Raw genomic sequence first — 43486 nt, 5'->3', positions numbered from 1 at the left:
GTTTGCTGGGTTTGCTGGGTTTGCTGGGTTTGCTGGGTTTGCTGGAAGCGAGCAAAGTGGCTTGGCCCTCGTTACGTTGGAGTGGAGCGGAGTGGGTGAGGACAAAAATAAAAAACCGCCATCCCAAATGGGACGACGGTTTGAGCAAACGTAAAGTTACATGCCAAGCCACTGCTTGAACAATTGTTTGGTTGTGTCTTTGTTCATCGCTGCGATAGAAGTCGTGAGCGGGATGCCTTTCGGGCAGGAGCGCACACAGTTTTGCGAGTTGCCGCAGCCTTCGATGCCGCCCTCTTCCATCAGCGCTTCCAGACGCTCGTGCTTGTTCATCTCGCCCGTTGGATGAGCGTTGAACAAACGCACTTGCGAGATCGAAGCCGGACCGATAAAGCTGTTCCGATCGTTAACGTTCGGACAAGCTTCGAGGCAAACGCCGCAAGTCATGCACTTGGACAATTCGTAAGCCCATTGGCGTTTCGACTCCGCCATCCGGGGACCAGGTCCGAGATCGTACGTTCCGTCGATCGGAATCCATGCTTTAACCTTCTTGAGCGCGTTGAACATCCGCTCGCGGTTGATGACCAAATCCCGTACGACGGGGAACGTCGCCATCGGCTCAAGCCGAATCGGCTGTTCCAGCTTGTCGATGAGCGCGCTGCACGCTTGACGGGGTTTACCGTTGATAACCATCGAGCAAGCTCCGCACACTTCTTCCAGACAGTTGGATTCCCAGCAAACCGGCGCTGTTTTCTCGCCGTTCGCTTTAACAGGATTCCGCTGAATTTCCATCAGCGCGCTGATAACGTTCATGTTCGGACGGTACGGAACCTCGAATTCCTCCGTGAATGGGGAGGCATCCGGACGCTCCCGGCGCGTAATAATGAATTTCACTTTACGCCCCGCTGCAGTTGCTGGTGCTGCTGTTGTAGTAGCTTGAGCCATGGATTAGCCCTCCTTCTTGTTGGTGGAATAGTCGCGTTTCCGCGGCTTGATCAAGGATACGTCTACGTCTTCGTACGAGATTTGTGGACCTTCGGCTGTCCATGTCGCTTTAGACGTCTTCAGGAAGTTCTCGTCGTCACGATCCGGGAATTCCGGTTTGTAGTGGGCGCCGCGGCTTTCGTTTCGTTGAAGAGCTCCCACCGTCATCGCTTCGGCCAACTCCAACATGTTCCACAACTGACGGGTAAACGCTGCACCCGAGTTGTTCCATTGCGCCGTATCGTTAATGTTGATATTTTTGTAACGCTGTTTAAGCTCTTTGATTTTGCCGACCGTATCTTCTAGCTTTTTGTTGTAACGAACGACGGTCATGTTGTTCGTCATCCACTCGCCAAGCTCTTTGCTCAACACATAAGCGTTTTCCGTGCCGTTCATTTTCAGGATCGACTCGAATTTGTTCGCTTGTTTTTTGCGCTCGTTCTCGAACACGCTCTCCGATACGTCCTCGGCCGACTTCTTCAAGCCGCGGATATATTCGATCGCTTTCGGACCGGTAACCATACCGCCGAATATCGCCGACAACAAAGAGTTAGCGCCAAGACGGTTCGCTCCGTGATATTGATAGTCGCATTCTCCGCAGGCAAACAGCCCCGGAATGTTCGTCATTTGATTGTAATCGACCCACAATCCGCCCATCGAATAGTGAACGGCCGGGAAAATTTGCATTGGGATTTTGCGCGGATCGTCACCCGTGAACTTCTCGTAAATCTCGATGATTCCGCCGAGCTTAACGTCAAGCTCTTTCGGATCTTTGTGCGATAGATCGAGATAGACTTTGTTTTCGCCATCGATACCCAGGTTCTGGTTCACACACACGTCGAAGATTTCGCGCGTCGCGATATCCCTTGGCACAAGGTTACCGTATGCTGGGTATTTTTCCTCAAGGAAATACCAAGGCTTACCGTCCTTGTAAGTCCAGATCCGGCCGCCTTCTCCCCTTGCCGATTCGCTCATCAGACGGTTTTTGTCGTCTCCGGGAATAGCCGTCGGGTGAATTTGGATGAATTCGCCGTTCGCGTAGTGAACGCCTTGCTGGTAAACCGCGCTCGCCGCGGTTCCCGTATTAATGACCGAGTTCGTCGTTTTGCCGAAAATAATACCCGGACCGCCCGTCGCCAGGATGACCGCATCCCCGCGGAACGTGACCGATTCCATCGTGCGCAAATCCTGCGCGGCAATCCCGCGGCAAACGCCGTCATCGTCGAGAACGACGGACGTAAATTCCCAGTGCTCGAATTTCTGCACCAGACCCGCAACTTCCCAGCGCCGTACTTGCTCGTCTAACGCGTACAACAGCTGTTGTCCCGTCGTCGCGCCGGCGAATGCCGTACGGTGATACTGCGTTCCCCCGAAACGGCGGAAATCGAGCAAACCTTCCGGAGTACGGCTGAACATAACTCCCATCCGGTCCATCAGATGGATAATGCCTGGAGCCGCTTCACACATCGCCTTAACCGGAGGTTGGTTTGCGAGGAAGTCGCCTCCGTATACCGTATCATCGAAGTGCTCCCACGGGGAGTCACCTTCGCCTTTTGTATTTACAGCTCCGTTAATACCGCCTTGCGCGCACACGGAGTGAGATCTTTTAACCGGAACCAGCGAGAACAGATCAACCCGAACTCCCGCTTCCGCCGCTTTAATCGTCGCCATCAAGCCGGCAAGCCCGCCACCGACGACAATTACTTTTTGAGTAGCCATTGTATGTTTCTCCTCCCTCTAACCTATGGACACTGAACTAAGCGCCGCTGCAGCAGCCGTAGCGAACTCATCGCCGCGGAATGCGAACAAGGACAACAAGAACAGAGCCGACAAGATTACGAAGATGACCATGCAAATATTAGAGGAAACCTTTTGCGCGCGCGGACCTACAGTAATTCCCCAGCTAACGAAGAACGCCCATAATCCATTCGAGAAATGGAAGGTCGCTGCGATGACTCCAATGATATAAGCTGTAAGTACAAGCGGATCGCTAACGATACCGTTCATGTGTTGCCCTAATTCTTCATGCGACACATTGCCAAGCGTAATCTGGAAACGCGTTTCGTAAAAATGCCATGCGACGAATATGAAAGTAATAACCCCCGTGATCCGTTGCAAAGCGAATGCCCAGTTACGGCCGTAGCTGAATCTTCCCGTATTGATGTTCGATTGATAGGCAATGTATAGCCCGTACACCCCATGGAATAAAATAGGGAGCCAGATGACGAACAATTCTAACCAGAATACCAATGGTACGCTGTTCAGAAAATCGATACTATCCGAAAAGCCCTCCCGTCCGCCTTCGTAAGCGGAATAGTTCGTCAGAGCGTGCTCGATGATAAACAATCCGAGCGGAATTACCCCAAGCAACGAATGAAGCTTTCTCGGTAAATAAGAATTACCCTTCGCCATGTCTGTGTTTGATCTCCTTTCGCATCCGTGCTTTGACTTCAGATGACGATATTTTCCACACGTCACCATTTTGTCACCGCTATTAAGGTTACTCTATTTTCGCTTATAATGGAACTGCTTATTTAATATTAAAACTTATAACCAAACTGCATAAGGAAGGTGAACCTCTATGCTTGAAGATATGCGTTTATTCGCGACGATCGTAGAACAGACAAGCCTGAACAAAGCAGCCGAGAGGCTCAACCTATCGCAACCCGCGCTTTCGCGGCGCTTGGCCCGCCTTGAAGCGGAGCTTGAGGTCGATCTGTTTCGCAGAATCGGCAAGCGGCTCGAGCTGACGGCTGCCGGACAAGTAACTTACGAATTCGCGCTTGAGCTTCGTCGTTTTCACGGCAGCTATTTGCAGAAGCTGAACGCGTTCAAATCCTCGGAAGCCCATGTGGCCACGATCGGGGCCAGCTTAACGACGCTGCAGACGACGCTGCCCGATCTCATCACGGCAATGACCGAGAAACACCCTAATCTGGAGATTAAAGCCGTTACCGGCAAATCCCACGAGATCGCTACGCTCGTCAAGGAACGCAAAGTTGATTTCGGAATCGTCGCTTCGTCCGTCATCGATGATGCCGCCATTACCAGTTTACCCTTATTTGACGATCATCTCATCCTCGTCCTCCCGAGAACGCACATTATATTAGAAAGAACTCATTTAGAGATGGCGGATCTGCATGGCTTGCCTATGATCCTGTTCGCTCCCGGCACGTGGTACAGAACCTTGACCGATGAAATATTCCGTACCTATAACCTGAAGCCGGACGTCCGGATGGAAATCGATTCGTTCGAAGCGATTATCCGCCTTTTATCCGCTTGTAGAGCCGGCACTTTATTGCCAAAATCTTATTTGCGTGACCAAGTATTGGAGGATAACGATCTATACTTGGCGAGGATTCGCGAGCTCGAGGAAACGAAGCGGACTACGTCTCTCATTCACGGCGATCCAGCATGGCTAGCTCCCTCCACCCGCTACCTGATCGAGGAGACGACAGCCTATTTCACCCGCCGCGCAAGCCAGCAAAAAGAGTAGGAACGGCGCGGGTTTGACCCGCTTTTCCTATACTTTCCGGTGTTCATGCCCAGGGTGGTGTGGTAACGTTTTACAAGCAATCGAACGGTTATCCCGGGCTTGATTGGGGAACGTTTGTATCATTGCGATTCATCATGCGAATCGCTACTAAATCCGGCCAAAACCTGTAGGTGCGGGGGAAATGATTCTGAGTACATATCGGTAATCCGTGTCGTACTAGGGGTGAATCGCATCATAGCGTAGGGCTGATCTCCCAGCCCGAATCCGACAGCTAACCTCGCCGGCCAATTCTAGGAGGATCACCGCAATGAAGAAAAGTTTGACAAAGTTAGGCACGCGATCAGCAGCGCTCGTATTAGGAGCTGCGTTGGCACTGCCCGGATTAACCGCTCACGCGGGAACTGTTTACACGGCTAAGGATACAGACACGTTCTGGAAGCTCTCGAACCAATTGAACATTCCGCTTCAACAACTGATGGATGCCAATCCTAATATTGACCCGTTGAACATTTATGACGGTCTCAAGCTAGTTATCCCTAGCAGCGCTTCGAAAGCGCAGTCGGTTATGGCTGATGAACCAGCCGAGCCTGTGCAGGCAATCACGACGATAGCAGGCCAATCGTTAGCCTACTCCAAAGTTATGAGCATTAAAGCCACGGCTTATTCCGCTTCGGCGGAGGAGAACGGAAAGTGGGGACCCGTTGACTACTTCGGAAATCCGCTTAAGCTCGGAACGATCGCCGTCGATCCAACCATCATTCCATTCGGAACGAAGGTGTACATTACCGGATACGACTTTTCCGGTTTGCCAACCGGAGGACTTGTCGCGACCGCTACGGATAAAGGCGGCGCCATCAAAGGCAATCGCATCGACATTTTCGTGCCGGGATCCCGCGATTTCGTATCCGGATTCGGTTATCAGAACGTTAAAGTCTATATTTTGAAATAGACCCCTCATATGGTTTCGCCTCAGAGACGATTCACGGATGAACCCTTCATCCGGTGAATCGTCTTTTCCTTATTGAGCTTATTGAGCTTTCCTCTCCTCCGGAATTTCCAGCAAGTCCGTCAGAGTGACCGGCTCGTAATGATGAGCGCGAAGCCAATCAATAATCCTCGGAAGCGCCTTGACCGTCCCCATCAAGCTTTGGCCTTCTCCTCCTCCGGCGTGCATCAGAACAACGGAGCCCGGCCGAACCGACCGGGTGACGTTGCGAAACACTTGGTCCGAGCTAAGCTGTCGCCAATCCGACGAGTCTACGTCCCAGTTCACGACCGTGTACCCTCTCTTCTTCGCCCATTCCAAATGAGCGGGCAGAATCTCGCCGTATGGAGGCCTTACGAGCCTAGGCTTAAAGCCGACAATCCCTTCGATCACCCTCTCCGCTCGGTTGATCTGCTCTTTAACTTTGGATAAAGGCAGCTTGGACAAGTCAGGATGATTGTAAGTATGGTTACCCAAGTTATGTCCTTCACGATGGATTTGTTTAACCAGATCGGGATGTTTGGAGCTCCGGGTACCGACCACGAAAAAAGTCGCTTTCACCTTTTTTTCTTTCAGCACTTTAAGAACCTGCGGCGTAAACCGGGGATCCGGCACATCGTCAAACGTCAGTGCGACCTTTCGGGAATCGCGCGAGGCGGACAGCACAAAAACGCCTTCATACTTGCGTTGAAGGTCCGACCACTTGACGCCGGAAGGCTTAGCATATGCGGCAGGCACCGCCAAACAGCTCCCCCACAAAGACAAAAGGGTGACGGCGCTAAGCAGCGCCATCACCGCTAATCTGAAACGCGATATCGTCATCTTGCCCATCCTCCCCATATCGCTCATCTATCTATATCCTGAACGAATGGGATGGTTTTCATTCAACAAGAGGACTAATGCCCGATCGATTCCTGGAACTGTTCGATTTGATCGTTCGTGCCGATGACGACCATCACGTCGTCCGCCGATAATACGTCCTTTGCCACCGGGGCGATAATAATTCCTTTAGGTTTGTTGATCGCCACGATACTGCAGCCGAATCTACCTCTAGGGTTAACATCGTCCAGCGATTTGCCCGCCAAGCATTCCGGAACGGCAAGCTCCGCGATTGTATATTGTTTAGACAATTCAATATAGTCCAGTAAGTTAGGCGATACGAGTTGATGCGCCACCCGAACCCCCATATCCCTCTCGGGATAGATGATTCTGTCTACGCCCACGCGTTCCAGCACGCGACCGTGCAAGTCGGATACCGCCTTAGCCACGACTTTTTTCACGCCAAGATCTTTAAGCAAGATTGTAGCGAGAATACTCGCTTGAATGTCGTCCCCGATCGCCACTACGCCGCAATCGAAGTTTCGCGCGCCAATGGAACGCAATACCTCTTCCTCTGTCGCATCCGCTACGACCGCGTGCGTGAGAACGTTGGAGAGTTCCTGCACTTTCTCCTCGTCCCGATCGATACCTAGCACTTCATATCCTAGATTAATAAGTTCTTTGCCCAAGCTCGATCCGAACCGGCCCAACCCAATAATGACAAATTGATTCATCTTCATGACATATATCCGCCTCTACCCGATAATTATTTTGCCTTCCGCGTTCCGGTACAAAGCACGGCCTTGTTTCGGTCCAAGCGCGTAAGTCAGCGTCAGCGGCCCTAACCGCCCCATGAACATCATCAGAATAATGATGATTTTACCCGCTATAGTTAATTGAGCAGTCAACCCCATCGTTAAACCTACCGTTCCGAACGCCGAGGTCACTTCAAACAAGATCATTAGGAAATGATGGTCTTCCGTCGTGGACAGGATCATCGTGGCGAGAATGACGAGACTGAATGCGAACAAGGTGACGGTTAAGGCTTTATATACCCGCTCCTGCGCCAATCGCATACGAAACAGTACCACATCCTCTTTGCCTCTGACCATGGCGACAACCGCCCCGACAAGCGCGGTGAATGTCGTTGTCTTAATCCCTCCGCCCGTTGAACCGGGGGAAGCTCCGATAAACATTAGAATGACGATGAAGAACTGAGAGGCCTGCCGAAGCGCTCCGACATCGACTGTATTAACTCCAGCCGTCCTAGGAGACACGGATTGCATGAAGGCGGCAAGCAGCTTCTCCCCGAATCCGAGCGAACCCATCGTTCTTGCATTCGTATATTCGAATAGGAGGATCACTCCCGCTCCCACTAATATCAAGATTCCGGACATGCTGAGCACGACTTTGGAATGAAGCGATAATTTGCGTTTAGGGTTGCGAATTTCTACCAAGTCGGACAATACGACGAAACCGAGACCACCCAGAATAATGAGCAGCATCGTAACGATGTTGACCAAGGGATCGCCTACATAATCGACCAAGCTCCGATAGTCCCCCATAATATCGAATCCAGCGTTGTTGAAAAACGATACGGCGTGGAATACGCCTTTGTATATCGCCTCACCGACGGGCATATCGAATAGGAATCGAATCGTGAACAGGATCGCTCCGGCTAGTTCGATCGTTAACGCGTAGATCACCACTTTACGCACTAAACGAATAATCCCCTCGATGCTCGTCTGGTTGAACGCTTCCTGCAGGACTAGGCGCTCCTTCAAGGAAATCCGACGCTTCAGCATGATCGCGAATAAAGTAGCCATCGTCATAAAGCCAAGTCCGCCGATCTGGATCATCGACAGAATGATCAATTGGCCCGCCGTTGTCCAATAGGTTCCGGTGTCAACGACGACTAGCCCCGTAACGCAGGTCGCTGACGTTGCCGTAAACAAAGTATCGATGAATCGCGGAGTTGCATCTTGCGAATGGGCAAAGGGCAGCATGAGCAAGCCCGCTCCCACAAGTACGATCGTAGCGAAGCCTAGCACTAGAATTCTAGGCGGTGAAGCTACAATGGATTTGAATACTTTACGAAACATAGGCATCCACTCCGTCATCCGATAATAATTTTACCTTCCGCATGACGATAGAGCACTCTCCCTGGTTTAGGCCCGAGCGCGTAAGTCAGCGTCAAGGGACCTAACCGTCCGATGAACATGAGAAAAATAATCGTTAGCTTGCCTGCAACTGTAAGGTTGGCGGTAAGCCCCATGGACAATCCGACCGTACCGAACGCCGATGTCGCTTCGAACAATATTTTCAGAAAAGCCGCGTTCTCCGTCGTGGCGAGTATCATTGTCCCAAGCATCACGATACCGATACAGAACAGAGTTACCGTTACGGCCTTGTACACCCGCTCTTGCGCCAACCGCAAACGGAACAGCACGACATCCTCTTTCCCGCGAATCATCGCTAGAACCGCGCCTACGAGCACGGCGAAGGTAGTCGTCTTGATCCCGCCGCCCGTAGATCCTGGCGATGCGCCAATGAACATGAGGATGATGATGAAGAACTGCGTCGCTTGGCGCAGCTCCGAGACATCCACGGTCGCCACTCCCCCGGAACGGGTCGTCACCGATTGGAAGAAAGACATCAGCACCTTCTGCCCGAAACCTTCATCTCCGATCGACCGTCCGTTCGTAAATTCGAAAATGAAAATAATGACGGCTCCAAAGAAGATCAAAGCAGCCGAAACGCTTAGAACGACCTTCGTATGTAGCGAGAAATTCATCTTTTTCCGAACTCCGAACAAATCCGCAAGCACGATAAAGCCGAATCCGCCCAGTATGATCAGCATCATGGAAACGAGGTTAATGTACAAATCCGAGGAATACTTGGAAAAGCTTCTAAAGTCCCCCGACAGATCGAAACCAGCGTTGTTAAATATAGAAATCGAGTGAAACACGCCGTGATAAATCGCTCGCCCGATAGGCATATCTAGAGCAAAACGCATTGTGAACAATATCGCTCCGACGCTCTCTAGGGCAAGCGCGTAGAAAATAACTTTCCTTACTAGCCTGACGAGCCCTTCAATGCTGCCTTGATTGAGGGATTCCTGGAGAATAAGCCGTTCTTTAAGAGAAATTCTTCTTCTCAGAATAAGCGCGAATAGAGTGGCCATCGTCATAAAGCCGATTCCGCCGATTTGTATGAGAAGCAGGATTACCCAGTGCCCGAATGTGGAAAAATAACTGCCGGTATCGAATAAAACCAAGCCGGTTACGCAAGTAGCCGAGGTTGCGGTAAAGAGCGCATCGATAAATGACATTGGCTCCCTACTTACGGTTGCGATGGGAAGCGTCAGTAGCAGCGCTCCTATGAAGATGATGAAAGAGAAACCGAGCAACAAAATTCTTGGCGGCGATGCGTTAAACCATCGTATTGCTTTTTTAATCAAGTAAGTCACCTCATACGGATATTCAAGGAATTCAAAGGTGTTTTTAGTAGGTAATTGGGCATTCCTTGATATTTGCACAACAAAAAAAAGCACTGGAACCCCAGCGCTTAATTTCAAGCACAGTAGTCCTGTTCGTTACGTAGCCTACGAGGTTAGCTGTCGGGTTCGGGCTCGAACAGGCCGCCCTATCCATCTTGCCGTGAGCAAGGTTGGAATTCACCCCGGAATCTTCGAATACAATTGAACTTGTACCCGTCGATTGGTTGGTTCCCCCGTTTTCATAATGAGGTTGCCCCCATTTTGAAATTCGGCTAGATATTCAATTGATTTTTAGACGTACCATCGAATTATATTCTTTCCTACAGAGGGGGACAACACCAAAATGGGGTCAAACCGACTCATTTGAACGATTATACCGATGGCTTCCTCACGCTTATGCCCTCGGACAGTGTTTATCGCTCGCTTTGCTTTCATTTTCTTTGAAAATAAGAGATACTTGATGAAAAATAAGGCGTTTATTCGATTAGAACCGCTGTATGCGTTTACTTGGACTTTTATCGCTTAAGGGAGAGATACATATTGAATAAATTGGTTCCAAATACATTAGACAAGCGTTGGATATGGGCGTCCACGATCGGATTGCTGTTTTTTCTGCTCATTCAAGTATTCCCCATATCCGGACAATTGTTTGCAACCGACGTGCAGGACGTAATGACCCGCTCCCAAGCCGAGAGCAAAGCGTTGGAGTGGGCAACGGCCAAATTCGGAGTTCAGCCTTCCCAAGTGGAGAAAACGAAGGTTACGCATCTGACGGACACTCATACGTCCGGATATTTGTCCAAATATAATCTTTATGATACTTACCAGAAGCAATGGTCCGTTTCCAACCCGACGGATACTTATGCCATCGAGCTAATCTTGCGCGGCGGATCGGGCGATTTAATGCTCTTCCTAAACATGGAAAAGGGAGATTTGGTTGCTTGGAGACACGTTGCCGATCAACCCGTTAAATCCAAAGCTTCATCGAGCGGAGAAGTAAAAGTAGATCAGCAAGCGGCTAAAGCGCTGCAATATGCGGAATTTTGGGGAGCTAAACCTGGCGATTGGACGCTGGATGAAGGCTCGTCCAAGAACGGCGTTATCGCCTTTGTCTCGAAGCAAAGCTCCATCGGAGAAGCGAATCTGTGGCTTAAAGTCCGTGTGCCCGAAAGTTTCAACGCACTCCATTCCTCATTCCCGGAATGGAAGGACGGAGCCGTAACGTACGGAGTCAATTTGCCCGTTGATTTCGTCCATTATATCAAGGATCAGGAAGACTGGTCGGCCAAGCTTTCTTTATTGGGATTTCTGTTACCTCAGCTCGTCCTATTCATTCTGGCTATCGTCTATACCGGAACCCATGGCGGATACAGCTCATATCGGCGTGGAATATTCCTGTCGGTCGTGTTCTTCGTTCTCTATGCGGGCTTAACGTATAACATGATCCCGGGCTTGCGAGCTGGAACTTGGGATACGGACATGGGTGTCGGAGATAACGTAAATATTATCATCAGCCTCGTTACTTATGGGGCGATGGCGCTTCTGACTTACTTCTCCGCGGTCGGAGGAGATGGATTATGGAAATCGATGGGACGAAATTTATGGCCGCGATGGAAAGAGGCCGGTTACGGAGATGCCGTGCTCCGAAGCATGCGTGAAGGCTATTTTCTCGCCTTTATCCTGCTCGGGTCCCAGTCCATCATCTTACTTATTCTAGAGAAAACGTTGGGATCGTTCGCTGCCTCGGACGCTTCGCAGTCGATGTATAACATGAGTATCCCCCTGCTACTCCCTTTACTGGCATGGTGCGCCGGCATTTCGGAGGAGTTGCAAAGCCGGTTGTTCGGCATCGGCGTCATCCGCAAATGGTTCGTAGGCCTTGCGCGCAAAATACTAGGTCGTGAGCCTTCCCGCAAAACGTTGTTCTGGCTAACGACGGTTGCGATTATCCCTCCAGGCTTGATCTGGGCGCTCGGTCATGTCGGATATGCTATTTTTCCGGTGTATACCCGGATCATCGAACTCGTGCTTATGTCCTTCCTATTCGGATGGTTCATGCTGCGTTTCGGGATTATGACCGTCATTTTCGCTCACGTCACTTTGGATGCCATCTTGATGGGAATGCAAATGATGTTCGACGGCCTCCCTTGGGATTTTGCCGGCGGCGTGTTCAGCCTCATCATGCCAGGACTCGTAGGGATCGTCATCTGGGCGCTGCATAGGGCAATTCGACCCCGAAGTTAAAGCGGCCTTCGGAATGCTCTAAATAAACTTTCCCGCCATGCCGTTCCACGATGCTGCGAGTAATCGACAACCCCAAGCCGGCCCCGTCCTGCGGGTTCATGCTCGTTCTTGATTCGTCTATTTTATAGAAGCGTTCGAACAACTTTTGTTCCTGCTCCTTCGTAATCGCTTCGCCTTCATTTTGAATGAATAGGGCAACGTAACGATCCCGATCACTCAGAACGACGCGGATAACGCCGGGTTTGACGGAAAATTTAAGAGCATTGATCAATAAATTATCCACGGCCCTCTTTATTCGTTCGGGATCCACCCGGATGAATAAAGGATGCTCGTGCAGCAAAGATTCGATAGAAATTCCGTTATCGTGAGCAAGCGGTTGAATTTCCACAAGCATTTGGCTAAGGAGCTCCCTGAGATCGATCATCTCCAGATCCAGCATAACTTCGCTTTGGGTTAGTCTTGTATATTCGAACAGTTCATCGATGAGCGTTTTCAGCTGTATCGCTTTGCTGTGTGTATTCCCGACAAATCGCTCGTATTCGTCCTCGTCTTGGTAAGCTTTCTCTTTAAGTAACCCTAAATAACCGATAATGCTCGTCAGCGGAGTTCTCAGATCGTGCGAAACCCCCGTGATAAGCTCCATCTTCGATCTTTCGACTTGCCTTTCATTCTCGATCAGGCTCTCCAGCCTCTGCGCCATGAAATTTATATGCTCGGCGATGTGGCCAAGCTCGTCTTGCCTGACGACAGGAATCCTATAATGAAGATTGCCTCCAGAGATGACGGTAAGCCCTGCGGATAAGGTTTGCATGTATTTAATCGTGCTGCGGGTTAGAACGATAAAGGAAATCGTGAAGGTTCCGAAGAAAGCGATCATCGACACCGGGATTTCGAATATGAGGCCTCGAGGTATACCTATGGACACCAGCATGCTGACTACAATGCTAGCGAGGAACGTCCATATCATCTGAAAACGAATGCTTCTTCGACCCGAAAAAGTCGAGAGAAGGGAGTTGAACTTGTTATTTTTCAATTTTATAACCTACCCCCCATACCGTCTTGATGTAACGGGGCTCTCGGGAGTTCTCTTCGATTTTGTCGCGAATGTTACGGATATGAACCATGACCGTGTTGTCCGAAAATCCGTTCGGTTCCTTCCATACCTTCTCGTAAATTTGATCCGCGTGAAATACTTGCCCTCTATGGCTCGCCAATAGTTCGAGAATCGCGAACTCCAACGGCGTCAAGGCGATCTCTTGGCCCCTTACCGTTACTTGATGCTGTGCGACGTCGATCTTAAGCTCATTAACGCGTATGACCGTTTCGGGCTCTTCATTTGCGTTCAGGTTCCGCCTACGAAGCTGAGCTTTAACCCTCGCCATTAATTCCAAAGGACTGAAAGGCTTTGACACGTAATCGTCCGCTCCGGTAGAAAGCCCCGTAATTTTATCGATATCCTCTTGTTTGGCCGATAACATAATAATCGGGATGTTGAACGTTTCCCTAATTTTGATGCAAGCTTTGATTCCGTCTAAATCCGGCATCATGACATCCAAAATGATCAAATGCACAGGCTCGGAGGAAATTATTTCCAAAGCGCGATAACCATTCTCCGCCTCCAGAACGCGATAGCCGTCGTTTCGTAAGTAAACATGGATAACATCCCTGATTTCAGGATCGTCATCGACGATCAAGACGTTAGGTTTGATCATTCTCGATCTCGCGCTCCTTTGAACCGTTTGACTTCCTTCTCCTATCTTAACTCTAGACTTTCATTTGTTCTAGACAGCATCCTAATGCCATCCGCCTGAATACGTAGGCTAGCCGCGTGACGTACGGCCCTCTCTTCCACCTCTTTCCTGCACACGTAGACGAAAGCGGGAGGGAAATTCAACGGGACAAACTTGATTCGCTCGATCCGAAACCAATCGGACATTTGCTTTTTCATTTGCATGGAATATTGGAAGGCGACGAACAAGCCCCCGGGCTTCAGCGATGCTATAATTTGGGACATAAGCGTGTCTCTTAACGGCTGCGGAAAGTTGTAGAACGGGAGGCAGCTCAGAATGCAATCCAGCTTAGGCACGTTACCTTGATCGAGAATACGAGATAGATTGACGGCGTTGGCGGCGCAATTGAAATCGGGGTAATTCCGCATGAGCCGTTTTCTCATTTTCAAATCTTTCTCGAACAAATAAACTTTCGTCCCCGGTAAAGCGTTGCGGAATATCGCCTTCGTGATGGCTCCTGTACCGGATCCAAGCTCTGCGACCGCTTGAACGGAATGCCAAGCAATGGGAGCGACCATGCTGTCCGCTAGAAATTTCGAGCTAGGGATGACGCTTCCGATCTGCTTAGGATTACTTAGGAACTTTCGAAGAAACAGTCGGGCTTCCTCACTTATAATCCGCATGGCTAGCCCCCCTTGCGCTCTTAATTAGCGCTCTTCTGCGAAGGATTACGGGCAACCATTCCCCCGCTAACCAGAAAGTAAACTTAGCCAAGAGCATCCCCGCCAACAGATCGGCGATCACATGCTGTTTAACGAACAACGTGGAAACAATAATGGTCAGCGCGAATAGCGCAAGGGGGATTCTCACCCGCCACCGCAGCGCCTGCACCCCGTAAATCATGAGCATGCTCGACATGACGTGAATGCTAGGGAAGCAATTGTACGGTTCGTCGTTCGCATAAACGATGGAAACCAGGTTGTTAAAAAATCCGGTAGAATCCACTGCCGGGCGGGGAACCGTCGTTTGAAAGAACAAATACACGACGTTAGACAAAAAAAGTCCGAGGCAGAGGGCGAGCAGCAAACGATAATACTTCGTTTTGTCTTTGCGCAGAACTAGGAAGAAAACGAGAATAAGAAACGGATACCAGAGCATATAAGGCACAACGAATCCAGGAATAAAGGGGGTATTCCGGTCCACGTCCGTTACTAGCGATTGGACATGTTCTCCTGAATGATTTTGCAGTCCGTAGAAAAAGTTAAAAGCCGGGATAGCGAGCAAACCTAGCAACGGTTTATAAGACGCAATACTTTTCCGCTCGTTTGAGCCGGCGCGTTCTCTCTTCTCCAATTCCATCATTCCACTCCTCATTAATGGCTGATGAACAAATCATAGAGAACAATCCTTAGGAACTTCTCGAGAAAATAATGAAGATTTGATAAAGCTGAACTTATGGGATAAGGCGTCCCGCGAAAGGATAAGCAACTGAGGAGTAAGCTTGTCCTTGTTCTGTTCGATTCTTCGCAAGCCATCAGGGTGCATGCACCCTAACAACAATTTTAAATACAATGCCGTTACTCTCTCGAAACGCTTCGAAGGTAAGCTTCTAATCTCGAATCCCAGTCCGTGGGTTAGCCCCCGATGCAGCAACGTAACTCCGACCAATGCTTTAACCCGCGACAAATCCGTTCGCGTTTCCAAAGCTTCGTTGATTTCCTTAAGCGAGCTTCTTACCAGTCGCGCCGTCTGTATCGCCGCGCGATTCGCTCCGACATCCGCGGTCAGCTCCAACACCATCCGATTGTTAAGATGCAATTCTCCGACCCGGTCTCCCTTCACGATCCGCGTTCCGTCCGCGCAAAGGATGTCTTCCCCTTTGTATTTCTTGACTAATATCTTACACATTCCGGCTTCCAGCACGGATTCGCTCATGCTCTCCATCATCCGCCCCGCCGCTTTTTCCCAAGCCAACCAAAGCTTTTGCCTAGCCGTTAGTCCGCTTATTCTTGTCGGGTTGAAGGCCCTTGCCCTTGTCGATCTTCCCATTCTTGACGCCAAATTCGGTTGATTGTTCATCCTTGCGTATCCACCCTCGACAACGATTTCGCCATAGTTCTGCGTTGATATCAGTTTATCGTTCCGTAGGTACCGTTCCCATCGCTTAGCGGCGGGTTTTCAACCTATCTTTTGTCCAGTTCGATTTAGACCAAAGTCCGGAAAACCAACAAAAAACCCCTTCCGTCATGACGGAAGGAGCTCTATTTCGTTATTAGGTTTCGGTATTTAACGCTTCGAGAATTCGCTGTGCCAGCGCATCTCCGATAGAGACTGCTTTGAAATCTTCGACCGTCGCTTCCTTGATCGCCTTTAGCGACCCGAAGTGGCTAAGCAGTTGCTTACGGCGCTTCTCCCCGATGCCTGGAATGGCATCCAGCCGCGAAGCAACCATCGATTTCGCGCGCTTCTCGCGGTGAAACGTAATCGCGAAACGGTGAACCTCGTCCTGTATACGCTGCAGCAAGTAAAACTCCTGGCTGTCGCGCGGCAACGGGACGACTTCCGGCGGGTCGCCAACGAGCAATTGCGCCGTCTTATGTTTGGCGTCTTTCGCCAAGCCGCACACCGGCACGTTCATGCCGAGCTCGTTCACCAGAACGTCCAATACGGACGCGATATGTCCCTTGCCTCCGTCCACTACGATCAGGTCGGGCAATGGCAGCCCTTCCTTCAGAACCCGCTCGTAACGGCGACGTACGACTTCCCTCATCGACTCGTAATCGTCCGGTCCTTGCACCGTTTTAACATTATATTTGCGATATTCCTTCTTATCGGGCTTGCCGTTCGTGAACACGATCATCGCGGATACGGGAGACGACCCTTGAATGTTCGAATTATCGAAAGCCTCGATCCGATTCGCGCTAGGAATACCAATCCACTGGGCTAATCCCTCTACCGCTTTCACGCTGCGGGATTCGTCCCGCTCGATCAGCCTGAACTTCTCTTCGAGAGCGACCCGTGAATTGTCGCATGCCATCGCGACGAGCTGGCGCTTCGACCCCCGTTGAGGCACGGCTACTTTGATTTTCAACCATCGGCGCAACGATTCCCCTACTTCCGCCGCTTCCCCTTCTTCCGCTGAATCGGCGGAAGTCTCTTCGCCGTAAGTTTCCTTTGCTTCCGCTACTAAATCCTGCTGGGCACCGGATCCGTTAATGGACGACGACTGCTCTTCACCCGCTTCAGGCGGAGCCGGCAACAACACTTCCCGAGGGAGCGCAGGATTGTCGCTATAGTATTGGGTTACAAAACTAAGGAAATCATCGTACGCTTCTCCATAGAACGGAAATACCGATACATGGCGTTGAATCATCTTCCCCTGCCGCATATAAAGAATCTGCACGCACATCCAGCCTTTATCGACCGAATAACCGAACACGTCCCGGTCCATCGCGTCCGCCATGTTAATCGTTTGCTTCTCCATTAACGCCTCGATAGCTACGATTTGATCGCGGTATTCTTTAGCGCGTTCGAACTCCAGCTCTTCGGCCGCAACTTCCATCTTCCGTTTAAGCTCTTTCTTGATCTCCGAATGCCCGCCGTTCAGAAACCGCGAGATCTCTCCGATCATCTCGTCGTAAACGGCCTGTTCTACCGGATACTCGCAAGGTGCCACGCACTGGCCCATATGGTAATACAAACAAACTTTGTCGGGCAGCGTATTGCATTTGCGCAAAGGGTATAACCTATCCAAGAGCTTCTTCGTTTCCTGAGCGGCGTAGGCGTTCGGGTAGGGACCGAAATATTTCCCTTTGTCCTTAACGATCCGACGGGTCACTTCGAGCTTAGGATGGGCTTCGTGGGTGATTTTCAAGTAAGGAAAAGACTTGTCATCCTTGAGCAATACGTTATAACGAGGAAAATGCTCCTTGATCAAGTTGCATTCCAGAATGAGCGACTCGGTGTTGCTTGCGGTAACGATATATTCGAAATCCCGGATTTCCGAGACCAGCTTTTGCGTTTTGCCGTCGTGGCTTCCCGTAAAATAAGAGCGAACGCGGTTTTTAAGCACTTTGGCTTTGCCCACGTAAATGATTTTTCCTTCATCGTTTTTCATCAAATAACAGCCCGGCTGATCCGGGAGCAAAGCCAGCTTATGGCGTATATTTTCCATCGCTTGCTCGCGATCGGCTGATGGGTTTAGGATGTCCACGTTCGGCACCTCCTTAATAAATGGCTTGAGCGGGCAGAACACCCGTTCCTCCATTGTAGCACAGCTAAGCGTTTTTTTGCCTGTTCCGATTAAGCGTTGTCGCAAACTTGTCACGTAAGAAAATCAGGAATACTTTACAACAAAAAGCGTTGTTGGGTATACTGTAGTTATCGAATGTGTCAGGAGGCTTCCCATGGAAAACGTAAGAGATCCCCGCCAGCACATCAACGAAGAGCCGCGCGACGATTTAATGGATACGGCAGTCGGCTTCGGAGTCATGTTCGGCTTCATGTTCGTTGTATTTACGGTAGCGGTTGTCGTTAAATTTATGATTTCTTAAAATGACCGACCAAGCTTAAAGCCGCCAGGGCTTCCTGGCGGCTTTTGCTTTGTTCTTTGACTATATTCGTATAAGAAGCTCTACGCTTCTTTAGATCCTGTTTTTATGACTCGAATAGCGTCGTCGTAACGTTTCCGTTCCTTGCGCTCGATCTGAACGATTCTCCCGTCATGGACGACGATGTTCACCTCGCCATATTCCAATCCATTTACTTGCTCGGCAATACGCCCCAGCCAACGATCATCTACTTCTACCGGTTTCGCCATCTCATTTCCCTCCCGAGATTAGTTTCCATATTTTAAAACTCAGTGTTCCTGACTCATGCGGCTTTCCAATACCGACTTGGCAACAAGCGTGATAATCGCCAGCAGCATCAGTAAGGACGCAACGGCAAAAGCTGCGCTAAATTGGTACTCGTTGTACACGATTTCGATGTGCAGCGGCAAAGTGTTCGTCTCGCCCCGGATATGGCCGGAGACGACGGAAACCGCACCGAACTCCCCCATCGCGCGCGCGTTACAAAGAATCATGCCGTACAAAAGTCCCCATTTAATATTAGGCAACGTTACCTTAAAGAACACTCGCCAACCGCGTGCTCCCAAGCTAACCGCAGCTTCCTCGTCCTGTACGCCTTGCGCTTCCATGAGAGGGATAAGCTCCCTAGCCACGAAGGGGAACGTAACGAACATGGTTGCCAGTACGATTCCCGGCGTTGCGAAAATGATATTGATATCATGCTTATCCAGCCATGGGCCGAGAAACCCTTGAGCTCCGAATAATAACACGTAGATGAGTCCGCTCACTACGGGAGAAACCGCGAACGGAAGATCGATGAGGGTAACGAGCAAGTTTTTGCCGCGAAATTTGAATTTCGTAATGGCCCAAGCCGCCGCAACCCCGAATATCGTGTTAAGCGGAACGGCGATAGCCGCGGTAATCAAGGTAAGCTTGAGCGCCGACAACGCATCCGGGTCTGAAAGGGCGGATACATAAGCTTCCCACCCTTTACGGAACGACTCGGCGATAACGGATACCATGGGAAGAATAACGATTAGTCCGAGAAAAAGCAGTGCGATTCCGATCAGCGTGTAACGAACGGCTCTAGACTCCGTTAAGTGAGGCCGCGCCGGCTGGCTCTTCCCCGACCGGGGATTCGTAACGATTCCTGCCATATCGATTAGCCTCCTTTAACGCTGCGCAGGCGGCGATTGCTCCACCTTTGCAAAATGTTGATCAAGAGCAGCAGTACGAAGGAGATCAGAAGCAGTACGACCGCTACTGCCGCAGCTTGGCTATATTCGTATTGCTCTAGCTTTGTAATGATGAGTAGCGGGGCGATCTCGGTCTTCATCGGCATATTGCCGGAAATAAACACGACCGAGCCGTATTCCCCGATGCCGCGGGCGAACGCAAGCGCGAAGCCCGTCAGCAACGGGGGAATCAAATCCGGCAAAATGACCTTAAAGAACGTTCTCGCACGGTGCGCTCCGAGAAGCGCTGCGGCTTCTTCCATATCGGACTCCATATCCTGCAGGATTGGTTGAACCGTCCGGACGACGAACGGAATGCCGATAAAGATTAGCGCCAACGTAATTCCGAGCGGCGTGTAAGCGACCTTGATGCCGAGCGGCTCGAGGATCGATCCTACCCATCCTTTGGGAGCATAGATCGTCGTTAAAGCTATGCCCGCAACGGCGGTCGGAAGCGCGAACGGCAAATCGATCAAGCCGTCTACGATTCTTTTGCCGGGAAATTTGTATCTGACCAGCACCCATGCTAGCAATAGACCGAATACCAGATTAACAAGAGCCGCGAAGAAGGCAGTCAACAAGCTCAGCTTATAGGAGGCAACGACCCGGGGATCGGATACCGTATCCCACCACTGGGAGGGCGACAGCTCTGCTGATTTTAGCGCTAAAGCCGCCAACGGAATAAGAACGATCAAACTCAAATACAGAACCGAAAATCCTAACGTGATGGATAATCCAGGCAATACCCGATCTTTCTTGCGAAGTAATGTCATGCCCGCCTAAACCCCTCTTCTCGGCCCTTGGTTAGGAACCCGGCGTGTAAATTTTGTCGAACGTTCCACCATCGGCGAAATGCTTCGCTTGAGCTTCCTTCCACCCGCCGAAATCTTGGTCGATCGTTAACAGATTCAATTGCCCGAATTGGTCCTTATACTTATCGGCAACCGATTGAAGGCGCGGACGGTAGAAGTTTTTAGCCGCGATTTCCTGGCCTTGCTCCGTGTATAAATATTTGAGATATTCTTCCGCAGCCTCGCGGGTACCTTTCTTATCCACGTTCTTGTCTACGATAGCGACAGGAGGCTCCGCTAGAATGCTGATCGAAGGCGTTACGATCTCGTAGTCGTCTCCGAATTCCTTCAACGCGAGATAGGCTTCGTTTTCCCAAGCAAGCAAGACGTCGCCGATTCCCTTTTCCACGAACGTGGTCGTCGATCCCCTCGCGCCGGTGTCTAGAACCGGTACGTTCTTGAACAGCTTCTTAAGAAAATCCAACGTTTGCGGTTCGTCATAACCGAGCGTCTTAGTCGCGTAACCCCATGCCGCGAGATAGTTCCAGCGTGCTCCGCCGGATGTTTTCGGGTTCGGAGTAATGACTTGGATGCCGTCTTTAATCAAATCGTCCCAGTCTTTAATTCCTTTCGGATTGCCTTTACGAACTAGGAAAACGATCGTCGAAGTATAGGGAGTGCTGTTCTGTTCGAATGACTTTTGCCAATCTTCTTTCAAAGCGCCTGTAGCTGCGATTGCATCGATATCATAACCGAGCGCCAAAGTGACGACGTCCGCTTGCAAACCGTCAATTACCGCGCGGGCTTGTTTGCCCGAGCCGCCGTGGGATTGCTTGATCGTAATGTTGCCGCCCGTTTTTTCTTTCCAATATGCCGCGAAGCTCTTGTTGAACTCCTCATAGAGCTCCCGGGTCGGATCGTAAGATACGTTAAGAAGTTCGATATTCTTCGGCGCTTTGCCGGATTCGCTTGCCGTCTTGCTTGAACTTGATCCGCTTGATGCTGCAGGTTCATTGTTGTTTTTCGATCCGCATGCGGACAAAACGGTTAGGATTAATGTCGCAATAAGTACCAGTCGGAGGTTTTTAAATGTTTTCATTTTCATGCACCCCTAATTTTATGAGTTTGTATGGATGATGTAATCGAGGACGGAAATTCGTTGATCACCGGATGGCCGTTCCGGTAGATCGACAAGCCTATAATTCCGATTCATCTTATAATTCCTACCTGTTTAGTAGGTAATGAAGTCATAATAGCAGTTGGCCTTGCTAACTGTCAATAAGTGACTATAAAAAAAATTGATAAATACTTTTGTTACCGCTTAGGTCTTTACTACTTTCACACAACATTCCCTTACATAAAAACAGTACTTTCATTGCTCCTCAACACCCTCGCCTGAAGCACCAAGGCCTAAAATGCACCTTCATTGCTCCGTAACAATCTCGCTTGAAGGACCAAGGCCTAAAATGTACCTTCATCGCTCCTCAACAACATCACTTGAAGCATCAAGGCCTAAAAAGCGAAAAACCCTAACCTTAGACGGTTAGGGTTTTACTTGGCGTTACATATTGGCTAAACATTTTCGTTCGAAAGAAGAGGAGAAGCACCACCATTAAAGGAGTGATCAGTATACTCGCTTCGAGTCCATACATTCCGCCGTTCCATATAGAATGGCTTGGATAAGCGACTTGCCAGATCGATTCCGTAGCTTTGCCTCCATTTATGAAACCAAAAACGCTTGATTGGATGAAATTCCAAATCCAATGAAATCCGATCGGCATCCATAACCCACCGGTTCGAAGTCGAAACCCGATGAGGACTAAAGTGATCAGAATCGTGTTTAACTGTCCGACGATTATTATTGCAATTGGTTGGTCTAGCGCTTGCGGACCCGTCAAATGAATAAGCGAGAACACGATTATGTTAACAAGAATAGCGCCCTTCATTCCAATCTCGGCTTGCGCCAGTCCGAACAAATAACCGCGGAAGAACGCTTCCTCGCTTACCGCCACCAAGAAAAATCCGACTAACGGGATAAACAATCGAGTCCAATCCCCGCCTAGACCCGTGCCCACCGTAATCGTTCCCGTAGCGATTATTCCAGCTATCCCTACTCCGATCACTACTCCGGCGACGAGGCCTCCATAAGATAAAAACGTGAAGCCCTTCCTCTGACGTAAACTTATCGACCAGTTTGCTTTCTTTTCCCACAATCGATACATCAGCAAGGACGACAATAATAATCCGATCGCTCCCTCGTAGGGTTGTAGCCATTCGATATGGAACATGCCCAACAAGATGATCAAAATGAATGTTAATATGATGCTGCCTAACATTTTAGCGCCAAAAACGGTCCTATTTTTCACGAAAGTCCCTCCACTTCCTCATACGGAAAGTGTAAGCCCCATTGGTCATATCGAGATAGTGAGGGAGGTCAGGAAAAAGTCATAAGAGAGGGTTGTTTTCAAATGATCTCGCGAATTTTCCTTAACGCCTCATGCCGATCGGATACGTTCAACTTCGCATAAATGCTAGAAATATAATTTTTGACCGTCCCCATCGATAAGAACAATTTCTCCGCGATGTCCGGATTGGACAATCCATCCTTCATACAGCGTAGCACGTCCTTTTCCCTTTGGCTGAACTGAAACCGATCTAGCACCTCTTCGCTGCCTTCCGGATTTTTGCGAAGATGGTTTTTGAACAGCGTTTTGGCAACCTCATCGTTAATCAAAGTACCTCCATTGGCCACGATGCGAAGGCTATCCACCAGCTTTTTCCGATCCATCGCTTTTAATAGATAGCTGTCCGCGCCCTCGCTTAGTACTTCGATCACATCGTCCATTTCCTGAAAAGAAGTCAGCATGACGACTTTGACTTGCGGGTACTTCGCCTTCACCCTCTTAGTAGCCTCAATCCCATTCATTACGGGCATATAGAGATCCATAAGAATAAGATCGGGCAGCTCGTTCTCGCAAAGCTTAAGAAGTTGTTCCCCATCTTCGGCGACATGGATAACTTCTAGATCTGGCTCCATATTCAAGACGATTTGCAAACTCGAACGAATGAGCTCTTGATCTTCCGCGATACTGATTTTAATGCGATCCATGCGCTTATACACTCCTGACCGGAACAATAACGGATAATGTGGTTCCTTCGCCAACGACCGAAACGATGGAAACCTCGCCGCCTAAGCTCTCCACCCTATCTCTCATGTTTTCTATGCCGAAGCCAGGTTTTAACTGGACATGTCCAACCCCATCATCGTTGACCTTCATCTCTATGAAATCTTCCGTGTAAATTAGATCTACGGTTATCCGCATCGCTTTTCCGTGCTTCTTGGCATTCGTTAACGCTTCCTGCAAACCGCGAAGAAAAGTAAGCTTAAACGACTCTTTAACGATCCGTTCCGCGCCTTGCACCTCGAATTGAATATCGGTTCCCGTTTGTTTCGAAAATTCAGAAATCGTTTGTCGAACGATTTCCGATAGCGTTTGCTTCAATTCCGTCATAGACAGCTGATGAACCGTGTGGCGAAAATCATCCAAATGGTTTCTAGCATAGGTGATGAGTTCATTCAGCCTTTGTTTCGCTTGAGAAGGGTGCGGTTCAATCAGAGCTTCGACCGCTTCCATCGCAATGACCGAGGCAATAAGGGAATGCCCTACCGTATCATGCAATTCCCGAGACATTCGATTGCGTTCCTCTACGATCGCCAGTTTCTCGATTTGACGATTGTAGTTCTCTAATTCGCGATTTTTCTCAGTCAACTGCCGCTTCTGCTCCAGAAATACTCGGAAACCAAATCCAAAGGCGAAAAAAATAAAATAGTTCATCCACAAACTTAATAGCGAATCGACCGTTAACTGTCCCCAAAACAATAGACAACCTGGAATGACGGCAAAACAAGCCAACAAGATCCAAGGCAACGACTTCCGTGTAGACAACAGGCTGATGATAAATATAGGAATGATAAAGTTACTTTGGGCTTCCGGAAAATGAACGACTATGTAGACGTTAAAGACTCCGTTTAATAGCATTTCACTTAGAATATAGAGAGTGGGCTTGAATGACCGAGGCAAATAAAACAGTTGAGGAATCAGGTAGACGGATACGAGCCAAACGACGACCCATTCGTTGCCGCCTGGAATATCGCTAAGCCATAAACTGACGAGCAGGGATATAAACCAAATAAAGCGGAGACTGACGGCAAATCCATCCACCAATCCCCACTTACGATTGAATTGCAAGCTCACGAATTAGCCCCGTTTCCATTGGTCATAACAACTACGAGCCGCGTTGATTGCGACCGCGAACATGGATGACATCAACGAACGGGCGTACGCGGTCCATTAGCCTTTGCCCTTTGTGCATCTCTTCGCCTTCCTTATGCGTAAAGCTGAAATGCCTTTCCAGATCGTCAAGATCATGGTTAGACGTGTAGAAGGTCGGTTTACGATTCATCCGGTGATTAAGAATCGCTCCGAGCACGTGATCTCTGACCCATGGGGTTAAATTCTCGGCGCCGATATCGTCGAAGACGAGCAGATCGGCGTCCTTCATGAGCGTTATCGTTTCTTTAAGCTTCTGGGGCTCGAACATGAGCGCTTTGGCATCCTCTACGAACTCCGGCATGTAGACGATGACTCCGGAAAATCCTTCTTTAGCCAGCTTCTGGAGCAAATATCCCGCTAAGTACGTTTTCCCCGTGCCGAAATCGCCTTTAAGGTAAAGCCCTTGCTTCTGCAAGCCATCGTTGATCGTCGTCCGAACATAGTTTTGCAATTGATTCACGGCAAGTACGCGATTCGCATCCAGTTTAAGCATTTCCGCCTCGTCATAATGCTCTCCCAAGACGGTTTCGTCGACGTAGAAACTTGTGATTCTTCGCTTGATTTGTTCTTGCTGCTCATTGGCCGTCCATTTGGAGCAAGCGGTTTTATAGTCGTTCATCTGCCAACGTCCGTTGATCTCAACGCAGTTGATTCCCGTGGAATGGCCTTGCATATCATTCGGGCACAGAGCTAGTCCGGGGCATTCCTTGCACGCCCTATACTCCGTAGTCATCTGATAGAGCCGATTTAAATTCGCCCGCAGCACGGTCTCGTTCAAGTCGGGGAAACGAGAACGCAGTTTAAGAACGAGCGGGTCGTTTAATACCTGATTTGCGATTTGTTCCCCGTTTGCCCTGCCTTGCAACGAAGGCATGTGGCGCAGCGCCTCTCCCAGTGATTCCATTTCCCGTTCCTCCTCATGCTCGAGTCGTCTCGAATTTTACGCAAGAGCTAGCTTTTGTCTTTCAATTCCCTGGCGAGCTCAAGCATTTTCTCGAGTTCTTCAGGCGTTACCTCTTGGGCTGGCCCGGTGTCCTTAACGACCGACATAGCCGGCTTGCGCCTCGTATTTCGCCCAGCTCCGTAAGAGCTTGTTCCCACCCGCGCGGGCTCTTCGCCCTTGCGCTTACGCTCCAACGATTCATTCAGTTTTTCTTGCTCGCGTATATACATGACGGCTTTGTCCAACGTATCGATACCTTTGGCCAACATATTGGACGCAATGGAATCGACGAACGATTTCGTTAACCGCTGCGCGCGGCTCAAAGAAAAGACATAGTGAATAAGTACGTTTATGACCGGCTCAGGCAACTTATAGTTGATGTCGATACGTTCGAAAATATTGACGAATTGATCGGGAACCGCTCCCGGAAAATAGCGCTCAAGCATTCTCGTATAAGGTTCTCGCCGCAGCATTTCGTTATAGGTAGCGACGGTAACGTCCCCCTCGAACCGCTCGGGGATGTCTAATTGCAGCGAGGCATTCGCCGTTCCTTGATCGTGAGCCTCCAACGGCTGACGGATCTCCCCGCGCGCGAGGAACCGTTCCCGTTCCTCATCGCGTTTGCGATCTTGACGGTACATGAGATTCGCGCGGTTCTGCAGCTCGTCCCATAGGAGCGTGCCGTTCGCGTGAAATATCCCGTCTTCATCGAGAAGACGGCAAATTTCCGGTACTTCCAGATTAAATTTATAAGCTAAATAATTTAATTGGGCCATCGATTCAGGTGCGCGATTCAGCCTTTCCACGAAGCCTCGATTGGCCGATCCTCGCGGAAACCGTAGCAGCATGTCGCCATGGCGAATGCGCTCCTGCGGCTGGAAAGCAGATTTCCGTTCTTTGGCTGTCGCGCTTTCCGCCCATCCAAGCTCAAGCTCGGGATCCATCGGCCCCGAACTAATACGGAACATCTCGTAGAAGGGCATCGTCGCTTCTTCCCGATTCACGAAACGGGCAAGCTCCGGCGGTTGCTGGGCGGCAAACCCTTCACGAAGCTCCACTAGCGCGCTTTTGCCTAGTTTGTCCCTGAGCAGAAGCGTTAGATGTACATTAGAGAAAAACTCTGCCGAACTAAGCGGCTTAAGCAAGACATACTCATATATCGATTCTTCCGTTAATGGATTATGATTGCGGTACACTTGCATCAGCCCTACGGCTTCAAGTCTGGAAGCCGCGTCAATCGCCGTTTGGCGGCCTGCGGCATTAAGCTCTAGACCCAGGCCGAGCAATAGCTTGCGCTGCGGCTCTAACGTGGAATAGCCTGCGTATTCCTCCGCGAATTGATGATAGAGAAGCAAATAGAGAGCAGCGGAAATCGCCCCTACCATTGGCTGGTACAGACTGATAAACACTTTGCGATCCAAAGCGCTAAGGGCAAATTCACGACTCGTAAAATAACGGTGATTTTCCGTAAACTCCATGATATTCGACACGCGCATTGAGAGAGAGACAACTCTTTTCGATAAATAATGATTGTTCTATTGTAGCATAAAATGACCCGACCGATGAGATGTAAAAAAAGACTCCTAGAGTAGCAGAATGCTCGGAATGATCCGTCATTTGCGCTTTCCACCCTAGCGAGTCTATGATTTTTCTATTCGCTTGTTACCTCGCTGCGCTTCTCTTGAGCCCGAAATACCCATAATCGATAACCGATATAATTGACGGCAAGCGAGCACACGACGGATATCATTTTCGCCAAGGCAGGTTCTGTCCCCCAGCTTTCCAAACTTAACAACACCAACGTAGAAGCGCCGAACGACAATAGGTTGATCACTATGAAACGAACGAGCTCGGCCGCGCTCTGCTTCTCCTTAACCTGGAACGTCCAATACCTATTGAGCAAATAACTATTGGCTACGCCCACTAAGTAAGATATCGCTTGGGCCCAGAATGACCCGAAGCCGAGTCCGTATACCAACGCACAAAAAACAGCGAAATCCACTCCCGTGTTTAACCCGCCCACGATCGCGAATTTCGCCAATCTTTTACTTTCCGATAATCGGAGCATGCGACTCCTCCTGACCGAACTTAGAACATTTTGTAACCGCCGCGCCGCAGCGCCCGGATCGACCAGCCGCTCAAGTATGCGCCGATTGCCCCTGCCACGATAAGAATCGTATCGGATACGAGCAACGATTGTATATTTTCGGTTACGCTTAAGTCACTCTGCCACAGCTGCCAGATGCCCAACGGCGTGACAATGATCAGGAACATCCAAAGTGGAAACCAGGTCGTCTTGATCAACATGTTCAATATGAAACCGATGCCGAAAAAGAGCACCAGACAGAGCAACGAGCCGACGATTCCAAATAAAATCCCGCCGAGTATTCCACCGGTCATGATAGTCCCTCCAAAATAGTGTACTGTACCAGTTTACAAGTTGGTTTACCGTCAGTCAACGAGCAGGGTGTGAATGAGATGTGAACAAAAGAAAAGGAAGACCTATTTTCCTGCCGATGAAGCGTTCAATGGTTTGCCCCTTCCCGCTCAATTGGGCTACAATGGGAAAAGTATGTTGGACAAGGAGTGATCATTCATGAGTGAAGCCGCTCAAACATTGGATGGCTGGTACGTATTGCACGATTTGCGCAGTATCGATTGGCAAGCTTGGAATGCCGCGTCACCCGCGGACAAGGATGTCGCTTTAACGGAGCTATCGAAGCTCGTATCCGAGTGGGAAGCCGTTGAAGCGCGCAAAGAAGGCAGCTTAGCGCTCTACTCGATCGTGGGGCAGAAGGCTGATCTGATCTTCATGCATTTACGGGAAACGTTAGAGGAGCTGAACGCGATCGAGAATGCGTTCAACCGTTCCACCTTCGCCAAGTATACCCGTAAGGAATATTCTTATGTCAGCGTCGTAGAGCTAAGCAATTATATGGCGGCGCCAGGCGTCGATCCGCTCCAAGTTCCGGAGATCGTCGCTCGCTTGAAGCCGATTTTACCTAAGAGCAAACATATTTGCTTCTACCCGATGAACAAAAAACGCGACCTTCAGGACAATTGGTACATGTTGCCGATGGAAGATCGCAAATCGTTAATGAGAAGCCATGGCATGATCGGCCGCGGTTACGCCGGCAAGGTAAAGCAAGTTATTTCCGGTTCCGTCGGGTTCGATGATTGGGAATGGGGAGTTACCTTGTTCGCGGACGACGCGCTGCAGTTCAAGAAACTCGTTTACGAAATGCGCTTCGATGAAGTAAGCGCTCGTTACGGCGAGTTCGGCGCGTTCTACGTCGGCAATCTTCTGACTGGCGAATCGCTAACGCAATTGCTTCAACAATAAATCGTCATCTCGCAAAAGTCCGTGCCTCTCTCGCAATCGAGAGAGGCACGGACTTTTTTTATATTAGTGCAATTAAGTTTGATCCTTCAATAGCCTTTCTCCTGCGATTCCCGGAGTCGTCATTTGTACGGGATCCAAAATTTCGTCCATTTCTTCAGGCGTAAGCAGCCCTCTTTCCAGAATCAATTCCTTGAGCGTCAACCCCGTTGCCGTCGCTTCCTTCACTAATTGTGCCGCAACGTCGTAACCTAGATGAGGATTCAAAGCCGTTACGATGCCGAAGCTCTGATCGACATAGGCCCGGCATCTCGCCCGATTCGCTTCCATTCCTTCCAGCGCGAAACGATGAAAGACATCCAGTCCTCTCTGCATAATCTGAAGAGATTGCAGCAGGTTAAACGCGATCACCGGCCCCATCACGTTAAGCTCGAATTGGCCCGCTTCCGACGCCATGCAGATCGTGTGATCGTTCCCCATCACTTGGAAGGCGACTTGATTCACGACCTCTGCCATGACCGGGTTCACTTTACCCGGCATAATCGAGGATCCCGGCTGTCTAGGAGGCAACTTAAGCTCGTTCAACCCGACATGCGGACCCGAAGCCATCATTCGAATGTCGTTGCAGATTTTGGACAAATTAACGGCGCATACCTTTAAAGCTGCGGAAAGTTCAGTATAAGCATCCGTATTTTGCGTAGCGTCTACCAAATCGGCCGCCGAATGAATCGGAATGCGTAGATCGTCCGCCAGATGCTCCACGACAAGCCGGATATAGTCCAACGTAGCATTAAGCCCGGTTCCAACGGCAGTCGCACCCATGTTCACGGAGAGCAGCCCTTCTGCCGCTCTCGTAATCCGACCGATATCCCGATCGAGCACCTTGGCGTATGCTCCGAATTCTTGCCCCATTCGAATCGGTACCGCATCCTGCAGATGGGTGCGCCCCATTTTGATCACGTCGTCGAATTCGACTTGTTTCGACGCGAAGCCTTCTTGCACTTCCTTCATGGTGGCAAGTAACTGTCCCGTCAAAACGTAAGCGGCTATTCTCAGCGCCGTTGGAATCGCATCGTTCGTCGATTGAGACATATTGACATGATTATTAGGGCTGCAATGGAAATAATTGCCTTTAACGTGACCCATAATTTCTAAAGCCCGATTCGCAAGAACTTCGTTCATGTTCATGTTAATGGACGTACCCGCCCCGCCTTGAATGGAGTCGACGATAAATTGGTCCGCCCATTGCCCTCCGGCTACTTCTTCCGATGCTTGAATAATAGCTTGTCCAATTTCATGAGGCAGCCGTTTCAGCTCCATGTTAGCCCGAGCGGCCGCTTTCTTCACGCGAGCTAAAGCAATGACAAGCTCTGGGTGAACGGGAACGCCGGTAATCGGAAAATTTTCCACGGCCCTCAGCGTTTGAATACCGTAATAAACCGAGTTTGGAACCTCTTTGCTTCCAATAGAATCTTTCTCGATTCGTCCAGACATTACGATCCCTCCCTGAATAAGTATGTAACCCTATTCTACACCGAAAAGCGTGCATAAACTCATCACTTCGGGAAAACAAAAAAAACCGGATTCAGACTCCCCATGACACAGGGATTCCGAATCCGGCTTCCAACTTAATCTTCGTCTTCCAATTCGCGCATCTGCGCTTCCCACTCCGCACGACGCTTCTCTTCCAAATATTCCTGCGTCATACGGTCTCTCGCCCGGCCCTTTTCCTTCAAACGCTCGATGCCGGGCTGAATGAGAAGATCCACTTCCGCTTGAACCGTCGCGACAAGGTCGTATCGGCTTTGCGATTCTAAATAAGAGCCAACTTCCATCAGCGCGTTGTAACGGTCCAGCTCATCCCGAGTCAACAGGCCCCGCACTTGCACGCTGCAGTGTCTCATTAGAAGAATTTACCTTTGCGCAGCACTAACGGAATACCGCCGATAATGAAGAGATAACGGATATCGATAGCTTTTTTCAACCATGCAGCTACGCGGCCTTTATATTTCTTGCCGAAGGCAACCCCGATTGCTTCGCCTTTACCAAGCGATGCAACGGTACCTTTATTGGAGAACGAATAAGTTTTCAACGGTTGGTTACGGATCGACGCAACCAAGTTGTGCGCGCAGTTAACGCCTTGTTGCATTGCCATTTGCGCCGTTGGCGGATAAGGACGTCCTTCTGGGTTAAAGACAAGGGAATTGTCGCCCAAAATATAGACGTTATCATGGCCGGGAGCACGCAGGAATTCGTCTACTTTAACGCGTCCTCTCATCGTTTCGAAGCCAGCTTCTTCAATGAGGCGGTTACCGCGTACGCCGCCGGTCCAAATAACCGTTTGCGATTTGATTTCTTCGCCTTCTCCGACGATTACGCCGTCAGGAGTACATTCTTTAATCGCCGTACCGATGCGGAAAGTAACGCCCTTCTTCTGAAGGACTTGCATCGCGTATTCAACCAATTCAGGATCGAAGCCTGGCAATGCGGTTGGAGCCGCTTCGATATTCACGATTTTGACGAGCGAAGGATCTACGTCGAACTGTTTGCACAGCTCAGGGATACGGTCTGCGAGTTCTCCGATAAATTCAATACCGGTAAATCCGGCGCCGCCGACAACGAATGTCAAGTAATCCGTGCGGTGCGGCTCGCGTTTGAAGCGTGCGAATTGATATTCGATATGCTCGCGAATGAGACGAACGGAGTTAATGCTGCGAATGTTCATCGCATATTCGCCAAGCCCCGGAATTCCGAACGTTTCAGATTCGCCGCCCAGTCCGATAATGAGATAATCGTAAGATAAAGTACCATCTTCAAGAATGACTTTGCGATCTTGAGGACGAATTTGCACGACCGTCGATTTAACGAAATCGATTTTGAATTCATCGATCAGTTTGGAGATGTTCACTCGTGCATTTTCCGGATTGTCAGTTCCTGCTGCCGGCATGTGCAAGTGAGTCGTGATGTAATGGTAGTCATGCTTGTTGACCAATGTTACATCCGCTTCATTATAATTTAATTCCTTTTGCAGTCGAAGCGAGGTTAATACGCCGCCATAGCCTGCTCCCAGAATAACTATTTTAGGTATACTGCTCATTGATGATCCCATCCAATCCCTGTTTGTGTTTAGTTTGTGAAAAATTACACAATGTTCTCCGTTATGCCACAATCAAGTTCTCCACAAAAATGATCATATAAGCTTTTCCAACAATTTTCAAGGTTCTTTTTCACGAATTAATTTGGACTTCTTTACAAAATCCTTTTCACGCTTCATTTACAAGCTTATAATGGATACGTTTAGTTCCTAACGATCTGTATGATTAACGGAGGTGTCACCCTTTTGAATCAAAGCAATGTACCAGCCGTAGACGTCGTTATTATCGGTGGAGGCCCCGCCGGGATGTTCGCAGCCTTCTATGGTGGAATGCGGCAAATGTCGGTAAGTCTTATTGAAAGCATGCCTCAACTAGGCGGTCAACTCGCCGCGCTCTACCCGGAGAAATACATTTATGATGTCGCGGGGTTTCCGAAAGTAACGGCTCAGGAACTGGTCAATAACTTAAAAGTTCAAATGGATCTTTTTCAATCTCAATTGTACTTAGAAGAAAAAGTTGTCAAAGTGAGCAAGCTAGAAGAACGCCTCTTTGAAATTGTTACCGATAAGCGCGTGCATCATGCACGAGCCGTAATCCTTACGGCAGGTGTCGGTGCCTTCGAACCGCGCCGGTTGGAATTACCGGAAGCGGCACAATATGAGAAAACCAATCTTCACTATTTCGTCAGCGATCTTGAACGTTACCGTGGTCAGAAGGTTCTCATAAGCGGCGGCGGCGATTCCGCGCTAGATTGGGCGCTTATGCTCGAGCCGATCGCCGAGCAAGTGCTCTTGGTTCATCGCCGAGACAAGTTCCGTGCGCATGAGCACAGCGTCGAGCTATTAATGAAGTCTAAAGTCAAAGTGATCACCCCAACGGAAATTACGGCCTTGCATGGCGAAGGTTCCATTAAGCAAGTCACGCTTACGGATGTTAAATCGGGAGCGACAACGGATTACGATGTCGACGCGGTTATTATCAACTTCGGGTTCGTCAGCTCGCTCGGTCCAATCGCCGAATGGGGCCTTCATATCGAAGGAGGATCGATTATCGTCGACTCCCGAATGGAGACGAATATCCCCGGTATATTCGCCGCAGGTGATATTACGACATACCCCGGTAAACTTAAACTCATCGCGGTTGGATTCGGAGAAGCGCCTACGGCCATCAACAACGCTAAAGTATATGTTGATCCGGACGCCAAGCTGTCTCCGGGACATAGCAGCAACATGAAATTATAGAAAAACAAAAGGGCATCCTACTTGGGTATTCCGGATTTTCCGGACCTAAGGAGGATGCCTTTTATGATTTGTCCTGTCTGCAACGCTCTGAACCCCCTAGAGGCCTCTTGTCCGAAGTGCGGTTCCACTGCCGAAGACGAAGGTCGTTGGACCGATTGGAGCGGTCCCTATTCCCCCTATGAACCCGCGCTGCTCACCGCAAGTCCATTCGTCCATGAGGCGGTTTGCCAACATGCGGTTCGATGTACTTCCTGCGATTACCCTTTTAGCGTTGACATTACCGTGTGGCATGTCTAGAATACCCGCTCTTCCGGAATACTGAGCTTTCTTCGCCTAATTTCCGACCGAAGCAGATGAACGAACTCTCTTTCCAATTGCAAACGGAGCGCGCTTCGATAAGCGTCCAACAACAAGTCATCTGGCAACAGAGGCAACATCGTCCACACCCTTTCCTTTATTTAGGAACTTTGTGAAGGCATCATAGCACGTCCTAATCTTGCTGGACAAGCCCGCCAGTTATCCACAGAAGGGTGTGGGTATGATGTGGACAAATTGTTGAAAAATGCCGCAAGTCCTTTGTCAGCATTGTGATAATTGTGGATGAAGTTATTCACATTTTGTCGTTGCCATTTTCTAAGCTGACTTCATAAATAACTTTCATGACCGCAAAATATTCTATTAGAGGAATCTATAGAAAAAGCTGTCGCTTCGGGACATTTACTGCGGTCGTGTATTGACCTCTAACATCCAAATATGTCCGTTTCGGTCGATTCCGTAATCATACCCTAGAGATCTGATGCCTGGATATCGGCTCTCCAGTAGCGTGGTTGACGCATTCGTCAATTGTCGCATTTCGCGTTTCTTCGCTCTGACAAGCCTAGCGGACAATGATCGACGTATTCCTTGCGCTGCGGTCATCTGGGTACCGCCCCTGCATAGATTCGTGACGAACAGTCCCGGCCTAGCCAATCGGCCTACCATTGAACGGTACTTCCATTTCCCTTTTTCCTTAACGTATTTGACTCGATAGTCGATAGGTCGCCCGTCGATTTTAGCGAGATGGATTCCTCTTTGAATCAAATAAGTACGTTTTCTGCGAGAAGCGTTAAGCGCGCGCACCAATCGATCAAAGCTCGAGAACCTACGGCTGGTTGATTTATGTGTCAGCCAATACGATCCCCCTAATTTCTCTACTTTAATGACACCGATTCCCCCTGCACCGCGAACCGGCTTCACGACGACCATGCCGAATCTCGCAAGCATCAGCCGCAAATTGTTTTTATTCAGCAGCCTTGAAGTCGGAATGTACCGTGCAATATATGGGTTAGAAAGCAATGCGTTTGTTTTCAACCACTTGCTAGCCAATTGTCGGCTAATCGTAACCTCCATCCATAAAGGCTCCTTTCCTGCGGGTATATCTATACATACTCGATTAACCGGACAGGTTCTTGGATGGATGACGCCTGAGATTCGCCCCTATTTAGACTGCTTTTCGGGGGGGATAGTCGGATTGCTCGTATAATTTGCACCGCTCATAACGATTCAACTGCTCATCCAACAGCTGCGATAGACGCAGCACTTGCGGATGGTTCATGTCGGCACCGTTATGCACGAAGGCCAGTACCATTTTATTGCGAAGATTCTCGATTCTACGTCGCATTTTTCTTAATCTCGTTCTGTTTTCCATATCGAATCCTCCTTCGCGAACGATCTCGCGATCTCCATACATCGACACTCGAACTGTTAATTGTACCTTTATCTTAAATCCAAAGTTTTTGTAAAGTTCAGGGGGAAGTGTTAGTTAACTGTTAGATACACCTAAATACGCAAAATAAAACAAATAAATTCCGAATGTATGTAAAACCATTGAATAATTTGGTACTATTTTCATATATCCTATTTTTCGAAAGGTTGATCGATTGTTGGAACCTTCTAACCATTTGAAACCCCTGCCAATACAAACTTCTCCCCATGTTCCAGAACCAAGGCAGCCCAAACAAAGGAAAGACAAATCGGGACTAGCGTTAACGTCAATGATTATTGCCTGCGTTGATTTCTTTTTTTTCTTTCTTGCCATTGTTCTCAGCGGAACGGATGCATCATCAGCAACGACCGGACCTTTTTTCTTTTTGTGTCTTATATTATCGATTATATCCCTCGTTTTTGGTCTGGTTTCAATCAACACCTCCAAATGGAGAGGGATGGCGATTGCCGGCGTATCGACGGGCGGAACAATATTCCTCATTTTCCTCCTCTTCATTATTGTCGGAATTAGCGGGGGCTTTGACTGACTAAGCCTCTCCCGGCTTTAATCAAAACAAAACGCCCAAACGGAAAGTTCGTTTTGGGCGTAAGGGTGAAAAAAAACCTTCCGGACATGTGTGCAGTCGTTACACACATGTCCGGAAGGTTTTGTAATTGAACGCTCTAATTCCTTATCAGCAAGGCTCCGCTGCAGGGTTACCCGCTTCGGTAGCCGTTCTGAAGCTCGATCCGCAACCGCATGTAGCGGACGCGTTCGGATTGTTGATGGTGAAGCCGCCTCCCATGGCGGATTCCTTCCAGTCGATCTCGAGGCCGTTCAAGTACTTCATGCTATCTCCGTCGACGACGACTTTCACGCCGCGAATGTCCATTTCCTTATCGCCTTCGTGCATTTCGTCGTCGAATCCCATCCCATATGAAAATCCGCTGCATCCGCCTTCTTGAACTCCGATGCGCAGAAACAAATTCGGAGTTTCTTCCGCCGCCAGCATTTCTTGGATTTTCCCCGTTGCCGACTCGCTAATGTTTACCATCTTGGTTCCCCTCCTAAGCGCGAGCAACGCTTGTCGCATCATTAAGCCTAGTAAGCATTTGCTTCAAGGCTGCCGTATACTCGCTGGTCTCTCTTTAGTATACCCTAGAGAGTCCTATGCCTCAAGAGAGGTATCGCCCGGAATAGGTTGAGCGATGGCTTTAAGTTCAATCCGGCATCGGAATTGCCCCTGCTCATTTTGCAGAAAATCGGCCAGTCTCCGGAATACCAATGCCAGCTCCGGCCCTGTGGAATCCGTATCCAGCAAATAGCGGAATTGGTCCGCCGACAAGTCGCGCAGACGTCCCCTGTCCAGCTCACGCCCATTCAAATCGTGCATTCTCTTCCACTCTTTAGAAGGCTCGAATTTGTCCGCGCGTCGCACGATTTGTTCGTATATGCGCTGTTTTTTTAACCACATGTAATATTGAATGGGGTTAGACAAGCTCCAGGCTTGGCTCAGATCTTTGATCGTATACGCCGCCCGATACTGCTGTAGTGTTTGAACCTTCTCTTCCACGTCCAGTTTCTCTAACTCGCTAAGTGGTAAAATATCCGGTTTCATTTTTCACGCACCGCCTCGTTCGAAATTGTCATTTTAAACATAACCATAATTTGGTTTATTATTCAAGTTGATTCCCTATTTCGCCATCCTTTATACGTTTTCTATTTCCAGTTGCCGAGTATTATATTGAGGTTTATAATGTTTACAGTTGTTCACCTTGGGTTTCTGCATGCATTTATATTAAGTTATTTTTTTCACAAACCCTTCGCACACAGCATTCGCACTTATTATGGAACAGATTAAGGGTCACAGGAGGCGCATCACATGACGCTCGTTACGACGCACCCCGATCGTCAAATGGCGGAAATCGCCGATAAAGTCAGAAACGGAGAACGCCTTACTCTCGAGGACGGCATATTTCTCTACAAATCTGATGATCTGCTAACGATCGGACAATTAGCCAATGAGGTTAATCTACGAAAGAACGGCAAGAAAGTTTATTTTATCGAAAATATGAGCCTCTACTTCACTAACGTATGCGAAGCTCATTGCGCGTTTTGCAATTTCCGCAAGGACGAAGGCCAAGAAGGCTCTTACACGTTATCACCGCAGGAAATGATCGACTACGTGGAGCAACACATTCACCCGGGCGTTCGCGAATTCCATATCGTCGGCGGACACAACCCTAACGTGCCCTTCGAGTATTACGTAGAATCGATCCGCGCGCTTAAAGCGAAATACCCGAACGTTACGATTAAAGCTTATACGGCCGCCGAAATCGAGTTTTTCTCCCGCATCTCGGGGTTAAGCTTCAAGGAAGTGCTGGAGCGACTGATCGAGGCTGGTTTGGAGACGTTGACCGGCGGCGGCGCGGAGATCTTGTCCGATCAGTATCGCAAAAAAATGCGAGTCGACAAAGCCAACATCCAACAGTATTTGGATGTTCACCGGACTGCTCATCAGCTTGGCTTACGAACGCATACGACGATGTTATACGGATCCATCGAATCGTTGGAAGAACGCGTTCAGCATATGCTTCATATTCGGGAACTTCAGGATGAGACGAATGGATTCCAGGTATTCATCCCTCTCTCCATGCAGCCGATCAGCCCTAAAGCTAGCATCCGCCGCAGAAATTCCGCTTATGACGACTTGAAAGCCATTGCGATCAGCCGGCTAATGCTCGATAATATCCAGCATATTAAAGCTTACTTCATCAATATTGGCACTCAGCTCACGCAGGTAGCGCTTACAATGGGCGCATCCGACGCGCACGGTACGATCGTCCGCGAGAAAATCAGCCACGCCGCCGGCGCTCTAACGCCTGCCGGCATTACCCGCGAAGACTTGGTCTGGTTAATTAAAGGCGCCGGACGTATTCCCGTCGAACGCGATACGTTCTACAATGAGATGAAAATATACGAGTAATAAGGAGTTCCCCGTCGGGTAGACGGGGACTCTTCTGTGTCATACTAAGACAAACCGACGTAAAAGGAGTTTAATGTATGAGTAAGATCGTAGTATTAGGCGGCGGCTATGGAGGACTTACGGTCGTTCAGGAGCTGTTAGAGCATTTACCAAGCGATGCCCGATTATTTTTAGTGGATCGTATGCCATATCAGGGCTTAAAGACGGAATACTACGCTTTAGCGGCAGGTACGGTATCCGATTTGGAAATTCGCGTGAACTTCCCGATCCACCCTCAGCTACAGATGGTTTACGGCAATGTGACCGACATTGATTTGGAAAATAAAATCGTTCATTTTAACGAACAGGAACCGCTCTCTTACGATTCGTTGGTCATTGCGCTCGGATGCACGGACAATTACCATGGAATCGTCGGCGCTTCGGATTATTCCTGCAGTATCCAATCGCTTTCGTCGACACGGAAAACTTTCCAACAAATTAACGATATCCGCCCATATGGCCAATTAACGATCGTCGGCGGCGGCCTAAGCGGCGTCGAAATCGCTGCAGAGCTGCGCGAGAGTCGCGCTGACGTGAACATCCGCATCCTTGATCGAGGCAACAGCGTCATGTCGGCATTTCCTAGCAAATTGCAAACTTACGTCGCGGATTGGTTCCGTCAACACGACGTGGAAATGCGCTCGCATATTGGCATCACTTCGCTTGAACAAGGGGTCATCCACAACGGCGAAGAGGCGATTCTTTCCGACGTTACCGTATGGACGGCAGGAATCCAGCCCGTTGAGCTAGTACAGCGCATGACGCTGCCTAAGGACCCTCAAGGCCGTCTGATCGTCAACGAGTGGCACGAGCTCCCAGATGCTCCGCACGTGTACGTCATCGGCGATTGCTCTAGCCAACCGTTCTCCCCTAGCGCGCAGCTCGCTGGAGCGCAAGGTAAACAAGTCGCGGAAATCATTCGCGCCCGCTTAGACAACAAAGAACCGAAGCTATCCCGTATCAAACTTAAGGGTGTGCTTGGTTCTTTAGGGAAAAAAGCCGGTTTCGGATTAATGGGAGCTACGCCGCTTCTCGGTCGTATCCCGCGTATGCTCAAGAGCGGAGTGCTCTGGAAAAGCAAACGCCATTTCGGCTGATAAACTTCGGACTTCGACTTCGTGATCAAAAGTTGACTTTCTGGACTTCCGCTCAAAGATCGTCGAGCAGTTTATCCATTGCCGCTCTATCAAGCTCTTGCTTTGCGATGGCATCCAGCACGAGATCGTAAAGTTGTTCAGCCGTTTCCGCTACGATGCTTTCGCCGTTCACCAACGCGTACGGAGACAAATAACATTCTCCGCAATTGCCAAGGCATCCATATTCGATTACTTCGATATCGGGAAGTTTCTCTAACTTTTTCAGCACCTGATCCGTTCCGTGGTGCATGTTGCTTACGCAGAACTCCACGATATGCATAGGGTCCATTTCCTTTCCTTAAGCGAAATGCTAACAAGCGTCTGTTTGAAAACCTGACTTTTTGTACTATAATAGAATCTGAAAGGAGTGATGATCAATGAGTACAAATGCTCCAAGCACACAGTACGATGAAGTCATCGACGTTCTCGATAAATTGCGTCCGTTCTTGCAACGCGACGGTGGGGATGTTGAACTCGTCGACATCGAGGATGGTATCGTCAAATTGCGTCTCATGGGCGCTTGCGGCAGCTGTCCGAGCTCCACAATCACGCTCAAAGCAGGTATCGAGCGCGCATTGCTGGAAGAAGTCGAAGGCATTCAGGAAGTTGTTCAAGTGTTCTGATTTTCCTTCTTATCCAGAAGTGGAGAAGGTCCTGCCCTCGCGGCAGGGCCTTTTGTCATCTCTTCAAATGGGTTCGGATCGGATCCAAACCGCCTGAAACGTCGATCGTATTGCCCGTAATGAAGTCCGATTCCGGCATACATAGGAAGGAGATCATTCTTGCCACGTCCTCGCCGGTTCCCGGGCGGCCTCTGGGAGATTCGTCATCCAGAATGCCCGCAACGTCGACGATGCTCTTTTCTTTATTCCCGCCGCGGATATCTCCGGGACAAATCATGTTCACGGTAATTCCGCTAGCGGCCTCTTCCACCGCAAGCGTCTTCGTGAACGATACGAGTCCGACCTTCGCGGCAGCATATACGGCGCGATGCGGCCATGAGCGTGCCTCGGAAGCATGACCGAAGCCGAAATGAATAATTCTCCCCCACTGCCTGCTTCTCATTCCCGGAAGCACCCGATGATCCATGAGCATCGTTCCAACGAGATTGCCGTTCATCAAATAATGGATATCTTCCGGTTTATAATCCGCGAATAGACGTCGTTCCCGGATAAAAGGCCCTGCATTGTTAATCAGAATATCAACGCCGCCGAGCTTGATCTCCACTTCGGAAACGAGTCTTTCGGCATCGTCGGACTTGGCAATGTCCGCTTGAATCGCGCAAGCTTTGCGACCCATCAGCAAAATCTCTTGCACGAGCTGTTCCGCTTCATCGCGGCTCGTTACGTAATTGATTGCTACGTCGCAGCCTTGTGCGGCAAGCTCCAAAGCCGTACGCCTGCCCAATCCTTTAGCGCTGCCCGTAATTAATGCCGTTTTGCCGTCTAACCTCACGCCGCTTCCCCCCATCCCCATCACTGACTTAATCCATTTTTCTTAACCAACCGCATACAAACCGGAAGGAATGGTTAAGGGAACCGTGGACCATCTCCCAGCTCTGATCCAAATCCTCCATATTGGCTTTCAAATCTTCGATCGTCCTCCGCGTTCCATTCCGGGCGAGGCTTTGGTTCAGATCGTCCTTAAGCTCCGCGTTCATCTGATGGATTTCCAAGTTCCTTCGGTTACGCAGCCGATTCATGGCGCCCTGCGAGCGCTCTTTCAGATCGTTAAGAGGTTTCATGAGTTCAACGTGCTTGTGGTTCTCTCTCATATTTCTTAGTACCGTAAAATAGGAAAAATGCGCCTTTACCTTTTCCGTTCGCAAATTAAGCAAATGATTCAGCAAAGTGCCTAGCTTATCAAGTATGGCAAACACGCGGATATAGGCATCTTTATCGAAATAAACGTGCCGATTGTAACTGAAGAGCTCTTCAGACGACAATTCGTCCACGTGATCGGAATGTATAAGTAGCGAATATCGCTTGGCCGCATAACAGCTTTGTTCAAGTTCGTCCATGGAACGAAGCAGTCCTTGCGCCCATATCTCATACGTGCGGAATTTTGTAGCTTGCTCCGGCATTCTCTCCGCGAGCTTAGAGGACAGCGCGGTGAATCGCTCGATCGCTTGAACTGTCTCAAGCGACGTCCCTGCCCACTCTCTTGGCTGTTCACCGAACAACATTCTAAGCAAAGCCGTTCCTCCCAACTGCATTTAGGTGAGCTTGTTAGACTCAATTATACCATTGTAACGCAAAAGAGACGGGGCGCTCAACCGATTGCGGTTGGGCATCGCCGTCTCTACTCCCTCTAACCGTTCCAACCTGTCGGTTGAAAATATTCCTTCCAACGCCGGTCCACTAATTCCACGATATCCTCGCGCGGGAACAGCTCGTCCGGATAACCCGGCTTCATGCGCGCATCGATGACGATCGGTAACCGATAACCGATATGATGACGTCCCGCGTCGCTTACCGCGTAAATGTCCGCAGCAGGGTTAAATCGCGTGAACGTTGCCCACAGGAACGCGGTTTGCCCGTCGGCAATATCCGCGTCGTCCGCGATGACGACAAGCGGCCATGGGCAATCTTCGCCGGAAAGCCGTTCCGCCAGCCTGGAGCCAAGCTCAGGATCCTCGGCATAAGCGGCACCCTCGACGACGAGACAGCCTCGGCAATAAGGCTTAACCTTATGGATGCCCGGTATAGGTCCGCCGGTATATTCGCCCGGCAGCTCGCGCACAGGATCGCCTACGCCAAGCAGAACCGCCTTGCTGCCATGATTTAATCTTGGACCCGTATAATCGAGCGTATCGTGCGATGTCTGATCGAACACGAACAGATCCTTGAAGGGATCGAATCTTTCCAGCACGGTCTCCAAGAGCAGCGGGAAATTCGCCAAGTCCATCGGACGATCCGTTAAAATCAAAAATTTGGTCAGCGACAGCTGGCCTTCTCCGAGGATGCGGAATGCCGTTCCCAGCGCTTCCCTAGAGTAGCTCTCGCGTACGACCGCCGCAGCCAGTGCATGGACTCCCGTCTCTGCGTACGCCCATAAGCTACGTACTCCGGGCATAGCCATCGGGAAAGCCGGGGACAACAGCCTTTGCAAGTACTCCCCGAGGAAGTAGTCCTCCTGCTTAGGCTTGCCGACGATCGTTGCCGGATAGATGGCGTCTTTGCGATGCCATACATGATCGACTTCGAATACAGGAAAATCGTGTACGAGAGAATAATAGCCGAAATGATCGCCGAACGGACCTTCCGGGCGCCGTACGTGCGGAAGAACTCGCCCTACGATAGCAAATTCCGCTTCCGCGGGAATCCGGTGTCCACCCAGAGGGTTGTCTGCCATCGGAAGCTTGCCGCCCATAATCATGGACGCCAACATCAATTCCGGCATATTCTCGGGCATTGGAGCAATCGCAGAAGCGATTAAAGCGGGAGGCCCGCCAAGAAATACGGTTACAGGCAACGCTTCCCCACGCTTCTCCGCTTCGTGGTAATGGAACCCGCCGCCTTTATGGATTTGCCAATGCATGCCCGTCGTCTGGTCATCGAAAATCTGCATTCGATACATGCCTAAGTTATGGTTTTTACGGTTATTCGGATGCTCGGTATAGACAAGCGGTAACGTCACGAACGGTCCGCCGTCCTCTTGCCAGCTTGTAATCGCCGGAATGCCTGCCAAAGGACGCTCTCTGCGCGACACCTGAAGGACGGGTGCCCGCTCGGCCGGAACCTTCTTAAAGCCTACCTTCATCAGGTCGAATAACATGTTTTTCTGTCCCCACAACGCGGAGAACGATGGCGGCAACAGCGAATCCACCGAACTTATCAGTTGCTGGACCAATTGTTCCGGACGAGGACCGAATGCGAGGTCCACCCGCTTTTGCGTGCCGAATAGGTTCGTTACGACGGGAAACGAACTTCCCTTGACGTTCGTGAACAAAAGCGCGGGACCTTCACGGTCGATGACGCGACGATGAATTTCCGCGATTTCCAGCACGGGATCGACAGGTGCTTCTATGATGACCAGCTCTTTATTCTGGCGAAGCGTTTCGATAAAAGGCCTTAAAGAATCAAAAATCATACCTTAACCTCCGAATTGAATGCTATTCACGAGAAGATTGCCGCGTACGAATCGCCAACAATACGAGCATGCTGAAAAGCGCCGAAATGATGATCGTGTGAAGTAATCCGGTAAATATATAGACATCTTCGTTACTGAGCGTGAAAGAAAGTAATCCGCCGCTTAGTACTTGCAAGAAAACAAGAACG

At 49.6% G+C, this 43486-nt stretch carries 47 protein-coding genes and 2 riboswitches (1 of these 49 cut by a window edge); of the genes, 9 read left to right on the top strand and 38 right to left on the bottom strand.

Annotated features, from left to right (window positions below; translation table 11 throughout):
- Nucleotides 1-156: 156 nt before the first annotated feature.
- Genes sdhB through L3D05_RS23110 form a run of 3 tightly spaced genes read right to left on the bottom strand, consistent with a single transcriptional unit; the run spans nt 157 to nt 3393 of the window.
- Nucleotides 157-942, bottom strand: coding sequence for a succinate dehydrogenase iron-sulfur subunit (gene sdhB / locus L3D05_RS23120; protein WP_239618741.1), 786 nt, complete (start codon nt 940-942; stop codon nt 157-159).
- A 3-nt stretch (nt 943-945) separates the two neighbouring features.
- A complete protein-coding gene (gene sdhA, locus L3D05_RS23115; protein WP_239618740.1) occupies nt 946-2700 on the bottom strand; it encodes a succinate dehydrogenase flavoprotein subunit in 1755 nt (584 codons plus the stop codon).
- Nucleotides 2701-2718: 18 nt separating this feature from the next.
- Entirely contained in the window at nt 2719-3393 is a 675-nt protein-coding gene (locus L3D05_RS23110) for a succinate dehydrogenase cytochrome b558 subunit (protein WP_239618739.1), read from the bottom strand.
- 169 nt (nt 3394-3562) lie between these two features.
- On the opposite strand from L3D05_RS23110, the gene L3D05_RS23105 reads away from it, so the two are divergent.
- The gene (locus tag L3D05_RS23105) at nt 3563-4477 is read left to right on the top strand and encodes a LysR substrate-binding domain-containing protein (RefSeq protein WP_239618738.1); all 915 of its coding nucleotides are present in this window, start codon (nt 3563-3565) and stop codon (nt 4475-4477) included.
- A gap of 145 nt (nt 4478-4622) precedes the next feature.
- A riboswitch (cyclic di-AMP (ydaO/yuaA leader) is annotated at nt 4623-4779 on the top strand.
- Nucleotides 4780-4784: 5 nt separating this feature from the next.
- Nucleotides 4785-5426 carry a 3D domain-containing protein gene (locus L3D05_RS26610; protein WP_305037463.1) on the top strand — a complete coding sequence of 214 codons (642 nt, stop codon included), beginning with the start codon at nt 4785-4787 and terminating at the stop codon, nt 5424-5426.
- A 78-nt stretch (nt 5427-5504) separates the two neighbouring features.
- Here L3D05_RS26610 and L3D05_RS23090 read toward each other — a convergent pair whose 3' ends face one another.
- The 4 genes from L3D05_RS23090 to L3D05_RS23075 form a co-directional block, all read right to left on the bottom strand.
- Nucleotides 5505-6284 (bottom strand): polysaccharide deacetylase family protein, encoded by a 780-nt coding sequence (locus L3D05_RS23090; RefSeq protein ID WP_239618737.1) that lies wholly within the window; start codon nt 6282-6284, stop codon nt 5505-5507.
- Between the two features lie 74 nt (nt 6285-6358).
- Nucleotides 6359-7021, bottom strand: coding sequence for a potassium channel family protein (locus L3D05_RS23085; RefSeq protein WP_239618736.1), 663 nt, complete (start codon nt 7019-7021; stop codon nt 6359-6361).
- A gap of 15 nt (nt 7022-7036) precedes the next feature.
- The gene (locus L3D05_RS23080; RefSeq protein WP_239618735.1) at nt 7037-8383 is read right to left on the bottom strand and encodes a TrkH family potassium uptake protein; all 1347 of its coding nucleotides are present in this window, start codon (nt 8381-8383) and stop codon (nt 7037-7039) included.
- 14 nt (nt 8384-8397) lie between these two features.
- Nucleotides 8398-9738 carry a TrkH family potassium uptake protein gene (locus L3D05_RS23075; RefSeq protein WP_239618749.1) on the bottom strand — a complete coding sequence of 447 codons (1341 nt, stop codon included), beginning with the start codon at nt 9736-9738 and terminating at the stop codon, nt 8398-8400.
- Between the two features lie 129 nt (nt 9739-9867).
- Nucleotides 9868-10064, bottom strand: a riboswitch (cyclic di-AMP (ydaO/yuaA leader).
- 256 nt (nt 10065-10320) lie between these two features.
- Between L3D05_RS23075 and L3D05_RS23070 the strand changes: the two genes are divergently transcribed.
- The gene (locus L3D05_RS23070) at nt 10321-12024 is read left to right on the top strand and encodes a CPBP family intramembrane glutamic endopeptidase (RefSeq protein WP_239618734.1); all 1704 of its coding nucleotides are present in this window, start codon (nt 10321-10323) and stop codon (nt 12022-12024) included.
- On the opposite strand, the gene L3D05_RS23065 is transcribed toward L3D05_RS23070, so the two are convergent.
- The 6 genes from L3D05_RS23065 to uvrC form a co-directional block, all read right to left on the bottom strand.
- Nucleotides 11984-13057 carry a sensor histidine kinase gene (locus L3D05_RS23065; protein WP_239618733.1) on the bottom strand — a complete coding sequence of 358 codons (1074 nt, stop codon included), beginning with the start codon at nt 13055-13057 and terminating at the stop codon, nt 11984-11986. The genes L3D05_RS23070 and L3D05_RS23065 overlap by 41 nt on opposite strands.
- Nucleotides 13047-13733: a response regulator transcription factor gene (locus tag L3D05_RS23060; protein WP_439647977.1), complete on the bottom strand. Its 687-nt coding sequence runs from the start codon at nt 13731-13733 to the stop codon at nt 13047-13049. Before L3D05_RS23060 ends, L3D05_RS23065 begins: the two co-directional genes overlap by 11 nt.
- A 44-nt stretch (nt 13734-13777) precedes the next feature.
- Nucleotides 13778-14437 (bottom strand): class I SAM-dependent methyltransferase, encoded by a 660-nt coding sequence (locus tag L3D05_RS23055; protein ID WP_239618731.1) that lies wholly within the window; start codon nt 14435-14437, stop codon nt 13778-13780.
- Nucleotides 14421-15116, bottom strand: a complete 696-nt coding sequence (locus tag L3D05_RS23050; protein ID WP_239618730.1) for a phosphatase PAP2 family protein — start codon at nt 15114-15116, stop codon at nt 14421-14423. Before L3D05_RS23050 ends, L3D05_RS23055 begins: the two co-directional genes overlap by 17 nt.
- Before the next feature lie 30 nt (nt 15117-15146).
- Nucleotides 15147-15833, bottom strand: coding sequence for a YkoP family protein (locus L3D05_RS23045; RefSeq protein WP_239618729.1), 687 nt, complete (start codon nt 15831-15833; stop codon nt 15147-15149).
- A 193-nt stretch (nt 15834-16026) separates the two neighbouring features.
- Nucleotides 16027-17928, bottom strand: a complete 1902-nt coding sequence (uvrC, locus tag L3D05_RS23040) for an excinuclease ABC subunit UvrC (protein ID WP_239618748.1) — start codon at nt 17926-17928, stop codon at nt 16027-16029.
- A gap of 232 nt (nt 17929-18160) precedes the next feature.
- Between uvrC and L3D05_RS23035 the strand changes: the two genes are divergently transcribed.
- On the top strand, nt 18161-18307 hold the full coding sequence (locus L3D05_RS23035; protein WP_239618728.1) for a YqzM family protein: 147 nt from the start codon (nt 18161-18163) through the stop codon (nt 18305-18307).
- A gap of 80 nt (nt 18308-18387) precedes the next feature.
- On the opposite strand, the gene L3D05_RS23030 is transcribed toward L3D05_RS23035, so the two are convergent.
- From L3D05_RS23030 to L3D05_RS22980, 11 genes are all read right to left on the bottom strand, one after another.
- Entirely contained in the window at nt 18388-18573 is a 186-nt protein-coding gene (locus L3D05_RS23030) for a YezD family protein (protein WP_239618727.1), read from the bottom strand.
- A gap of 39 nt (nt 18574-18612) precedes the next feature.
- The gene (cysW, locus tag L3D05_RS23025) at nt 18613-19479 is read right to left on the bottom strand and encodes a sulfate ABC transporter permease subunit CysW (protein WP_239618726.1); all 867 of its coding nucleotides are present in this window, start codon (nt 19477-19479) and stop codon (nt 18613-18615) included.
- 5 nt (nt 19480-19484) lie between these two features.
- Nucleotides 19485-20330: a sulfate ABC transporter permease subunit CysT gene (gene cysT / locus L3D05_RS23020; protein ID WP_239618725.1), complete on the bottom strand. Its 846-nt coding sequence runs from the start codon at nt 20328-20330 to the stop codon at nt 19485-19487.
- Nucleotides 20331-20361: 31 nt separating this feature from the next.
- On the bottom strand, nt 20362-21447 hold the full coding sequence (locus tag L3D05_RS23015; protein ID WP_439647975.1) for a sulfate ABC transporter substrate-binding protein: 1086 nt from the start codon (nt 21445-21447) through the stop codon (nt 20362-20364).
- Nucleotides 21448-21883: 436 nt separating this feature from the next.
- A complete protein-coding gene (locus L3D05_RS23010) occupies nt 21884-22714 on the bottom strand; it encodes a CPBP family intramembrane glutamic endopeptidase (protein ID WP_239618723.1) in 831 nt (276 codons plus the stop codon).
- A gap of 98 nt (nt 22715-22812) precedes the next feature.
- Nucleotides 22813-23457 (bottom strand): response regulator transcription factor, encoded by a 645-nt coding sequence (locus L3D05_RS23005; protein ID WP_239618722.1) that lies wholly within the window; start codon nt 23455-23457, stop codon nt 22813-22815.
- A 4-nt stretch (nt 23458-23461) separates the two neighbouring features.
- Nucleotides 23462-24604: a sensor histidine kinase gene (locus L3D05_RS23000; protein WP_239618721.1), complete on the bottom strand. Its 1143-nt coding sequence runs from the start codon at nt 24602-24604 to the stop codon at nt 23462-23464.
- Nucleotides 24605-24635: 31 nt separating this feature from the next.
- Nucleotides 24636-25586 (bottom strand): ATP-binding protein, encoded by a 951-nt coding sequence (locus L3D05_RS22995; protein ID WP_239618720.1) that lies wholly within the window; start codon nt 25584-25586, stop codon nt 24636-24638.
- A gap of 47 nt (nt 25587-25633) precedes the next feature.
- The gene (locus L3D05_RS22990) at nt 25634-27103 is read right to left on the bottom strand and encodes a DnaD domain protein (protein WP_239618719.1); all 1470 of its coding nucleotides are present in this window, start codon (nt 27101-27103) and stop codon (nt 25634-25636) included.
- A 173-nt stretch (nt 27104-27276) separates the two neighbouring features.
- Nucleotides 27277-27693 carry a GtrA family protein gene (locus tag L3D05_RS22985; protein ID WP_239618718.1) on the bottom strand — a complete coding sequence of 139 codons (417 nt, stop codon included), beginning with the start codon at nt 27691-27693 and terminating at the stop codon, nt 27277-27279.
- Between the two features lie 20 nt (nt 27694-27713).
- Nucleotides 27714-28025 carry a YuiB family protein gene (locus L3D05_RS22980; RefSeq protein WP_239618717.1) on the bottom strand — a complete coding sequence of 104 codons (312 nt, stop codon included), beginning with the start codon at nt 28023-28025 and terminating at the stop codon, nt 27714-27716.
- Nucleotides 28026-28221: 196 nt separating this feature from the next.
- On the opposite strand from L3D05_RS22980, the gene hemQ reads away from it, so the two are divergent.
- Nucleotides 28222-28968: a hydrogen peroxide-dependent heme synthase gene (hemQ, locus tag L3D05_RS22975; RefSeq protein ID WP_239618716.1), complete on the top strand. Its 747-nt coding sequence runs from the start codon at nt 28222-28224 to the stop codon at nt 28966-28968.
- Between the two features lie 72 nt (nt 28969-29040).
- Here the strand turns inward: hemQ and aspA are convergent, their stop codons facing one another.
- The 3 genes from aspA to L3D05_RS22960 form a co-directional block, all read right to left on the bottom strand.
- Nucleotides 29041-30459, bottom strand: a complete 1419-nt coding sequence (aspA, locus tag L3D05_RS22970) for an aspartate ammonia-lyase (protein ID WP_239618715.1) — start codon at nt 30457-30459, stop codon at nt 29041-29043.
- A gap of 134 nt (nt 30460-30593) precedes the next feature.
- Nucleotides 30594-30869: a hypothetical protein gene (locus L3D05_RS22965; RefSeq protein ID WP_239618714.1), complete on the bottom strand. Its 276-nt coding sequence runs from the start codon at nt 30867-30869 to the stop codon at nt 30594-30596.
- Nucleotides 30869-32062 (bottom strand): NAD(P)/FAD-dependent oxidoreductase, encoded by a 1194-nt coding sequence (locus L3D05_RS22960; RefSeq protein ID WP_239618713.1) that lies wholly within the window; start codon nt 32060-32062, stop codon nt 30869-30871. Before L3D05_RS22960 ends, L3D05_RS22965 begins: the two co-directional genes overlap by 1 nt.
- A 243-nt stretch (nt 32063-32305) precedes the next feature.
- Between L3D05_RS22960 and L3D05_RS22955 the strand changes: the two genes are divergently transcribed.
- Nucleotides 32306-33301, top strand: a complete 996-nt coding sequence (locus L3D05_RS22955; RefSeq protein ID WP_439647974.1) for an NAD(P)/FAD-dependent oxidoreductase — start codon at nt 32306-32308, stop codon at nt 33299-33301.
- A gap of 293 nt (nt 33302-33594) precedes the next feature.
- Here the strand turns inward: L3D05_RS22955 and sda are convergent, their stop codons facing one another.
- From sda to L3D05_RS22925, 6 genes are all read right to left on the bottom strand, one after another.
- Entirely contained in the window at nt 33595-33738 is a 144-nt protein-coding gene (gene sda / locus L3D05_RS22950; protein WP_239618711.1) for a sporulation histidine kinase inhibitor Sda, read from the bottom strand.
- Between the two features lie 280 nt (nt 33739-34018).
- Nucleotides 34019-34690, bottom strand: a complete 672-nt coding sequence (locus L3D05_RS22945; RefSeq protein ID WP_239618710.1) for a YheC/YheD family protein — start codon at nt 34688-34690, stop codon at nt 34019-34021.
- Between the two features lie 91 nt (nt 34691-34781).
- Nucleotides 34782-34988, bottom strand: coding sequence for an aspartyl-phosphate phosphatase Spo0E family protein (locus L3D05_RS22940; RefSeq protein WP_239618709.1), 207 nt, complete (start codon nt 34986-34988; stop codon nt 34782-34784).
- Between the two features lie 114 nt (nt 34989-35102).
- The gene (locus L3D05_RS22935) at nt 35103-35546 is read right to left on the bottom strand and encodes a hypothetical protein (RefSeq protein ID WP_239618708.1); all 444 of its coding nucleotides are present in this window, start codon (nt 35544-35546) and stop codon (nt 35103-35105) included.
- Between the two features lie 193 nt (nt 35547-35739).
- On the bottom strand, nt 35740-36099 hold the full coding sequence (gene erpA, locus L3D05_RS22930; protein WP_239618707.1) for an iron-sulfur cluster insertion protein ErpA: 360 nt from the start codon (nt 36097-36099) through the stop codon (nt 35740-35742).
- Between the two features lie 114 nt (nt 36100-36213).
- Nucleotides 36214-36663, bottom strand: a complete 450-nt coding sequence (locus tag L3D05_RS22925) for a hypothetical protein (RefSeq protein WP_239618706.1) — start codon at nt 36661-36663, stop codon at nt 36214-36216.
- A gap of 264 nt (nt 36664-36927) precedes the next feature.
- Here L3D05_RS22925 and mqnE point away from each other — a divergent pair, with 264 nt between their 5' ends.
- Together mqnE and L3D05_RS22915 are read left to right on the top strand one after the other, a co-directional pair.
- The gene (gene mqnE, locus L3D05_RS22920; protein WP_239618705.1) at nt 36928-38031 is read left to right on the top strand and encodes an aminofutalosine synthase MqnE; all 1104 of its coding nucleotides are present in this window, start codon (nt 36928-36930) and stop codon (nt 38029-38031) included.
- Between the two features lie 77 nt (nt 38032-38108).
- On the top strand, nt 38109-39167 hold the full coding sequence (locus L3D05_RS22915) for an NAD(P)/FAD-dependent oxidoreductase (protein ID WP_239618704.1): 1059 nt from the start codon (nt 38109-38111) through the stop codon (nt 39165-39167).
- 52 nt (nt 39168-39219) lie between these two features.
- On the opposite strand, the gene L3D05_RS22910 is transcribed toward L3D05_RS22915, so the two are convergent.
- Nucleotides 39220-39486 carry a YuzB family protein gene (locus L3D05_RS22910; protein WP_439647973.1) on the bottom strand — a complete coding sequence of 89 codons (267 nt, stop codon included), beginning with the start codon at nt 39484-39486 and terminating at the stop codon, nt 39220-39222.
- A gap of 97 nt (nt 39487-39583) precedes the next feature.
- Here L3D05_RS22910 and L3D05_RS22905 point away from each other — a divergent pair, with 97 nt between their 5' ends.
- A complete protein-coding gene (locus tag L3D05_RS22905) occupies nt 39584-39829 on the top strand; it encodes a NifU family protein (RefSeq protein ID WP_115994096.1) in 246 nt (81 codons plus the stop codon).
- A gap of 55 nt (nt 39830-39884) precedes the next feature.
- On the opposite strand, the gene L3D05_RS22900 is transcribed toward L3D05_RS22905, so the two are convergent.
- The 4 genes from L3D05_RS22900 to L3D05_RS22885 form a co-directional block, all read right to left on the bottom strand.
- Nucleotides 39885-40676, bottom strand: coding sequence for an SDR family oxidoreductase (locus tag L3D05_RS22900; RefSeq protein ID WP_439647976.1), 792 nt, complete (start codon nt 40674-40676; stop codon nt 39885-39887).
- 13 nt (nt 40677-40689) lie between these two features.
- Nucleotides 40690-41391 carry a Cthe_2314 family HEPN domain-containing protein gene (locus tag L3D05_RS22895; RefSeq protein WP_239618747.1) on the bottom strand — a complete coding sequence of 234 codons (702 nt, stop codon included), beginning with the start codon at nt 41389-41391 and terminating at the stop codon, nt 40690-40692.
- 125 nt (nt 41392-41516) lie between these two features.
- The gene (locus L3D05_RS22890; RefSeq protein WP_239618701.1) at nt 41517-43298 is read right to left on the bottom strand and encodes a UbiD family decarboxylase; all 1782 of its coding nucleotides are present in this window, start codon (nt 43296-43298) and stop codon (nt 41517-41519) included.
- A 22-nt stretch (nt 43299-43320) separates the two neighbouring features.
- Nucleotides 43321-43486: the 3' end of a COX15/CtaA family protein gene (locus L3D05_RS22885; protein WP_239618746.1), read on the bottom strand. Its footprint extends 734 nt past the window's final position; 166 of the gene's 900 nt are visible here — the last part of the coding sequence; its start codon lies beyond the right edge, outside the window; its stop codon occupies nt 43321-43323.

The sequence above is a fragment of the Cohnella mopanensis genome, assembly GCF_022352055.1.
GTDB lineage: Bacteria > Bacillota > Bacilli > Paenibacillales > Paenibacillaceae > Cohnella > Cohnella mopanensis.
This window is presented reverse-complemented; position numbering and strand designations above follow the sequence as displayed.

Coding starts and splice junctions, on each gene's coding strand:
- hemQ (WP_239618716.1), top strand. CDS start 28,222: ATGAGTGAAGCCGCTCAAACATTGGATGGCTGGTACGTATTGCACGAT.
- L3D05_RS22925 (WP_239618706.1), bottom strand. CDS start 36,663: ATGAAACCGGATATTTTACCACTTAGCGAGTTAGAGAAACTGGACGTG.
- L3D05_RS26610 (WP_305037463.1), top strand. CDS start 4,785: ATGAAGAAAAGTTTGACAAAGTTAGGCACGCGATCAGCAGCGCTCGTA.
- L3D05_RS22900 (WP_439647976.1), bottom strand. CDS start 40,676: ATGGGGGGAAGCGGCGTGAGGTTAGACGGCAAAACGGCATTAATTACG.
- L3D05_RS22905 (WP_115994096.1), top strand. CDS start 39,584: ATGAGTACAAATGCTCCAAGCACACAGTACGATGAAGTCATCGACGTT.
- aspA (WP_239618715.1), bottom strand. CDS start 30,459: ATGTCTGGACGAATCGAGAAAGATTCTATTGGAAGCAAAGAGGTTCCA.
- L3D05_RS22895 (WP_239618747.1), bottom strand. CDS start 41,391: ATGTTGTTCGGTGAACAGCCAAGAGAGTGGGCAGGGACGTCGCTTGAG.
- L3D05_RS22945 (WP_239618710.1), bottom strand. CDS start 34,690: ATGGAGGTTACGATTAGCCGACAATTGGCTAGCAAGTGGTTGAAAACA.
- L3D05_RS22935 (WP_239618708.1), bottom strand. CDS start 35,546: ATGAGGAATATTGTTCCGCCCGTCGATACGCCGGCAATCGCCATCCCT.
- L3D05_RS23045 (WP_239618729.1), bottom strand. CDS start 15,833: ATGAACAATCAACCGAATTTGGCGTCAAGAATGGGAAGATCGACAAGG.
- L3D05_RS22890 (WP_239618701.1), bottom strand. CDS start 43,298: ATGATTTTTGATTCTTTAAGGCCTTTTATCGAAACGCTTCGCCAGAAT.
- erpA (WP_239618707.1), bottom strand. CDS start 36,099: ATGGTAAACATTAGCGAGTCGGCAACGGGGAAAATCCAAGAAATGCTG.
- L3D05_RS23110 (WP_239618739.1), bottom strand. CDS start 3,393: ATGGCGAAGGGTAATTCTTATTTACCGAGAAAGCTTCATTCGTTGCTT.
- sdhB (WP_239618741.1), bottom strand. CDS start 942: ATGGCTCAAGCTACTACAACAGCAGCACCAGCAACTGCAGCGGGGCGT.
- sda (WP_239618711.1), bottom strand. CDS start 33,738: ATGTTGCCTCTGTTGCCAGATGACTTGTTGTTGGACGCTTATCGAAGC.
- L3D05_RS22940 (WP_239618709.1), bottom strand. CDS start 34,988: ATGGAAAACAGAACGAGATTAAGAAAAATGCGACGTAGAATCGAGAAT.
- L3D05_RS22980 (WP_239618717.1), bottom strand. CDS start 28,025: ATGACCGGTGGAATACTCGGCGGGATTTTATTTGGAATCGTCGGCTCG.
- L3D05_RS23080 (WP_239618735.1), bottom strand. CDS start 8,383: ATGTTTCGTAAAGTATTCAAATCCATTGTAGCTTCACCGCCTAGAATT.
- L3D05_RS23015 (WP_439647975.1), bottom strand. CDS start 21,447: ATGAAAACATTTAAAAACCTCCGACTGGTACTTATTGCGACATTAATC.
- L3D05_RS23085 (WP_239618736.1), bottom strand. CDS start 7,021: ATGAAGATGAATCAATTTGTCATTATTGGGTTGGGCCGGTTCGGATCG.
- L3D05_RS23005 (WP_239618722.1), bottom strand. CDS start 23,457: ATGGATCGCATTAAAATCAGTATCGCGGAAGATCAAGAGCTCATTCGT.
- mqnE (WP_239618705.1), top strand. CDS start 36,928: ATGACGCTCGTTACGACGCACCCCGATCGTCAAATGGCGGAAATCGCC.
- cysT (WP_239618725.1), bottom strand. CDS start 20,330: ATGACATTACTTCGCAAGAAAGATCGGGTATTGCCTGGATTATCCATC.
- uvrC (WP_239618748.1), bottom strand. CDS start 17,928: ATGGAAAATATACGCCATAAGCTGGCTTTGCTCCCGGATCAGCCGGGC.
- cysW (WP_239618726.1), bottom strand. CDS start 19,479: ATGGCAGGAATCGTTACGAATCCCCGGTCGGGGAAGAGCCAGCCGGCG.
- L3D05_RS23035 (WP_239618728.1), top strand. CDS start 18,161: ATGGAAAACGTAAGAGATCCCCGCCAGCACATCAACGAAGAGCCGCGC.
- L3D05_RS23090 (WP_239618737.1), bottom strand. CDS start 6,284: ATGACGATATCGCGTTTCAGATTAGCGGTGATGGCGCTGCTTAGCGCC.
- L3D05_RS22910 (WP_439647973.1), bottom strand. CDS start 39,486: ATGCATATCGTGGAGTTCTGCGTAAGCAACATGCACCACGGAACGGAT.
- L3D05_RS23030 (WP_239618727.1), bottom strand. CDS start 18,573: ATGGCGAAACCGGTAGAAGTAGATGATCGTTGGCTGGGGCGTATTGCC.
- sdhA (WP_239618740.1), bottom strand. CDS start 2,700: ATGGCTACTCAAAAAGTAATTGTCGTCGGTGGCGGGCTTGCCGGCTTG.
- L3D05_RS22915 (WP_239618704.1), top strand. CDS start 38,109: ATGAGTAAGATCGTAGTATTAGGCGGCGGCTATGGAGGACTTACGGTC.
- L3D05_RS23055 (WP_239618731.1), bottom strand. CDS start 14,437: ATGCGGATTATAAGTGAGGAAGCCCGACTGTTTCTTCGAAAGTTCCTA.
- L3D05_RS22960 (WP_239618713.1), bottom strand. CDS start 32,062: ATGAGCAGTATACCTAAAATAGTTATTCTGGGAGCAGGCTATGGCGGC.
- L3D05_RS22995 (WP_239618720.1), bottom strand. CDS start 25,586: ATGGAATCACTGGGAGAGGCGCTGCGCCACATGCCTTCGTTGCAAGGC.
- L3D05_RS23105 (WP_239618738.1), top strand. CDS start 3,563: ATGCTTGAAGATATGCGTTTATTCGCGACGATCGTAGAACAGACAAGC.
- L3D05_RS23050 (WP_239618730.1), bottom strand. CDS start 15,116: ATGATGGAATTGGAGAAGAGAGAACGCGCCGGCTCAAACGAGCGGAAA.
- L3D05_RS22990 (WP_239618719.1), bottom strand. CDS start 27,103: ATGGAGTTTACGGAAAATCACCGTTATTTTACGAGTCGTGAATTTGCC.
- L3D05_RS22985 (WP_239618718.1), bottom strand. CDS start 27,693: ATGCTCCGATTATCGGAAAGTAAAAGATTGGCGAAATTCGCGATCGTG.
- L3D05_RS22965 (WP_239618714.1), bottom strand. CDS start 30,869: ATGAGACACTGCAGCGTGCAAGTGCGGGGCCTGTTGACTCGGGATGAG.